Origin of the sequence: Pseudomonas sp. NBRC 111132 (assembly GCF_001320565.1) — a bacterium.
In the GTDB taxonomy this organism is placed as follows: Bacteria; Pseudomonadota; Gammaproteobacteria; order Pseudomonadales; family Pseudomonadaceae; genus Aquipseudomonas; species Aquipseudomonas putida_P.
This window is the reverse complement of record NZ_BCBI01000055.1, coordinates 1-42,716: the sequence shown is the minus strand read 5'-3', so window position 1 is coordinate 42,716 and position 42,716 is coordinate 1. Positions and strand designations below refer to the sequence as shown.

General features: G+C 60.0%; 38 protein-coding genes, 1 pseudogene and 1 riboswitch. Of the genes and pseudogenes, 20 read left to right on the top strand and 19 right to left on the bottom strand.

Annotated features, from left to right (window positions below; all coding sequences use genetic code 11):
- Nucleotides 1-368, bottom strand: a 368-nt coding sequence (locus APH35_RS22260; RefSeq protein WP_177335387.1) for a HupE/UreJ family protein, incomplete at its 3' end; no start/stop codon positions are given.
- A 514-nt stretch (nucleotides 369-882) separates the two neighbouring features.
- Here APH35_RS22260 and APH35_RS22255 point away from each other — a divergent pair.
- The 3 genes from APH35_RS22255 to APH35_RS22245 are packed head-to-tail and all read left to right on the top strand — an operon-like array spanning nucleotide 883 to nucleotide 2,403.
- Nucleotides 883-1,188 carry a metal-sensing transcriptional repressor gene (locus tag APH35_RS22255; protein ID WP_019751578.1) on the top strand — a complete coding sequence of 102 codons (306 nt, stop codon included), beginning with the start codon at nucleotides 883-885 and terminating at the stop codon, nucleotides 1,186-1,188.
- A gap of 37 nt (nucleotides 1,189-1,225) precedes the next feature.
- Complete coding sequence (locus tag APH35_RS22250; protein WP_029380634.1) at nucleotides 1,226-1,666, top strand: YqaA family protein; 441 nt, start codon at nucleotides 1,226-1,228, stop codon at nucleotides 1,664-1,666.
- A 53-nt stretch (nucleotides 1,667-1,719) separates the two neighbouring features.
- On the top strand, nucleotides 1,720-2,403 hold the full coding sequence (locus tag APH35_RS22245; protein WP_019751580.1) for a TraX family protein: 684 nt from the start codon (nucleotides 1,720-1,722) through the stop codon (nucleotides 2,401-2,403).
- 66 nt (nucleotides 2,404-2,469) lie between these two features.
- On the opposite strand, the gene APH35_RS22240 is transcribed toward APH35_RS22245, so the two are convergent.
- Nucleotides 2,470-4,623, bottom strand: a complete 2,154-nt coding sequence (locus APH35_RS22240; protein ID WP_019751581.1) for an SEC-C metal-binding domain-containing protein — start codon at nucleotides 4,621-4,623, stop codon at nucleotides 2,470-2,472.
- Between the two features lie 351 nt (nucleotides 4,624-4,974).
- Here APH35_RS22240 and APH35_RS22235 point away from each other — a divergent pair, with 351 nt between their 5' ends.
- Complete coding sequence (locus APH35_RS22235) at nucleotides 4,975-6,105, top strand: DUF3800 domain-containing protein (protein ID WP_019751582.1); 1,131 nt, start codon at nucleotides 4,975-4,977, stop codon at nucleotides 6,103-6,105.
- Between the two features lie 86 nt (nucleotides 6,106-6,191).
- Here the strand turns inward: APH35_RS22235 and APH35_RS22230 are convergent, their stop codons facing one another.
- The 4 genes from APH35_RS22230 to APH35_RS28555 are packed head-to-tail and all read right to left on the bottom strand — an operon-like array spanning nucleotide 6,192 to nucleotide 11,244.
- Nucleotides 6,192-6,638, bottom strand: coding sequence for a hypothetical protein (locus APH35_RS22230; protein WP_019751583.1), 447 nt, complete (start codon nucleotides 6,636-6,638; stop codon nucleotides 6,192-6,194).
- Nucleotides 6,635-8,569, bottom strand: a complete 1,935-nt coding sequence (locus tag APH35_RS28880; protein ID WP_123902471.1) for a hypothetical protein — start codon at nucleotides 8,567-8,569, stop codon at nucleotides 6,635-6,637. Before APH35_RS28880 ends, APH35_RS22230 begins: the two co-directional genes overlap by 4 nt.
- 1 nt (nucleotide 8,570) lies before the next feature.
- Nucleotides 8,571-10,070, bottom strand: a complete 1,500-nt coding sequence (locus tag APH35_RS28560; RefSeq protein WP_081259081.1) for a tyrosine-type recombinase/integrase — start codon at nucleotides 10,068-10,070, stop codon at nucleotides 8,571-8,573.
- Nucleotides 10,057-11,244 (bottom strand): tyrosine-type recombinase/integrase, encoded by a 1,188-nt coding sequence (locus APH35_RS28555; RefSeq protein WP_063977569.1) that lies wholly within the window; start codon nucleotides 11,242-11,244, stop codon nucleotides 10,057-10,059. Before APH35_RS28555 ends, APH35_RS28560 begins: the two co-directional genes overlap by 14 nt.
- On the opposite strand from APH35_RS28555, the gene ligD reads away from it, so the two are divergent.
- The 5 genes from ligD to APH35_RS22200 are packed head-to-tail and all read left to right on the top strand — an operon-like array spanning nucleotide 11,140 to nucleotide 16,260.
- Nucleotides 11,140-13,122, top strand: a complete 1,983-nt coding sequence (ligD, locus tag APH35_RS22220; RefSeq protein WP_374701351.1) for a DNA ligase D — start codon at nucleotides 11,140-11,142, stop codon at nucleotides 13,120-13,122. The genes APH35_RS28555 and ligD overlap by 105 nt on opposite strands.
- A 40-nt stretch (nucleotides 13,123-13,162) precedes the next feature.
- Nucleotides 13,163-14,206 carry an acyl-CoA dehydrogenase gene (locus APH35_RS22215; protein ID WP_012272275.1) on the top strand — a complete coding sequence of 348 codons (1,044 nt, stop codon included), beginning with the start codon at nucleotides 13,163-13,165 and terminating at the stop codon, nucleotides 14,204-14,206.
- Nucleotides 14,203-14,955, top strand: a complete 753-nt coding sequence (locus tag APH35_RS22210) for a PIG-L deacetylase family protein (RefSeq protein ID WP_012272276.1) — start codon at nucleotides 14,203-14,205, stop codon at nucleotides 14,953-14,955. Before APH35_RS22215 ends, APH35_RS22210 begins: the two co-directional genes overlap by 4 nt.
- Before the next feature lie 10 nt (nucleotides 14,956-14,965).
- Nucleotides 14,966-15,565 (top strand): class I SAM-dependent methyltransferase, encoded by a 600-nt coding sequence (locus tag APH35_RS22205; RefSeq protein WP_012272277.1) that lies wholly within the window; start codon nucleotides 14,966-14,968, stop codon nucleotides 15,563-15,565.
- Nucleotides 15,562-16,260: a glycosyltransferase gene (locus APH35_RS22200; RefSeq protein WP_060492369.1), complete on the top strand. Its 699-nt coding sequence runs from the start codon at nucleotides 15,562-15,564 to the stop codon at nucleotides 16,258-16,260. Before APH35_RS22205 ends, APH35_RS22200 begins: the two co-directional genes overlap by 4 nt.
- On the opposite strand, the gene ku is transcribed toward APH35_RS22200, so the two are convergent.
- The 6 genes and pseudogenes from ku to APH35_RS22170 form a co-directional block, all read right to left on the bottom strand.
- A complete protein-coding gene (gene ku, locus APH35_RS22195; RefSeq protein ID WP_060515531.1) occupies nucleotides 16,255-17,076 on the bottom strand; it encodes a non-homologous end joining protein Ku in 822 nt (273 codons plus the stop codon). The two genes, APH35_RS22200 and ku, sit on opposite strands and share 6 nt — an antisense overlap.
- A gap of 88 nt (nucleotides 17,077-17,164) precedes the next feature.
- The gene (locus APH35_RS22190) at nucleotides 17,165-17,752 is read right to left on the bottom strand and encodes a 5'-methylthioadenosine/S-adenosylhomocysteine nucleosidase family protein (RefSeq protein ID WP_060515530.1); all 588 of its coding nucleotides are present in this window, start codon (nucleotides 17,750-17,752) and stop codon (nucleotides 17,165-17,167) included.
- A 137-nt stretch (nucleotides 17,753-17,889) separates the two neighbouring features.
- Nucleotides 17,890-18,015 (bottom strand): annotated as a pseudogene (locus APH35_RS22185) (general stress protein); the annotation flags it as partial.
- 204 nt (nucleotides 18,016-18,219) lie between these two features.
- Complete coding sequence (locus tag APH35_RS22180) at nucleotides 18,220-19,503, bottom strand: NTP/NDP exchange transporter (protein WP_060515529.1); 1,284 nt, start codon at nucleotides 19,501-19,503, stop codon at nucleotides 18,220-18,222.
- A gap of 4 nt (nucleotides 19,504-19,507) precedes the next feature.
- Entirely contained in the window at nucleotides 19,508-20,419 is a 912-nt protein-coding gene (locus APH35_RS22175; RefSeq protein WP_012272283.1) for an aldo/keto reductase, read from the bottom strand.
- An 89-nt stretch (nucleotides 20,420-20,508) separates the two neighbouring features.
- A complete protein-coding gene (locus tag APH35_RS22170) occupies nucleotides 20,509-21,372 on the bottom strand; it encodes a Dyp-type peroxidase (protein ID WP_012272284.1) in 864 nt (287 codons plus the stop codon).
- A gap of 184 nt (nucleotides 21,373-21,556) precedes the next feature.
- Between APH35_RS22170 and APH35_RS22165 the strand changes: the two genes are divergently transcribed.
- Nucleotides 21,557-22,450 carry a bile acid:sodium symporter family protein gene (locus APH35_RS22165; protein ID WP_012272285.1) on the top strand — a complete coding sequence of 298 codons (894 nt, stop codon included), beginning with the start codon at nucleotides 21,557-21,559 and terminating at the stop codon, nucleotides 22,448-22,450.
- A gap of 15 nt (nucleotides 22,451-22,465) precedes the next feature.
- Here APH35_RS22165 and APH35_RS22160 read toward each other — a convergent pair whose 3' ends face one another.
- Nucleotides 22,466-22,933: a sterol desaturase family protein gene (locus APH35_RS22160; RefSeq protein ID WP_041166491.1), complete on the bottom strand. Its 468-nt coding sequence runs from the start codon at nucleotides 22,931-22,933 to the stop codon at nucleotides 22,466-22,468.
- A 396-nt stretch (nucleotides 22,934-23,329) separates the two neighbouring features.
- Here APH35_RS22160 and APH35_RS22155 point away from each other — a divergent pair, with 396 nt between their 5' ends.
- Together APH35_RS22155 and APH35_RS22150 are read left to right on the top strand one after the other, a co-directional pair.
- The gene (locus tag APH35_RS22155) at nucleotides 23,330-24,043 is read left to right on the top strand and encodes an MgtC/SapB family protein (RefSeq protein ID WP_012272287.1); all 714 of its coding nucleotides are present in this window, start codon (nucleotides 23,330-23,332) and stop codon (nucleotides 24,041-24,043) included.
- 17 nt (nucleotides 24,044-24,060) lie between these two features.
- Entirely contained in the window at nucleotides 24,061-24,570 is a 510-nt protein-coding gene (locus APH35_RS22150) for a GNAT family N-acetyltransferase (RefSeq protein WP_060492364.1), read from the top strand.
- Between the two features lies 1 nt (nucleotide 24,571).
- Here APH35_RS22150 and APH35_RS22145 read toward each other — a convergent pair whose 3' ends face one another.
- The 4 genes from APH35_RS22145 to codB form a co-directional block, all read right to left on the bottom strand.
- Nucleotides 24,572-25,552: a DNA-binding protein gene (locus APH35_RS22145; RefSeq protein WP_060515528.1), complete on the bottom strand. Its 981-nt coding sequence runs from the start codon at nucleotides 25,550-25,552 to the stop codon at nucleotides 24,572-24,574.
- A 225-nt stretch (nucleotides 25,553-25,777) separates the two neighbouring features.
- Nucleotides 25,778-27,019: a cytosine deaminase gene (gene codA, locus APH35_RS22140; protein WP_060515527.1), complete on the bottom strand. Its 1,242-nt coding sequence runs from the start codon at nucleotides 27,017-27,019 to the stop codon at nucleotides 25,778-25,780.
- Between the two features lie 4 nt (nucleotides 27,020-27,023).
- On the bottom strand, nucleotides 27,024-28,241 hold the full coding sequence (locus tag APH35_RS22135; protein WP_060515526.1) for a PucR family transcriptional regulator: 1,218 nt from the start codon (nucleotides 28,239-28,241) through the stop codon (nucleotides 27,024-27,026).
- On the bottom strand, nucleotides 28,238-29,503 hold the full coding sequence (codB, locus tag APH35_RS22130; RefSeq protein WP_060515525.1) for a cytosine permease: 1,266 nt from the start codon (nucleotides 29,501-29,503) through the stop codon (nucleotides 28,238-28,240). The genes APH35_RS22135 and codB overlap by 4 nt, the downstream gene beginning before the upstream one ends.
- Nucleotides 29,504-29,993: 490 nt before the next feature.
- Between codB and APH35_RS22125 the strand changes: the two genes are divergently transcribed.
- From APH35_RS22125 to APH35_RS22090, 8 genes are all read left to right on the top strand, one after another.
- On the top strand, nucleotides 29,994-30,818 hold the full coding sequence (locus APH35_RS22125) for a class II aldolase/adducin family protein (protein WP_060515524.1): 825 nt from the start codon (nucleotides 29,994-29,996) through the stop codon (nucleotides 30,816-30,818).
- Between the two features lie 10 nt (nucleotides 30,819-30,828).
- On the top strand, nucleotides 30,829-31,797 hold the full coding sequence (locus APH35_RS22120) for an ABC transporter substrate-binding protein (protein ID WP_012272293.1): 969 nt from the start codon (nucleotides 30,829-30,831) through the stop codon (nucleotides 31,795-31,797).
- Between the two features lie 174 nt (nucleotides 31,798-31,971).
- Complete coding sequence (locus tag APH35_RS22115) at nucleotides 31,972-34,407, top strand: TonB-dependent receptor plug domain-containing protein (RefSeq protein ID WP_060492358.1); 2,436 nt, start codon at nucleotides 31,972-31,974, stop codon at nucleotides 34,405-34,407.
- Between the two features lie 50 nt (nucleotides 34,408-34,457).
- Complete coding sequence (locus APH35_RS22110) at nucleotides 34,458-35,777, top strand: LLM class flavin-dependent oxidoreductase (protein WP_060515523.1); 1,320 nt, start codon at nucleotides 34,458-34,460, stop codon at nucleotides 35,775-35,777.
- Between the two features lie 9 nt (nucleotides 35,778-35,786).
- On the top strand, nucleotides 35,787-37,394 hold the full coding sequence (locus APH35_RS22105) for an ABC transporter substrate-binding protein (protein ID WP_060515522.1): 1,608 nt from the start codon (nucleotides 35,787-35,789) through the stop codon (nucleotides 37,392-37,394).
- Nucleotides 37,391-38,350 (top strand): ABC transporter permease, encoded by a 960-nt coding sequence (locus tag APH35_RS22100; protein ID WP_060493672.1) that lies wholly within the window; start codon nucleotides 37,391-37,393, stop codon nucleotides 38,348-38,350. Before APH35_RS22105 ends, APH35_RS22100 begins: the two co-directional genes overlap by 4 nt.
- Nucleotides 38,347-39,189, top strand: a complete 843-nt coding sequence (locus tag APH35_RS22095) for an ABC transporter permease (RefSeq protein WP_060515521.1) — start codon at nucleotides 38,347-38,349, stop codon at nucleotides 39,187-39,189. Before APH35_RS22100 ends, APH35_RS22095 begins: the two co-directional genes overlap by 4 nt.
- Nucleotides 39,186-40,802 carry a dipeptide ABC transporter ATP-binding protein gene (locus APH35_RS22090; protein ID WP_060515520.1) on the top strand — a complete coding sequence of 539 codons (1,617 nt, stop codon included), beginning with the start codon at nucleotides 39,186-39,188 and terminating at the stop codon, nucleotides 40,800-40,802. The genes APH35_RS22095 and APH35_RS22090 overlap by 4 nt, the downstream gene beginning before the upstream one ends.
- A gap of 118 nt (nucleotides 40,803-40,920) precedes the next feature.
- Here the strand turns inward: APH35_RS22090 and tenA are convergent, their stop codons facing one another.
- A complete protein-coding gene (gene tenA / locus APH35_RS22085) occupies nucleotides 40,921-41,580 on the bottom strand; it encodes a thiaminase II (RefSeq protein WP_060493670.1) in 660 nt (219 codons plus the stop codon).
- A gap of 2 nt (nucleotides 41,581-41,582) precedes the next feature.
- Nucleotides 41,583-42,230: a TenA family protein gene (locus tag APH35_RS22080; RefSeq protein ID WP_060493669.1), complete on the bottom strand. Its 648-nt coding sequence runs from the start codon at nucleotides 42,228-42,230 to the stop codon at nucleotides 41,583-41,585.
- A 79-nt stretch (nucleotides 42,231-42,309) separates the two neighbouring features.
- A riboswitch (TPP riboswitch) is annotated at nucleotides 42,310-42,424 on the bottom strand.
- Between the last annotated feature and the right edge of the window lie 292 nt (nucleotides 42,425-42,716).

The window sequence follows — 42,716 nt, the reverse complement described above, 5'->3', positions numbered from 1 at the left end:
TCGATGATGTACGAGCTGATGCTGATCTCCGTCAGCACCCCAAACAACAAGGTCACCGAGTGGCCAACAGCAAACAGCGTGACGTAAAGGCCAACGTCCTTCAGGCGATAGAGGAAGAAGATGACGCCGAAAAGGAACAGCAGATGGTCGTAGCCCGTCATCATGTGCTTGGCGCCCATGTAGATGAACGGGATCAACATGACCCCTGTGCTTTCCTGGATAAAGCCCTTGTCACCCTCTGCTACAGCATGGGCCAAGGCTTCTGGCATGCCAATGAACAGGGAAGCAACCAACAGGAACAGCAGAAACAATGGGTGGCGTGAACGCGTGGCGAACAGTCCCCTACCCGTTATCGAGTGCAGATGCATGGATAAACCCTTTCTTGCAATGATCGTGAGCCGCTAAGCGGCTGATGTCAGCAGGCAAGTAGAGGACGAGGTGGGCGCTCGATGCGGAAAATAGGCGGTCGAGGCACTGAATCGCCGGGTAATCCCATGCGAACCGAGGGCTCGAAAGTAGAAAAAAGCTGGACGGAGGACGTGAGTTGAGGCGTCTCGTGCTGATGGTCAGGGGTAAGCGGTGAGTGATAGTGGTCTGCGCACTGGGCACAGCTCCAGGAGGACTCAGCATGGTCATGCCCGTGCTGGACTACCTGCTTGCTGTACACAGGGCTCTGCGTCGGCACTGAAAGCGAATAGGCGTGACCGGTCCAAGCCAGCAGAAAGGCTATAGCCAGAAACACAGTCATGGTCGCTGAAAGTAGACGGCGAGACATCCTGACGCCTTCGTAACGGATACGGACTAGCAAACGGACACGTTTGACCTAACCCCCCTAGGGGGATAGCATGCAAGCCTAATGTAAAGCCGTCCGAGACTCAAGCCATGACCGAGCCAGTCCATGAACATATCCATGGCCACACCCATACTCATCAGAGTCACGAAGCAATCATCAAACGCCTGAAACGTGCTGACGGCCATCTGCGCAGCATCATTACCATGATCGAAGAAGGCCGTGAGTGCGTAGACATCGCCCAGCAGCTACATGCTGTCGAAAAGGCAGTTTGCCAAGCCAAGCGCACGCTCATTCAAGACCATATCGATCACTGCCTGGAAGATTCGGTTACCGCTTTGAGCAATGGTGATCGATCCGCAATCGACGAATTCAAGCAGATCACCAAATACCTCTAAAGGTTGTCCATCGCTTGCCCGTAAGGCGGTCACCATGATGTTGGCCCTTGGCAGTTACCTAGGTCTATTCCTGGCCGCATTCGGTGCTGCGACTCTGCTTCCAATGCAGTCCGAGGCAGTGCTTGCAGGGATGCTGGTCTCTGAGTATTACGATCCCCTGCTGCTTTTGACCGTTGCCACCTTGGGCAACGTGCTGGGTTCTGTGGTGAACTGGCTGCTAGGGTTGGGGGTTGAGCGTTACCGGGATCGCCGCTGGTTCCCAGTAGGTCCTGACAAGCTGCAGAAAGCGCAGAACGTGTACCACCGCTATGGCTACTGGTCTCTCCTGCTCAGCTGGGTCCCGCTGATAGGAGACCCCCTGACCCTTGTCGCGGGCATCATGAGAGAGCCGCTCTGGCGCTTTCTTCTGATCGTCTCGGTGGCCAAGGGCGCTCGGTACCTCATTCTCACCATGCTTGTCCTGGGAAGTATGCCTTGAACGTACAAAGCCGGGACACGGCCCCTACAAAGCCACGCAACGCAGAACAAGACTTGATCAAGTGGATCGCTCTCCTCACGATGGTTTTTGACCACATGCGTTTGGTATGGCCTGGTGCAGAGGATCTTTTCGTCCTGGGTAGACTTTCGTTTCCCCTGTTCTGCCTCGCTATCGCAATCAACGTCGCACGCACCCAGCCGGGCGAACTCTTCACCCGTAGTAATGGCCGATATCTCGCGCTGATGGTGCTGTTCGCTGCCATCTCGGAGGTCCCGTACCGAATGATCAGTAGCTCAGGCACGTTTAACGTGCTTTTCACGCTGATCTTGGGGTTGATGGTTGCCTGGGGAGTCCACCACCGGAACTGGTCCAGCCTCTTGATGGCTGCCATAGCACTCGGTTTCGCCAGTGTTTTCGCAGATCCACTGATGTACGGGTTTTACGGGGTATTGGTACCAGCGGCTTTAGTACTTGCGATCAAGCGCCCGGAATTTTTCGCGATGGTCCCGGTTGTACTGTGCGTGCTAGCCAATTCGCGTACAGGGCTTTTTTCGCAAGCCATCCACTTGGAGCCCGCTGCCTTGGCCGCCCTCATACTGGCTGCTCTGGCGCCACTTCTCGGACTGATAGTTCTGTGGTCGCGTATGCCTTTCAGGGTTCCGCCTGTGACTCAGTGGAGCTATTGGTTTTATCCAGGACACCTCGCTGCCTTGCTCGGTATTCGCTCCCTAATGTGAAGGCTTCGGTTGAGCGTATAGGTGTCCACTACTCCCCTTCGGTGAACCTGCTGCTCATTAACCAGGCTAAGACATACAGCACTTTTTGTATTTTTTCCCACTCCGGCAGGGGCAGGGTTCGTTCCGACCCACTTTCCTCCCATTCGACTGGCGTATGAGAGACTTTAACGATGATATTGGCGCTGGCGCCTGAGCATCTCTGGTGAGTTCGTCCATCTGATCAGACTCAGTCCAGGGAAAATTCAAAGTTACGCCGAATTGAATGTCACAATCCCCGTCGACAGCCAAGCCAAACCAAGTATCTGATCGCATAATGTACTTACGCTTGTGGCAATGGAATTGCAGCCGGCGCATCGCTGCCGGCGACGGCATTCTATTAGAGTGGAAGCAGATCCCGGAGTTACCTTGCTCAGCCCCGATCGTAAAGTCGTGCCCCTGCCCATCCTCTCGCGTCATACGAGTAATGGCTTCCAGCCCACGATGCACATTAAAAGCAGCATCCTCATTCATGGCTAAAAGCTGAAGTCCGAGTTCAAGCGTTGCAGGATTGGCCTCAGCTTCGATCTGAGAAATAACCTGCTCATAGCGCGTGCCTGCCAATCTAGTCAGTATGCCTTCAGGTGTATGCTTGCCGGGATGCCCCTCCCGCCGTACAGTCATAGCGGTATCGAGATCGACTGCATATGAGTCATCAATCATCACGTAGCTGAATTCCTCATCAAGCCACATGTTTCGTTTAAGATGGAATCCCAAGGCCGTCAGTTCATGACTCAGATTCACCTTACCGGCTGCGGCAATCCGTAGACGAATGTAGCTGAGGAACCTCAGCGGTGACGTTAACATCTCCGCAATAGCGTCCAAGAGGAAGACGTCCATAACGAGTGGCGCTTTGATCACCTCAGTCGTCTGGTAAGTTAGGTACTGACTGGATTGAAAAGCTAATGCCGGATAGTGTTCAGAAACGACGCTGAAAAGATAGATCTCTTTAGGAGGATGAGGAAGCTTCAATTCTCGACCTTGATCATTCTCCAGTCTGCACTCTCCCTCCACGATAATATTGGCGCAAATCCATCCCTGATCGTAGGACTGCTGAATGGCAGCGGCGAAGTCGGACTTTAGTTGTCCGTCATTGCCTTTTCTAGCCTCAAGGGTCAGCTTTTTCGCCTTGGCTTGGATGATGATCAGTCGATCCCCGAACACCACCAGCACGTCTGCTTCACCCGCAACGTCCTTGCCCTTGAACAAATTCACATTGGTATGCACGTTGTCCTGACCGAAAACGGCTCTCAATCTCAGCGCTGAGAACTGCTCTGCAAATGCACCGCGATGCTCCATAGCAGTCGGCCGGTACGGCTTGTCGGCCCACATCCAAAAAAAGGGCGACTCATAAAGTGCCTCATAAATTGCGTAGTGCTGGAACAGCAACACAGTACCGCGACCGGTTGGCAGCAACGGTGTGGCAGCGACCGCGTTGAAATCGCCAATGGTTTGGAACTGCAGGTTATCGCCAGTTAGCGTCAATGCACCGAAAACAGCTTCGACAATGGGAACATCCAGCCCGCTTGAGTCCGCAACAAGCTGTGCTGAATATTCGAACGCTCCTATCAATATGTGGGGGTCAATCACTGGGGCTCTGGACTTGGCAAAAGTCGCGCACGCCTTCTCGTCCATTAGGTTACACATTGTGCTAGCGACCAACTGGGCCTGGGTGATGGTGAAGCCCATTTTTTCAACGAGCCAGGTATCGTCCGCGCCGTACTTTGTGGGAAGTAAATCTCGGTACTGGAAACTATATGCGGACTCGGTTCCATAAAAAATCGGCTCCCGCATGGACATACCGTCCCAGCCTATCTCGGCTGTGCTACCGCTGACCGCTTGGGCCGTCAGAGATGAAAGCATCGGTCGAGAAAGTGCGTGGTGTAGCTCCAACATCAGCGTGTCGGTGCGTTCTACCAAATATCCCAGGACCTCTACGGTGGGCACGCTCATGTCCAAAGCCTGGCGGACCATCAACCCAAGCAAAGTCGTGATCTCAGTCCTCAATAATCGGTCGTTGGTGAACAGATGAGCCATATCCTTCGGGTTCAGCTCATCGCGGTACAGGACCAGGTTGTCCCGGTGACATATGAAGGCAATCGCATGAACGTAGCCAGGTGAGGCAGTTAGCTGCACAAGATCAGCTAGAACCTCCGTTTCGGTTCGACCTACAGGTGTCGGCATGCGGCATTACTCCATGGTTGGCTTAGGCGATCGGCAGACAGGTCTTGAGCGCGACATCGATGGTAGCGTGGCTTAATTTCCGCCATTAGCCCCCCGCGAAGCCTTTACAAGCTAGGCGCATGACATCCCCCATGCGGGTTTCAGTGCTCCCAGAGCAACCGCGGTTCCCAAATCCTATGATCGAAGCATCCTACACTGCGGTGACGCCCTACCGCCTGCATGCGTAGACCTTCCTGACCGGAATGATGATGCTCTGTCAAATGGTGGTTCACGTCTAGAATGAAACAGATATCCCGGCATGCGTGAAGGGAATCACTACTACCACTGACACGCCGCACAAGGAATAGATTTATGTATTTTTATGTAGATGAGAGTGGGCAAACGGGTCTGAATCTGTTCGACCCGCAGCAGCCGATTTTATACTATGGTGTACTGTCCTCGCCGCACAATGTGGATGAGGTCGCTAATGATGAAATTCAAGAACTACGCGAACGCTTTGGCGTTGCAAGATTGCACTCAAGTGAGTTGGGCATGGGGCGACTGACCAGTATTGCCTCTGAACTCTCGGCATTGCAAGCAAAGCTAGACTTGACCATAGATATTTATCGGATATCCAAACCTGATCATGCTTTGATAAGTTTTTTTGACCAGCTCTTTGATCAGGGGCTCAACAAGGCAGTTCCATGGTCAGCATATTGGACTCCTTTACGTTTCGTAGTATTAGCGAAGCTTGCATACCTATTTGATGAGGATTTGATTAAACTAGCCAGGAAGGCTCGAATCGAGAAAAAGACCGAAAAAGCAAATACTATATTGCAAGAGGTATGTAACACGCTGCTGTGTCGGATTGACTATCTTCCCGACCCTAGAAGTCGCGAAATAATACGAGATGCTCTTACATGGGCCTGCAAGCATCCTGATGAAATCCATTACAACATATACAGCAACAATGATCGCCTTCAAATATCTCCTAATTTAATCGGCTTCCAGTCAGTCATGCATGGTATTGCACTCAGACTGAAAGTCGGCGGAGGGGATGCCGCTGCAATCGTGGTTGACAGGCAAGGTGAGTTTAATCGCGCTCAAGAATGGGTCGCTAACTTTTATAGGAGCGCGAAAGATAAGGGTGGGCCATGGGAAGTTGGGCCGGGCCTGCCTAAAATGGATCTATCCAACATCCCCGACATTCCTATCACGTGCACCCCTGGCGATATGAGTGCTGGTTTAGAATTGGTGGATATTTATCTTTGGTTGATGAAGCGTCTTTTTGAGAAAAAAGATTTGAGCCCTGAGTTGCTAGAGCTTTTAGCGCCTCAAATGGAAAAAGGAATGACTGACGAGGTTTCGTTTGCTGGAATAATGAAACGATGGGAGCCAGTTCTGATGAATCTTCCTGATCCAAGCCCCGAAGAGGAAAAGCGTGCGCGACAACTCATGGCCCGTCATGAAGAGTATCGAAAAAATCATCTTGATGGAATATAGATTCGTTTAGGCAATCATCCGGGGCGATATGGACTCGGTGCAGCAACAGACTGCACCAACCGTAAACTGAATGCGACAGCACCAAATCATTTGATGTCGACAACCATCGCCTTTGCAGGAGCAGCATCAAGAATTTGTACAGCATCACCTACCTCTTTGTATTCCTTCCAGAATCGTTCGAGTGCGCTCATACCACCAGCTAATTGTACTGCGCGAATAAGACCTGCATGCGCAGCTATCAGCCTCTTTAATTTAAGTACCAGTACTTCATTGTCTCTGTTTAAGCGCTGCGATTTTTTGTCGTGTACGTCGAAAGAAGATAAACTCGCTGCCGCAGCCCGCGCTTCAAGTTGTTTTTGGCGACTTTCGACAATGAGTTTCATTCGTGCAGGGTTGCGTGTAAATGCCGAGGCGTTTTTGAGCAGCGAATGGTGGCGAGCGATTGCCCGCGCCGTAATATCGACGTCCTCTAGCGCCAACTGATCAAGAACTTTTTTCAATTCAACATTTGAAGGATCCAGCAAGGTTCTCATGAGAAGATGTCCTTTTTGTCAAGTCTTGAGTAATCGACTCCATCGGGATAAATTGTTTCATATGGCTGAGCTTCAATTGCTTTTTGCACACCATCAATGAGTTTGGATGCATGCGCAATTTGATTCGCTCGACCTGTTGTTCTCACCGGCTTGCCCTCAGCAGAGCAGCGCATAATCACTAGACTTTCTTTCAAATCAATCAACGTCTGCCGATGATGGGGCAAGCCACTTGCTGCAAAATGCCTGCATCCATCGAAACACTTGAGATGTCTCGAGCAAGGATTAAGGGAGAAGCTGTTGGTGCAGAAGCCGTAAGGAGTTACATGAAATCCATCTGAGTTGGCTGCGAGGTATGCAAACGCTGCCTCATCACCATGTTCTAGTTGAATTCTCTTGAAAGATTCTCCGATATGGCTACTAACAGCTATGCCGCTCACGACCATTTTTGCCACTAATTCGTGAGTGCTACCTGCGGGAATAAACTGCTGCGCTACAGTGGGCAGTTCGACGAATTTGAGTTTTTCAGCAAGGCTACGATGATCGTACTCATAACTCTGTGCTACTGACACTCGGCCAAACTGATGTGTGATGACTGTATCTGAAACGTTCTGGCGAAACAACTCAGTATTCATCAAGTGTCGCAACGAATGAGGTTTGATAGACAATTTCTTCATTTCCGAAGTTGAGCCATACTTCTTAAAGAAGGAAAGTGAACCATTACCTTTCACCATACCAAGCGAAGTGTACATTCTAAGCTCGCGCGGCGTGGTAATAACTGAATCACCAGAAACAGCGGCGCTCGACAAAGGCCATTTCTTAATACACCCGGCAGTAAGAAATAGCCGTTGCCATGTCCCTACAGTACCTCCTGAATCCGTTCTAAATATTCGCAGGTCAGATCCGAACGTTTGAGACTGATTTAGATATTGATTTTCCAGAACCCCCCTAAATGGCTTCGTAGCAAGCCTCGCTTCCAGTATCGTGCTTTCAATGAGCTGCTCAAATCTTTTTGGCACAAAATAAAAACTTTCAATCAGAGTGCCAGGAGTTTTGTTTCGTTTTTTCTCTGAATAATAGCGCAATCTCAAAGAACGTCCTACCCCGCCGATATCGGATGCGCTTTTATTGGTGACCACATCTACATGCTCGACCCATGTCAGGCAGTCTTCAGGCAGCGTTAACACCTCATTAATACGCAAACCCGTAAGTATTAATATCCTGATAACTAAAAAATAAATTAAATCATTATATGTTCTTGCGCGCTCACAAAACACGATTCTAGTCAACTCGAATAGCGAGTCTGCCTCAGGAAGCTTGGATGCATCTTTTCGTACCAGGTAGCCGGCTAAAAGCCCTGGCCTTCGATCTCGCTTTACCGTTGGGCGAACAGGACAGAAGTTTGAGATCATGTTTTCATCAATAATCTTGGCCACAGTAGCTATATCCCGCGAGGCCTTTTCACTCCACGACTTAATAGATAGTAGCGCTTCAAAATTTTCTCGTGAGATCTCATATGGAGTTAGTACGGTACTTGAGAATAGTCGCCTTGCTGCCTTAGCTACTACTTGCGCGCAATCCGCTGTGCGACCACTCAAGCAAATACTCCCGATTATAGCCTTGATGAAGTCTTGGACTATTGTTGGAAGCACTCGACTGGCTGGAAGGCGTGCTTCAGGCCAGCCTGCGGTTAGGGCCAGTTGATGAGTTTCTATATCTACTCCGAAGCCCCCTGTACCATATGCATGCCTGTCGTGACTATCGTTAAGGATTCGAAGATCCCAATCTGTACCTTTTATCGGTTGGCCACAGTCATTCAGAGGAATGTCCCAGATTACTCCTTTTGCCTCAACAGCTCTGCGCACACTGGTGACAAACTTCTCAAATAGATATTTCGCCGATGGCTCATTGGACGGAGATTCAATCACGGCCATTTTACTTCGCCCCCGCAATCTGATCGATATTGTCTAAAATTTGCTGAGCTCCTGAGAGCGCACGAGTGAGCTGGAGATAAGCTGGGCTTTCCGCACTGATACCAATGTCCAAAAACCTCCTAACCTGTTGTCGCATGCCGTCAACGGCCTGCAGATGAGGTTCCTTTTGCAAAGAGGGCATAAACTTTGCACATCCATAACAAGACGTTACTGGATTATAGGCACAATGGCTCTGACCTGTCTGACATAGCCCTACTCCTGCAATGAGGGAATTGCCTACGACAGCTCCTATCTGCTGATCTTCTTGCGCGTTTAGAATTTCCTCAAGAGAAGCAAATCTACCTGAAGCAATGCTTTGGAGTTTCGCATACAACTTAGATGCCCCAAGCGCCGAATTGACGAGGTCGGCTTGTTGCATGCTAGCGTGTATATAAGCTCCAGAAGTACCCGTATAGACATGACCTAAGAACTTACAAATGCTTTCGCGACTATGCCCGGCATCTGCCAATGACTGCGCTGCAGTATGACGCAACTGTGGAGCGGTACAATCCAGGTTAACTCCATAACGCCGGCAGAAAGCCTTGGCTTCCGCCCAAAGAGCCGTAGAGTTGGTTGCTTCGAATAGTCGTTTTCTGCCTGCAGCTTTTGCAGACTCCCACAGTCTTTTTACTATCTGGACCCACTCTGGTTTAACCTGACGAACAATTTCAAATTGCTGCTCATCACGCTGCTTGGCTGCGTGAAACGAAACAATGCAAGCACTTTCATCATTTGCATCCTTAAAAAATCTTACATGCTCAGTATCCAAGCACAACACCTGCACAGGTCGAACACCGTGTTGATATATAAACACCAAAGCGGCCGCCCCTTCTAAATATTCATTTTCGACTTCAGCACTCCATGCTTCTGCATCTAATGATCTTACAATATCTGCCTGCAAGCTTATATTTACAAGTTCTTCCCGACTTATAAGGGTGTTCTTCCTGCGTGCCATTCCTGCATTTGCATGGGTATTCAAGCTACGAACTAGACTTAGGGCCCTCCCATTCCAATGCCCCACCTCAGCATCGCAAGCCATTTTAAGGAGACGTTTCATAACACCTGAAAAAGATGAGTCTGTGACATGCTCATTCCAAGCATTTCTTAGCTCTTCCGCAGGGGTCGTAACCAGCGTACAAACACTCTCCCATTTGCGGACCAATAACCTTGCAGCACGATGAAGACTACTAGGACTTTGATGCCCAGACGTCAACATTGCTAGCCTTCTCTGCAAAGCGCCCGCGGAGCCGCTCGCGAATGAAATCGATTCAGCACCCCCTTTATAACTGAACTTCCACTCATTTTCGTCAGCCTCAACCACATAAGTAACATCAGTGTACTTATCGTAAAGAGAAATAATTGCTGGCGGCAGTGGCCAGGCCCATTCGAGAATAAAAGTTTCAGCACTACTTCCCGCACAATTCACGGTAGTTGAAGCGCTCTTACCCTTATATGCTCTCATGTTGAATATCTCGCAACGCGCTTATTTTTAAGTCAAATAGCCGACCCCACGCCTGCATGAGATCTTCTTGAATTGCTGCGCGGGCATAATGCTCTGGCATAGCCGAATTTACGGACCAGCCAAAAAATGCACGCATACGCTGGAACGTAAGTTCCCTGTCTTGTTCACAATCCATGAACGTCGCGTAATATGCTGTTGCGCAGGTATGCCGAAGATCATGGGGGGATATATGTGCCTTTCCGCCTGTGCGATCACTGAATTTTTTTAATGCCTTGGGTGAGATTGCGCCTGACAGTGCGTGGAAAATCTTGGTTACAGCCTCAGCAGATAGAGGAGCTCCTGTAGCCGCTGTAAAAGCGTAGCCGTGCTCTGACGAGTCGTATCTGCTCTCGGCTATGTACTGTTGATAAAGGTTTGCAAGTTCCGGCGAAATTGGTACTTGCCTATGTGCCTGCTCAGTTTTCATGCTTGGGGCAGTAGATCGGGTTTCAGATTCTGTCCCGGCCGTAACGTCCAGCCAATACACAACCTCTTGAGACTTCGTATCTACGTCAGATTTGAGAGCATCACAAGTCAGCAGCATCAACTCGCTGCGCCTGAGTCCTACCAGCAGAAGCATGTTAAGGATCAGCCAATTCCTGTTCTTAATGCGCACACCTTGGAAGGGGTTTCGATCTGAAGCAGGATTTCCAACCTCAAGCAGATCAAACAATGTGCTCGCTGGAATCGAGCGGATAAACCTTACCCGCCCCCTCTGAGGCTTTCTCATCCTTCCCATCGCAGACAAGGTCGATCGAAGAGAACGCCATGCTTCGCACGAAGCTGATCGATGAGAGGCCAGGTGCACCATGAACCTTCTGACAGCATCCCATCGCTGAACAGCCGTTGTTGAGTAGTTTTTGGCGGATGTCAGATTCAGATAAAACGCCTCCACCAACTCCTGCGTTCTGGCCGCATCACGGCTACTCACAGCTGAATCGAACGAATCAACCCCGTACCGGTCATCACAGAAAGAGTAGAAAACATCTATGTGACGCAGGGTTGTCTTACGGGTGTTCTCCGCTAGGGCATGTCCTTGATTACTCAGGGACCACACGGTTGCCCAAAACCTAGGGAGCATGCGATGAGGATCAACGATGACGAGGTCGGGCAACGCACCAGTTTTAACCATCATGAAAGCCACCGATCACTGAGTGTGAATCATTTGAGGAGACCCCATCCCATTGAGCTTAGATCGCAACAGGCCGGCAGGTGCCTATTAAAGTTCGACGGCTACCGCATCATGGCCCGCATCGACGGCGAAGACATCCGCCTGTTTACCCGCAATGGCCACGACTGGAGCAGCAAAATGCCCCGGCAGGTGGCTGCCTTGCGCGCGCTGGGTGTCGGTTCGGCCTGGCTCGATGGCGAAATGGTGGTGGTTGACGAAAATGGCGCAGCAGACTTCCAAGCCTTGCAGAACGCCTTCGATACCGAGCATGACGAAGGCATTGCCTATTACCTGTTCGACCTGCCGTTTCTTGGTGGTCGGGACCTGCGTCAGGTACCGCTGCAGGGCCGCCGCGACACCTTGCGCCAACTGCTTGGGCACGATGAGTCGGACGTACTCAAGTTTTCTGCCGACTTTGACCAGCCTGTCGAATCCCTGCTCGACAGCGCCTGCCGTCTGCAGCACGAAGGGCTGATCGGCAAACGCGTCGACAGCCCGTACAGTGGCCGCCGCAGCTCGGACTGGGTCAAGCTCAAGTGCAAGCAACGCCAGGAATTCGTGATCGTCGGCTACACCGACCCCAAAGGCAGCCGCAGCGGCTTCGGGGCCTTGCTGCTGGCCCTGCACGACAACGACAGTGGTGAGCTGCGCTATGCCGGAAAGGTAGGTACCGGCTTCAGTGATACCACCCTGGCCACGCTGCTTGCCCGGTTAACGTCCCTGGAAACTGCCAAGCCAGCCGTGGCCAGGCCGCCCACCGGTGCCGAAGCCCGTGGTGTGCATTGGCTGCAACCGAAACTGCTCGCTGAAGTCGCCTATGCCCAGATGACCCGTGATGGCATCGTACGCCACTCGGTTTTCCACGGCCTGCGCGACGACAAGGCGGCAACAGCTATCGACCTGGAGCGCGCCATGCCCGCCAAGACCGTGCCTAAGCGCAGCAAGCAGGCCAAGACGTCTGAAACCCCGGATGAACTGCACCTGACACATCCTGACAGGGTGATCGACGCCACGCTGGGTGCGACCAAGCGCGAAGTCGCCGAATACTATGCCGACATCAGCCAATGGATCCTGCCACAGCTCAAGCACCGCCCGGTGGCGCTGGTTCGCGCACCGGACGGCCTGGCCGGCGAGCTCTTCTTCCAAAAGAACGCGGGCCAGCTGCACATCCCCAACGTGCTTAGCTACGAAAAGGCCGAGGCCGGCCAGGCGGCGATGGTTATCAATCGCCCAGACACGCTGCTAGGCGCGGTGCAGATGAACATGCTTGAACTGCACACCTGGAACGCCACGGACAAGGACTTCGACAAACCCGACCGCTTCGTGCTCGACCTGGACCCTGACCCCGCGTTGCCCTGGAAGGCCATGCTGGAGGCAACTCAGCTCACCCTTACCCTGCTTGACGAGCTAGGCCTGAAGGTGTTCCTGAAAACCAGTGGAGGCAAAGGCATTCATGTTGTAGTGCCGTTGACCCGGCGCGCCGGCTGGGACGAAGTCAAAGGCTTCAGCCACGCCATCGTCAACTACCTGGCCACGTTGTTCCCGGACCGTCTCAGCGCGGTTTCTGGGCCGAAAAACCGTGTTGGGCGCATCTTCATCGATTACCTGCGCAACAGCAAAGGCGCCACCACCGCGTGCGCTTACTCCCTGCGAGCCCGAGAGGGACTGCCTGTTTCGGTGCCCATATGGCGCGAGGAGCTGGTGCAGCTCAAGGCCGCCAACACGTGGAACATCGCCAACGTGCGCGAGCGTCTCGCAGAAGTCGAAGACCCATGGGCCGACCTGGGCAAGGTGCGCCAGTCCATCACTGCCCGCATGCGCAAGCAACTGGGGCTCTCGTGATGGCGCAACAGCGAATGGACATGACCCGGGAGACACGCCCATGAGCATCGTTCAAGACTTCAACCTGACCACCCTTGACCGCCTGTTGCGCGCCTTTGGCGAACGCCAGCAAGCGCTTAACCTCGACACCCAGCTGCCGCAGCTGATTCAGGCGCTGCAAGCTGACCACCTGGACCTGCTGCCCTTGCCGGGGCAAGGCAACACCCTGCGTCGCTGGCAGACCTTGGCCCGCGTGGCGGGTTGCGACCTGGCTCTGGCCAAACTCTATGAAGGCCACACAGATGCCCTGGCAATTCTGGCCGAGTGTGGTGCCGCGTACCAGGCGCGCGACGGCATCTGGGGCGTGTGGGCCGCCGAACCGCCTGATGCCCGTACGCGGATCACGGCTCGCGAAGGTAAACAGGTGCTATTGAACGGCCGCAAGGCCTGGTGTTCAGGCGCCTTGCAGATCGACCGGGCGTTGATCACCGCCTGGGATGAGGCGGAGCAACCGCAACTGGTGGCCATCGAATTGTCGCAACCGAGCCAGGGTTTGAACATCGAGCATTGGCAGGCTGTAGGCATGGGCACGACTGCCAGCGTCGAACTGTCGTTCAACGACACTCCTGGTACGCTCATCGGCAAGGCCGGCCAATACCTTGCACGCCCAGGCTTCTGGCACGGCGGTGCAGGCATCGCCGCCTGCTGGTTCGGCGCGGCTGAAGCGCTGGCGGACTACCTGCGCGAACACTGCCGCAGGCCCCGCCCCGACCCGCATGCCGATGCCCATCTGGGGGCCGTTGACGCTGCGTTGTACGGTGCCCGCGCAGCGCTGCGCGAGTGCGCCGCCTGGATCGACCTGCAGCCTGCAGCAGATGCCAGTTTCGAAGTGCGCCGTACCCGTGCCCAGGTAGAACAGGCGGTGGAACAGGTGATCAGCCATGTCGGGCGAGCGCTGGGCGCCACACCCTTCTGCCGCAGCAGCCATTTTGCTCGGCTGAGCGCCGATCTGCCGGTGTTCATTCGCCAAAGTCATGCCGAGCGTGACCTGGCGGTGTTGGGCCAGCAGTTGGCGCAGGGGCCGGCCGGAGCCTGGCAGCTATGAACGAGAATCTGATTCAGTCGAGCAGTGGCACGCCTTGGGCATCCTGGCAACAGGCCGCGCATCTGGCCCGTGCTACCTGGCTCGATCCGCGCCAGCTTTGCCCGCCAGGGCGCCGCCTGGTATTGATTGCACCCCACCCGGACGACGAAATACTCATGGCCGGCGGCCTGCTGGCGGGGTTCACCGGTCGCGAAGAAGAACTGGTGCTGATTTCCGCCACCGATGGTGAGGGCAGTCACCCAGGTTCCAGCCACTGGAGCGAGCACCGCTTGCGTCGCCAGCGCCCTCTGGAGAGCCGCCAGGCCCTGAAGCAGCTGGGCCTGGAGCCAAACCAGATGGACTGGCGCAGGCTGCATCTCAAGGACGGCCAGCTGCCGCGTGAAGAAGCGTTTCTGGTTAGCCACCTCACCCAGTTGCTGCGGCCCGATGACCTGTTGATGGCTACCTGGCGTAATGACGGGCATTGCGATCACGAGGCCGTCGGCCGCGCTGCCGCGCATGCGGCGGCGGCCCGCCAGGTGCAATTGGCCGAGGTACCGGTTTGGGCATGGCATTGGGCAGAGCCTGACGATCCACGTCTGCCGTGGCCCCGTGCCCACCGTCTGCAACTCGATGAAAGCCGCTTGGCACGCAAGCGCAAGGCGTTGGCCGCTCACGTCAGCCAGCTGGGACGGGACGACGAACAGCCAGTGCTGCCGTCCAATCTGCTGGATTGTCTGCTGCAACCTTTCGAATTGGTCTTTCTGTAGTGGAGCCTTCATGAGCCTCGATTCGCAGTATTTCGCCGAGCTTTACGCCACCAACGAAGACCCTTGGGCCTTCCGCACTCGCTGGTACGAGAAACGCAAGCGCGAGTTGGTCATGGCCAGCCTGCCTCGGCAGTGCTATCAGCGAGTGTTCGAGCCAGCCTGTGCCAATGGCGAGCTCAGTGCGCTGCTGGCCGAACGCTGCGCCGACCTGCTCTGCCAGGACCTGGACCCGACCGCTGTGAACCTGGCCCGCGTGCGGCTTGCACAGGTACCCAATGCCTCGGTGGAACTGGCCCGGTTACCTACTCACTGGCCGAGCGGGCGCTTTGACCTGATCGTGCTCAGCGAAGTGGGCTACTACCTCGACTCCACCGACTGGCTGCATGTGATCGAGCAATCAGCGGCCAGCCTGACCTACGACGGTGGGCTGCTGGCGTGCCACTGGAAGCATCCCATCGTCGGTTGCCCGCAGGATGGCCGTGAAGTGCACCGCATGCTCGCCCGGCACCTGCCGCTGTATCAGCAGTTCCAGCATGAAGAGGCGGACTTCGTGCTGGAATACTGGTCCTGCCAGCCCAGCGTGGTCGACCTCGACGAGACCTGCCCATGATTGCCGTGGTCATCCCTGCGCATAACGAAGCGCGCCGGCTGGGACGCTGCCTGCGGGCGGTGCTGGTCGCTGCCCAGCAGGCGCAGCAGGCGGGGTACCGCGTGGAGGTGCTGGTGGTACTCGACCGCTGCAGTGACGCAAGCGCTGCGGTGGCAAGGCGTTTCGGTGTCCAGGCCTTGATGGTGGATGCCGGGAATGTCGGCATGGCGCGCCGGGTGGGTGCGGCGCACATGCTCGAACGCGGCGCGCAGTGGTTGGCCTGCACCGATGCAGATAGCCGGGTACCGGCACACTGGCTGATGTCGCAGCTGGCCTGCAGCGCCGATGTGGTGTGCGGCACGGTGCACATCGACTACTGGCAACCCTGGCACACAGCCGCCCTGCGCAAGGTGTACCAGAGCCGCTATGAAGCGCGCGAAGGCCACCGGCATGTGCACGGCGCGAATCTGGGGGTATGTTCCGATGCCTACGCGCGGGTGGGCGGCTTCAAACCGTTGGCGGCGCATGAAGATGTGCAACTGGTCAGTGACCTTCAGGCCTGCGGCGCGCAGATCGTCTGGACCGCCAGGCACAGCGTGGCCACCAGCAGCCGGCTTGACAGCCGCGCCCGCGAAGGGTTTGGTGATTATCTGGCGAGGTTGCAGGCACAGGCCTCGCAAAGCGCCCCCGACAGCCCTCCGGTTAAAACTTCATGACGCCTTGCGCGCTTTCTTCGCCGGCTTCTTGCCTGCCAGGCTGCGCTTGAGCAGTTCGGTAAGGTCGAGGATTTCCGCACCCTTTCCAGCACTCGCAGCGTCGCCGTTCACCACAGACTCGATCTTGCCCTTGCTGGCCTTCTCTTCCACCAGGTCCATGATGGTCTGGCGGAAGGCATCGTGATACGCCTCGGGCTTCCAAGGCTCGCTCATGTCCTCCACCAGACGCTTGGCCATGTCCAGCTCGCGCTTTTCCACCTTGTTGTCCGTCACGCTGCTGTCCAGTTCCAGCGTCTCCAGCCCGCGTACTTCTTCGGGCCAGCGCAGGGTAATCATCACCAGCGCGTCGTCCAGGGGGCGCAGCAGCGCCAGATGCTGGCGGGTATGCAGAACCACGGTGGCCAGTGCCACCTTGCCGGTCTTCTGAAGCGTCTCGCGCAGCAAGGCATACACCTTGCCACCACGGCGGTCCGGGGTTAGGTAGTACGGCGTATCGAAATGCTGCAGTGGGATCTCGCCAGCTTCGACGAAGGAAAAGATATCGATGGTCTGGGTCGCTTCGGGCCGAGCCTTGCGGATCTCTTCCTCGCTGATTACGACGTAGCGGCCCTTCTCGAATTCGACGCCCTTGACGATGTTGTCCTTGTCGATTTCCTTGCCGGTCACCTTGTTCACCCGCTTATAGCCCACAGGCTCCATGCTGCGCTTGTCGAGCCAGTCGAAATCCACCCGCTCGGTACGCACGGCGGTATGGAGTGCCACGGGGATGTGCACGAGGCCAAAACTGATGGCGCCTTTCCAGATTGCCCGAGCCATGAAGTGCTCCGAAGATTGCCTGCCGATACCAGAAGTGACTGCGGCGGGCGTCAATGGTTTCTCGGCGGGCGCGGGCACCGACCAGCAGTCAAGCCTGGCTGAAAAGGACCCGCTTGAACGCCTCGGCCGCGAGGTGCACCTGCACCGACCAATCCCCCGCCGCATCGCTGCCGGCATCGTCGGAAACATACTTCAGACAAACAAACGGAATGCCTTCGTCACGCGCGATCAACGCCAGCACATAGGCTTCCATATCGACCACGTCGTAAGGTGCATCGCGGTGGTTGATTTCGAAGCTGTCACCGCTGCCACAGGCTTCCAGGGCCAGGCCGGGGATCACTGCCCCATGCTCCAGTACTACCGGGATATCCGACAAGGGTGTTTCGTAGCGGGCAAAGCCCAGTGGGGTCACGTCCATGTCGCGTTGCACGAAGCGGTTACAGCACACCACCTGGCCCTTGCCATGGCGCTGGCTGCCAGCTGAGCCAAGGTTGACGATAAGCTTGGGCTTGCGCGTTGCGATCGCTTTGGTGAGCGCAATAGCCGCATTGACCTTGCCAATGCCAGTGAACACGGTGTTCACCTCGTTGAACACATCGCCAGCCTCGGCCTCGAGGGCGAAAACGAACAGCGTGTCATTCAGGGAAATGTCGGGGAATTGCTTGATCAGCATCATTGAGCAGGTGTTTCCGCGTGGCTGCAAGGGGCGCGGCCATTGTCGGTCAACCCCGGCTAATTGCAAGCCTGGCGGTGCTGAGTGCCGCCCTTTTCGCTGATTGCAGTGCCAGGTCGCCCCGGCACTGCGTCGGTCAATTACGAGCGGCCGCCCTTGCGACCCGACTCGCGATCGTGCGGCATGTTGCTGCCCGAAGACTGGCCGCCCTTGCGTCCGGCTTCAGAAGCCTTTTCTCGGTCATTGGCGAAATTACCTGGGTTCTTGTTACCGCCCTGGCTGCCTTGTTGATTGCCGGTACGGCTGTTGTCTTTAGTGGCCATGGTGCTCAAACCTCATGTGACTTCGGAATGCACGGCAAGCTGCCGTACACAGGTTCGGAGTTCGGCGATATCGCGGGATTCGTTTTATTGCGAAGGGTTCGGACCGGTGGCGTTAAATAAGCGGCAACGCCATATTTGGCGCGCCTGTCAGTCGCGCGGCGGGCTATCCATACGAGCCTGGTGGCGACCCAGCCAGCCACCTGTCGCTGCCCAGCTCAGGGCAATCAGCGCGCCGATCAACATCGCCAGTTGCGGGTGCTCGCCGATGACGTCCAGCGCACGCTTGACCCAGCCGCTCAGGGCATCGCCGCCACGATAGACCACGGTGTCGATGAAGTTCTTGGCCTTGTACTTGTCCTCGGCGGGCAGCACGGTGAACAGCATCTCGCGACCTGGCCGCACCAGCGCATACTCGCCGGCACGGCGCACCACCATCACTACAACGAACACGGCGAACACCGGCGCCAGTGCCAACCACAGAAAGCCTGCTGCCATCACCACCGGCACTGCCACCAGCAACACCCCAACGCCTAGCCGACGAGCCAGGCGCCCGGTAATGAACACCTGGGTGAGGATGGCCAGCGCCTGCACAACGGTGTCGATCAGGCCGAAAACCTGGGTTTGCCGGGTGCGGTCGGTAAAGGTTTCACTGACGATGCGCGCCTGTTCGAAGTACAGAAAGGTGCTGACGCTGGCCAGCAGCACCACGAATAACGCGATACCCAACAGGTACGGCGAACGGAGCACGGCGGTGGCGCCGGCAAACGGGTTGCCGCCTAATGGGCGCGAGGCCAGACGTTCTGTTTGCGCTGGCAGCGGTTGGCGCGCCCGCCAGCGTTGCAGGAACAGGGCCGCGACGATACTGCCTATCAGAAATGCCGCCGCCAGCACCAACAAACCGGCATGGCCCAGCGGTGCGACCAACAAGGCGCCGAACAGGGGGCCGCTAAGCCCACCCAGGCTTGCCCCGGCCGCCAGCAGGCCGAACAAGCGCTTGCCTTGCGCGGTTGAAAACAAGTCGGCGAGCACGCTCCAGGCCAGCGAGATCGTCAGCAAGTTGAACACTGATAGCCAAATGTAGAAGGCTCGGGCAGTCCACAGGTCGTCTGGATTGCCGGCAAACAGTGCCGCGAACAGTAGCAGGTTGCTGGCGAAGAAACCGTAGGCCCAGGGCAGGATATGCCTGCGTTGCACCTTGGAGGCCAACCAACCGAATAGCGGCAGGCACGCCAGGGTAGCGATGAAGGTGCCGGTGAACAGCCATTGCAGGTTGTCCACGCCACCGGCAACCCCCATGGTTTCGCGCACCGGGCGCAGCATGAAGTAACCGGTGAACAACAGGTAGAACAACAGCAAGCCGGCGATGACCGCCGGCCCTTCGCCGGGCTGGATGTTCAGCCCTTGGTCCAGACGCCGCCGCCACGCCTCCATGGTGTCAGGCGAACTGCTTGATCAGCGCCTGTTGCTGCGCGTGAGTGAGCATGGGGTCATGCCCAGCCTTGAGCTGGTCAAGCTGGCGGTCGGGCCGGCCGGTGGCGGGGATGACCGTGGTCACTGCCGGGTGGCTGATGGCGAACTTCAAAAACAACTGCGCCCAGCTGCCGATGCCCGCTTCAGCGGCCCAGCCCGGCAAGGCCTGGTCCTTGACCCGGGCGAACAGGCGGCCATCGTCGAAGGCACGGTTGATCAATACGGCAACGCCCTTGTCCTGGCACAGCGGCAGCAGCTCACGGGCGGCGTCGGGGGCGTTGACCGAATAGTTGATCTGGATAAAGTCCAGCGGCTCGCTACGCACTATTCGCGCGACTTCGTCCTGGCCACTGTTCAGGTAATGGGTGATGCCGACGTAACGCGTTTTGCCTTGCTGCTTCAGCTCACGGGCATAGGGCAGTTGGGTCTGCCAGTCGCGCAGGTTGTGGATCTGCAGCAAGTCGACCTTGTCGGTGCGCAGGCTTCTGAGGCTGCCGGCCCACTGCCTTTCGGCGTCAGCCCGGTTGTCGGCGGCGATCTTGGTAGCGATGAAGCATTGCCGGTGCCAGCCGCCCTCCTCCAGCAATTGGCCAAGAATGCTGTCGGCGCCGCCATAGTTGGGCGAGGTATCGATCACCCGCCCGCCACCGTCGAAAAACGCCTTGAGCACCGCTTTGAGCTGCTGGTACTGAGCCGAGCCAGCCTCCACCTCGAAGCTGCCGGAAGTGCCCGCGCCGATCACCGGTAAGGCTTCACCGGTGGACGGCACTTTGCGAGCCAGCAAGCCCACCGGGGTGGCAGCATGCAGCCAGGGGCTGACGACGGTCAGCAAGCCCAACGTGGCACCTGTGCGTAGGACATCACGACGTGCGTACATGAAAAAGCTCCCGTCATGAATCGGAAACTTTCAAGGCTAGCCGCTCTAACCCACGCCAGCGGGTGTTTCTGTATCTGGATGTTTAGTGATCAGGCCCGCAGCAGTTGGCTCAGGTCGACACCCGTCTCAGCCATCGGCGGGCACCAGTAGTAGCCGCCTGTGAGTGGCCGGCTGAAGCGGTAGAGACCGTCGATAATACCGTCTTCCAGGCCGCTCATGCGTCGCAGCTGTACTTCGAACGCATCGAAGCTATGGCCCAGGGCGACGAAGGCCAGGCCGGCACCGCGCTGGTCGGCCCAGGCCACCGAGCGACGGACCATGAACGCCTCGGGTTCGAAACTTTCCTGAGCCGTACGTTTGACGTGTGCGGACTCGGGTGCATCGTCGAGTTCCTCGTTGTCGCTCAGGCGGCGGCCGATGATGTTGTCCTGATCAGCTTGGGGCAGCGACTTGAAATACTCCAGGTCGTGCTTCCACAGCTGGAACGCGGCATAGCTGGAACCATCGGCGGCAATGGCCGCTTGTACGGCAGCTTCGTCCACCGGGTTTTCGGTGCCGTCTTCGTAACCGGTCAGGTCGTGGCCGCCACGGTGCAGGAAACCATCAACGCTGTCGGCCAGGCGCAATGCCGGTGCCAGCGCCTGCTCGAGCGCCTGGGCGCGCAACAGCAGGTCGCCACGTTCGTTGCCACGCAACCACAGCCACAGGGCGTGTTGGGTGCTGGGGTTCTCCACGGCGGCATCCAGCAGCGGGAAGGCGCGCAAGCCTGGCACATCACGGCCCATGGCCTTGACCAGCGGGGCGCCAATGCCGAGCAGAAGCTGTTCACCATCGACCTGTGGCAGCAAGGCATCCAGGGCGGCAGGCAACGCCTCGGGCGACTGCAGGGTGAAGAACAGGTGGCGGGCGTGGGCCGGCACCGGGGTGGCAAGCAGACCTTGCTGGAACGGCATGACAGGCTAATCCTCGGTTAAAAGCGGCATGCTACTGCGCCCACAGGCCCGCTGCAATGCGGCATGCAGCCTCGCCACGCGCTGCGCTTGGTAACAAACGGTTACCAAGTGCTGGCCCTTTGCGATTAGCTATCAATCAGGGCCGGCCTACACTGCTCGAGATCCTTCGCCCGAGAGACCGCCCATGACCGCCTCGCCCTTGCTCACAGCCTTTCTGCCGCTTGCCCTGGGCATCATCATGCTCGGCCTGGGGTTGTCGCTCACCCTGGCTGATTTCGCTCGCGTGGTGAAGTACCCCAAGCCGGTGGTGGTAGGCCTGGCCTGTCAGATCCTGCTGCTGCCGCTGGTGTGCTTCCTGATCGCCAACGGCTTTGGTCTGGAGTCTGCCTTGGCAGTGGGGCTGATGCTGCTGGCCGCCTCGCCAGGCGGCACCACGGCCAACCTGTTCAGCCACCTGGCTCATGGTGACGTGGCGTTGAATATTACCCTGACGGCGGTCAACTCGCTGATTGCGATCCTGACCATGCCGTTGCTGGTGAACCTGTCGCTGAGCTGGTTCATGGCTTCGGACCAGGCTATCCCATTGCAGTTCGCCAAGGTCATGCAGGTGTTTGCCATTGTCTTGCTGCCGGTGGCGCTGGGCATGCTGATTCGCCATTTCGCCCCGGCATTCGCCGCGCGCATGGAAAAGCCGATGAAACTGGTAGCGGCGCTGTTCCTGGCCTTCACCATCGTCTTGGCATTGGCCAAGGACTGGCAGACCGTGGTCGAGTACGCACCGGTGGTAGGCCTGGCCGCGCTGCTGTTCAACCTGCTGAGCCTGACGGTGGGCTATTGGGTGCCACGGCTGCTGAACATCCCCAAGCGCCAGGCGATTGCCATCGGCATGGAGATCGGCATCCATAACGGGACCTTGGCCATTGCCCTTGCATTGAGCCCGTCGCTGCTGAACAACGCGACCATGGCAGTGCCGGCTGCGTTGTACAGCCTGATCATGTTCTTTACTGCGGCTGGGTTCGGCTGGTGGGTCAGCCGAGGGCAGGTGGCGGCGCAACCCAAAGGGGAAACGGCGAATTGAACCCCTGTCGGTTTATCACGGCTGGCTGCGCTTGCGTCGAAGCTGCGCCGTCAACCTCTTCAGGGGCGGCGCATAGAAGAACCCGAACGACACACTCCCCGTGCGCCCCTTCACCGCATGGTGCAACCGATGCGCCCGGTGCAAGCGTTTCAGATAGCGGTTGACCGGCCGTGGCTTGTGCGGCCAATGCCGGTGAAAGAAGCCGTCGTGGGCCAGCACATACAGCACCCCGTACCCTGCCACGCCGCCGCCCACCCACTGCAGCGGCGCAAAACCGCTTTTCCCGAGCGCCACCAGCGCCGTGGCAATCAGCCCCAGGGCCACCAGGTAGAGGTCGTTGGTTTCGAGCATGCCCAGTTGTGGCTCATGGTGCGAGCGATGCAGCCACCAGCCCCAGCCATGCATGATGTACTTGTGAGCCAGCGTGCCAACGCCCTCCATGGCCACCAGGGTGCCGAACAGGACGGCGAAATTGAACAGCATGGAACGGTCCGGGTGATGGCAAAGGGAGGCGCAAGGGTACCGGCTGCCCAGGTATTTTTCCATGCGGGCGTGACCGGCTGCAGGCCATTCGCGGATGAAGCCATTGTCATGTTTTTGCCCTTGACCTGCCCTGCCACGCGGCGTATGGTCCGCGGCGCAATTTTGCCTTCCTCAACAGGAGACCTGCCTTGGACAGTAGCCCCAGTCGCTTGCGACAGGCCCACGTGGCGCGCTAGCCCGGCAGTGTCCTGCACTGTCTGGCCGCTCTGGCAAGACGGTGGTTTCTTGTAACCCCGCACCTCCTTCCCTCCTCGTGGTCCTGCGCATTTTTCTGGTTTTTCAACCGCGCCAACTGATGGCGTTCATGCGGGCGTTTGCCTGCGGAAGAGGTTTGCTATGGATTGGAAAGTATTTTTACTGCGCGTTGCCATTGCCCTGCTGCTGGGGGCGTTGATCGGTGCCGAACGGCAATTGCGCCAACGCCTGACCGGGCTGCGCACCAATGCACTGGTCAGTACCGGTGCCTGCCTGTTCGTGCTGATGACCCAGGCAGTGCCAGGCATGGCGCCTGCCGATGCGTCGCGCGTGGCCGCCTATGTCGTGTCGGGCATCGGCTTTCTGGGTGGCGGCGTGATCATGCGCGACGGTTTCAACGTGCGTGGCCTGAACACCGCAGCCACCTTGTGGTGCACGGCTGCGGTCGGCGTGCTGTGCAGCCTTGGGCTGCTGTTGGAGGCTGCGCTGGGTAGCCTGGTGGTGCTGTGCGCCAATATCCTGCTGCGCGACATCGCCCAGCGCCTGGACCGTCAGGACGTGGTGCCGGCCAGCGAGGTGGAGCAGCACTTCGAAGTACGTATCGTCTGCCGCGCCGAGGACGAGATTCAGGTGCGCAGCCTGATGCTGCATAGCCTGGGCGACCCGCAACTGCGGCTGCAGTCACTGCAGAGCGCAGACCTGGACAACCCTGCACGCCTGGAAGTACGTGCCGAACTGCTGGGCACCACGCAGGCGCCGGCGCAGCTGGAGCGGCTGGTCAGCCGGGTCAGCCTGGAGAAAGGTGTAAGCTCGGTGCGCTGGCAGTTACAGCCGCAGGTGTTGGCGGCTGATTAGAACGACAGGAGTGATTCATGCTTATCCGCCCTACCCTTGAGCGCGACATTCAACGGCTGCCAGGCGTCGAGCGATCGGCAGCCCAGGCTTTTGTCGGCTGGCCGGCACTGGCCTGGCTGGCGCAAGGTGATGTGATGGACTGCGCTGCACACAGGGCTTTCGTCGAGGAAGGTGGTAGTTGGGTCGCTGAGGATCCGGCTGGGCGCATTGTCGGTTTTGCCTGCGCCAGGCTTGCGGACCAAGCGCTGCACCTTCATGAAATATCAGTGTGCCGGGAGGGCCAAGGGCAAGGTGTCGGGCGCCGCTTGCTGCGGCAAGTGGTCGATGCCGCACGCTGCGCCGGTGTGCGCGAGCTGACCTTGACCACCTTTGTCGATGTGCCCTGGAATGCGCCGTTTTATGCCCGTTTTGGGTTTGAGCGGCTGCATGAAAGGCTGCTGAACGATCGACTCCGGGGCATTCTGGCCAGTGAGCACGCTCACGGTCTCGAAGGGCGTTGTGCAATGCGCCTCTGCGTCGGGCATTAACCTATGGGGCTGGCAAGGCCGCTCTGCACTGGGCCAGCGCCTCGTCCCGTTCTTTCACGCGCTCCTCGAGCCGCTGCAACTGGCGAGCCTGCTCGGCGCACACATCGCGCCTGTGCTCCAGGTTTTGCGCTTGCTCCTCCAGTTGGCGACGCATTTCCTCGCTGGCGCCCTGGGCCTGGGCCAGGATCGTGCGCAAGCCCTGGATCTGCGCTTCACGCTGTTCCAGCAACTCGCCCTGCGCCCGGCACTCGCTGGCGGCCTGGCGGTGCTCGCCCAGCAACCGCTCGTTATCGCGGTGCAGACGGGTTAGCTCGTCCTGCTTGACGATCATGCCTTGCTGTAGCTGGCGTATTTCCACCTGCATCTGCTGCAACTGCGCTTCATGGCGGCGCTGTTCCTGCTCGCGCTGTTCACGGCTGGCATTGCGGTAGTGCTCCAGAGCATCGCGGGCATGGCGGTGCTTGTCTTCCAGCGACTTGACCTGCTCGTCCTTGTCGGTCAGGCGCACCTGCAATTCACCTAGCGACTGGTTAAGGCTGGCGCTGCGCAGTTGTTCCGCTTGCAACGTGCTTTGCGTGGACAGCCGTTTTTCTGTCTCGGCGGCCAAGGCCGCTGCATCGATCTTGTGTTGCTGATGAGCTGCATTCAGCGCCTGCTGGGCGATTTCCAGCTGCGCCTCAAGCGTTTCCCGCTGTTGGGTGAAGGTGCTCTCGGCCTGCTCGATCTTCAAATCGGCCTCGTCCTGCAGCTGGGTTGCCAGTTGCCCGACCAGGCGGCTCAGCACATCGCTCAGCGCAGCGCCGCCTTCGGAGGCCACCGGCTGCTGGCCGTTCAACTCCTTCAGATAGCGGTGAATGGTGGTTTTAGAGCCGGTATTGCCCAGCTCGATACGTATGGCATCGATGCTGGGGTTCTCGCCCCGGGCAATCAGCGCCTGCCGGGCCTGCTGCACTACCACCTTGTTGATACCGCCGCGCGCCATGCTTGCTCCTACGATTTTGTACTGTGTTATGTAATATGTAATTACGTACCAATTATGGCGACTTAAAAGCGCAGCTGCAATCAATTACTAAGGTTGAATAATCACGGCTTATCGCATGTCAGGCATAAAATTGGCAAAACGATCGCGAATAACCGTATGTTCAAAAGCAAAACGCCCCGCCAGGCACGGGGCCTGCGGGGCGTTGCATAGGGGCGTAGTGGCGTATCAGAACGAGCGGTCGACCCGCGCAGGCGTGCGGCGCATCAGCACCTTGCCATTGCGCACCGACACCAGTGCATGCCCTTGGCTGCGCACCATCTCGTAATCATCCGGCGCCGACAGCAGCAACAGGTTTGCGGGGCGCCCCACTTCGATGCCATAGCGTTCGCCCAGGTTCAGCGTGCGGGCGCTGTTGTCGGTGATCAGGTCCAGGCAGCGCTGCAGGTCTTCATAGCCGAGCATGTGGCAGATGTGCAGCCCTGCTTCGAGAATGCGCAGAATGTTGCCGTTGCCCAGCGGGTACCACGGGTCGACGATGGAGTCCTGGCCAAAACACACGTTCATCCCGGCGCGGTCGATCTCGGCCACGCGGGTGACGCCACGGCGTTTCGGGTAGTTGTCGAAGCGCCCCTGCAGGTGAATGCTCTCGGTCGGGCACGACACGAAGTTGATGCCAGACAACTTGAGCAGGCGGAACAGCTTGTAGCAGTAGGCATTGTCATACGAGCCCATGGCCACGGTATGGCTGGCCGTAACCCGCGCCCCCATGTCGCGTACCCGGGCTTCTTCGGCCAACACTTCGAGGAAACGCGATTGCGGGTCGTCGGTTTCGTCGCAGTGCACGTCCACCAGGCAGCCGGTGCGCTCGGCCAGGTCCATCAGGAACTTCACCGACGATACACCCTGGTCGCGGGTGTTCTCGAAATGCGGAATACCGCCGACCACCTCGGCACCGATGGCCACCGCTTCGGTCATCAGCGCCCGTCCGTTGGCGTACGACTCGATCCCTTCCTGGGGGAAGGCGACGATCTGCAGGTCGACCTGCTCGCGCACTTCGTCACGCACCTCGACCATTGCCTTGAGCGCAGTGAGTTTCGGGTCGGTGACATCGACATGGGTGCGCACATGCTGGATACCGTGGTCGACCAGCATGCCGATGGTCTTTTTCGCGCGCGTCTTGATGTCGTCATGGGTGGTGGTTTCCTTGCGTTCAGCCCAGCATTCGATGCCTTCGAACAAGGTGCCGCTCATGTTCCACCTGGGTTCACCCGCAGTCAGTGTGGCGTCCAGGTGGATGTGCGGCTCCACGAAGGGCGCCACGACCAGGTTTTGCCCGGCGTCCAGGTCATCGACACCCGCGAGCGCCACCACCTCGGCTTGGGGCACGATGGCGGCAATGCGCGCGCCGTTCAGTTCGATATGGAACAGGCCGGGTTTGCCGCGTAGGCGTGCGTTGATAATGTTCATGCTGTTACTCCTTGCCGTGGGCTTCGCTCATGCGCCATACCAGCATGGCGACCGAAGCATTCATGCGAAAAAGCGGGTCGTCGAGAGACTGCCCGCTCAGTTGTTCGATGCGCTGGATGCGCTGATTGATGGTGTTGCGGTGCAACCCCAAGCGCTGTGCGGCCTTCAGCCCATTGCCGTTTTCCATGAGCAAGGCGTCGAGGGTATGCACCAGGGCATTGGCCTGCTTGCGCCCAGGGGCGATCAGCGGCCCGAGGGTGCGGCTGACGAAGTCGTCGATCAGCGAGCGGTCGACAATACCTTGCAGCAGGCGCAGTACGCCCAGTTCGCTGAAGTTGCAAAAGCCGTTGGCTGGGCGCAGGTGCTGCGCCACATCCAGCGCCTGGCGCGCCTCGTTGAGGGCCTGGCGGTAGTGCGCACACTCTTCGGCGAGGCTCGACAAGCCCATGTACAGGCTCAGTTCACCCGTCGCGGCCTGCAGTTGCCGGTACAGCACCGCCAACGTCTCGGCCAGGTCGGGCGTGTCGGCCAGTAGCACCACGAACAGGTCGCCCGGTAACTGCGCCGTTACGCTGCCTGGCCGCTGACGGCACCAGGCTTCGAGTTGGTCCTCCAGGGCCTGACGGGTAGCCTGCCAGGTACGCTCACCGTGAGCCAGCCCGTGGCGCTCGAACAAGCTATCTACGCCCGCCAGGCGCAAAGCCAGCAGGCGCCGTGGGTGGTCCAGCGCCAGTTGCAGGTGCGCTGCTCGCTGCCTTGCAATCGCCAGGCTCGGGTAGTCGCCTGTGAGCAGTTGGCCAAGGATGTCGTTGCGCGAGCGACGCACCTGGCTCATCTGCACCAGTGCCGTGCCGATCAGGTGGGTGACCACCACCATCTTCAGCGCGTAGGGCTGCTCGATCAGCGGCAAGCCCAGTTGCTCTGCATATGCGATAACGGACGCCGGGATGCTCTGGATGAAGCTGCCGCCAGTGAGAATCACCATGCCGGCAATGCCCACGGCCTCGCCGTCCTCTACCAGGCTCAGCAGGTTGGCCTCGCCGCGCGGATGGTTGATGCCAGTGACGAACACCAGTTCACCGCCCATCACCCATTCGGCGATGCCCTCGTTTTCCGCCACGTAAGGCCAGCGCACTCGCCGTTGCAGGTTGCGCGCCCCGGCCCGCACGCTCATTTCGTGCAGGCCGGGTAAATGCAGGATCTCGTCCAGCGCCAGGCTCACGGCTCGACGCCCGCCTGGCCAGGCGCTCGGCGGCGCGCCCCCAGCTCATGGATGACGATATAGCACAGTGCCGAGGCGCCGATACCCACCAGCGGAGCGACCCAAGGCGAGGCGTAGGCCAGTACCGCACCCACGGCATAGGCAAACAGGCCCGTCAGGTTGTAGCGTGGCAGGCTTACCGTGCTCAGTGCCGGGTACTTGCCACGGTGGCGATACCAGAAGTCGGCCATGATGACCCCGCCCACCGGCGGAATGATCGAGCCCAGCAGTACCAGGAACGGGATCAGCATTTCATACATGCCGCCAATCGCCAGCACGATGCCAACCCCGGCTGCCATCAGTGTTGCCGTGCGCCGACGCTCACTGCGTAGCAGGTGGCAGGCGGCGGCCGACACGTTATAGATAGTCGGCCCCTGGATGGTCCACAGGTTCAAGCACAGCATCACCACCGCCGCGAACGACAGGCCCTGCAGCATCATCACCTCGACGATATCGGCCTGCTGGTAAACCATCGCGCACCAGGCACCGGCCACCACCATCAGGCCGTTGCCAAGCAGGAATGCCACCACGCTGGCGATCACCGCTACCCGGCCGCTGCGTGACAGCCGCGTCCAGTTGGTGGCCTGGGTGGCACCACTGGCGAAGGTGCCGAAGACCATGGTCACCGCTGCTGAAAAGGTCATGGTTTCGTGTGGTATCACGGCGGCCAGGCCGGCAAAGCCACCGGCATCGCGGGTGGCGATGTACATGGACACCAACAGCAGCACGAACATCAATGGCACTGACACCCGCGACAGCACGTCCAGCCCCTTGAAGCCGATGATGGCAGTGATACTGAAGCCCAGCCCGAACAGCACCATCAGCGGTACGCTGAAGCCCTCTGCCAACCCCAGCAGCTTGACCAGCACGATGGCTACCGTGGCCGTGCCCCAGGCATACCAGCCCAGTTCAGCGAAACCCAACAGAAAATCCGAAAGCCGGCTGCCCGCCTCACCGAAACAGAAGCGCCCCATCAACACCGTGTTAAGCCCGCTGCGCGAGGCGATGAACGCCAGCGCTGCGGCATACAAGGCCAGCAGGCTGTTGCCGAGGGTTGCCACCCACAACATGTCGACAAAGCCGAAGGCCATGCCCAGCTTGCCGCCAGCGAACATCGTGCCGGTAAAAAAGGTGAAGCTGAACAGGACCATCGCGATCGGTAGCAGGCCCTTGCGGGCGGACTGCGGGGCTTCGCTTAGGGGGAATTCACTGGGTGAGCTCATTGCACGGGGCTCCGGATTGTAGTTGGGAGCAGAAAGAGCAATATGCGGGCCGCTTTTTCCAGGGCCGCAACCCAGGAAAAAGCGGGCGGGAAGCCTAGATATTCATGTGCAACATGAACATTAAAGCGCCTATATGAGGATATTAAAGTGTGCTTGACGACTTATTTTGAGGCATTCATGCACCAAAGCGGGTCTGGGCTGGGAACTAATCACCCAGCCAACCGGGCGTCGCGCATGCATGAGCACGCAAGCGGTGCAATCAAAATGCACCAATCAAATATCAAGCATATTTTTATATTCTGAAAAATAATAATAAAAATAGATCAAAACAGTATTTCTGCCTCACTCACCCCCTTGTTACAGTCCTTCCAGACCCGACCCCTCGCACGGTGGAGGCCCCGATTCATCCACCTGCGAGCAGCCCGAAACGGGGCACCAGTGGCAGTGCGGATGACCGGATTGACGATCATTTCCTCCGTGAGTTAGCGCCATGTCCCAAGTAGCCCCACGCCACAGCATCACCAACCTGCCACACCAGAACCATCGCTTGCAGCTAAGTGCCCCGCCTACCTTCAGCGACCTGTCTGCCGAACGCCTGCACCGCAAGCAACGCCTGGCCGCCTCGTACAGGTTGTTTGCCGAGCTGGGCTTCGAAGTGGGCCTGGCGGGCCATTTCACCGCTCGCGACCCGATCGAGACAGACCACTACTGGATCAACCCGCTGGGCGTGCCGTTTACGCAAATCCGTACCTCAGACTTGCTACGCGTGGATGGCCAAGGCCAGGTCGTAGAAGGCAACGGCCTGCTCAACACCAGCGCGCTCGAGCTGCATTACCAATTACAGCAGGCACGCCCCGAAGTGATCGGTATCGCCCACCTGCACAGCTTTCATGGCCGGGTCTGGTCATCGCTGGGCCAGCTGTTCCAGCCGATCACGGCCGAAGCCTCGGCCTTCCGTGGCGAGCAGGTGTTGTTCGACCGCAACGCCCTGCGTGATGCCGGCGGTGGCCTGCTGCAAGACCGCGACCTGGTTGCCCGGGCCTTCGTCGAAACCTTCGCCGGGCATAACCTGCTGGTCTGGCAGAACCATGGGCTGTGGGTCACCGGCCAGTCGGTCGAAAGCGCAGCCTGGCGTTTCATCCTCGCCGACGACACCGCTCGCGCGCACTTGCTCGCTTATGCTGCCGGGCAGCCGCGCGTACCGGAACAGCTCGAAGGGGCCAGCAACCCGGCCCAACGCGAACTGTTCGCCTGGTTGAACTTTGTGCCGCTGTGGGACCGTATCGTCCAGCAGCAGCCCGACCTCCTGGACTGAGGTGCAGTGCATGGCTTACTCCATCAGCCGCCGCACCTTGCTGCAACGCAGCGCCGCTGCAGCCCTGGCCGTGGGGCTCGGCCCACAGCTGGCCAACGCCAGCGAGGCCCTGCGGGTGTGGCGCTACAAAGGCCAGGCGGCGAGCTTCCTCGCCGATGCCGGGCAAGCCGCTACACCTTATCCACTGCAGTGGGTGGATGTGCCTGGTGGGGCCATGGTACTGGAGGCCTTCGCCGGCAACAGCCTGGACTACGCCTTCATGAGCCCGGTATTGCCACTGTTTGCAAGCGCTGCCGGTAACCCGCTGGTATTGATTGCCAGCTATCAAGGCGAGCAGAACCGTAGCAGCGTGATCGTCAAGCGTGGCAGGGGGATCGATACCCTGGCCGACCTCAAGGGCAAACGGGTGAGTTTTGTACGTGCCACCGACACCCATTACCTGCTGCTGAACCTTTTGCGCGATCAGCAACTGACCCTCGCTGACATCCAGGCCCGGCCAATGCCAGCCCGCGATGCCCTGGTGGCATTCCAGAACGGCCATCTCGACGCCCTCGTCGCCGGCGGCATCGGCGCACTGCAGGCCCAGGTCAGCATGAACGGCGTGGTGCTGGCCGAGGCCAACCGCTACCCGTGCAGCAACTACCTGATCGCTACCAGCGCCCAGGTGCTGCAGCAGCCGGGCAAGCAAGCGGCCATTCGCGATTTTCTGCAACGCGAAAAAGCCACGTGGGCCTGGGTCGAGCAGCACCCTCAGGCCTGGGCGGAACGTAACGAGCGCCTGACCGGTATCCCCCGCGCACTCTACTTGCAGCAATACGAGCAACGCCGCTTGCCTAGCCGCCTGCTGCCGGTCAGCGAAGACGCTATCGCGGCCCAGCAGCGTATCGCCGACCTGTTCCATGACAGCGGCCTGCTGCGCCAGCCACTGCAGGTACGTCGCTTTTGGGACGATCGCTTCAACCTTCTGCTCAGCGGCTAGGCCCCGCTGCGGCAAACGCACCGGCGCGCGCCGGACGACTCCAAGGCACATCGACCCTGGGAGCAACGCACCTCCCGCGGACCAGGCTGCGCCTGCACTGCGTGCAACACCCATGAGAGCCCGTTCGATCGCACATCCAGGGCCTGATCTGCCAATCGAACCCAAGGAACAGTCATGAAGTCTGTGTTTACCCCTTTAACGCTGGCCCCCGCCTTGCTCGCCGGCTACCTGCTCACCCCGCTGGCCATGGCGGCCGAGGCTGACGCTGCACTCGACACGGTGATCGTCACCGGCTCGCGGGGCAGCGATGTGCGTACCGTCACCAGCAGCCCGGCACCGATCGACGTGATCGACAGCAAGCAGTTGGAACAGACTGGCGAATCCAGCCTGCGCGGTGCGCTGCAGAAAACCTTGCCATCGTTCTCCCAACGCCCTTCCGGTACGTCCAATGACAGCGTCGCCCGCCCCTACAGCCTGCGCGGTCTGAACGGTTCCAACGTGCTGGTGCTGGTCAACGGCAAGCGCCGCCACAACAGTGCCGTGATCAACCTCGACTCCACCGCCGCCTACGGCACCAACCCCGTCGACCTCGACATGATCCCCATCAGCGCCATCGACCACGTCGAGATATTGCGTGATGGTGCCTCGGCGCAGTATGGCTCCGATGCCATCGCCGGGGTGATCAACATCATCCTCAAGCAGCGCGACAACGGTGGTTCGGTCAGCACCCAGTACGGCCAGTACTACAAGGGCGATGGCGATAACCTGCGGCAAACCCTCAACCAGGGCCTGGCCCTGGGCGACAACGGCGGCTTCTTCAACTACGCCCTGGACGCCAAGTCGGTACAGACTGCCACCCGCTCGCGCGAGGCCACCGGCAACCTGTACTTCGCCGGCGACCCACGCAACGACAGCGCCGACCGCCATGTGCAGAAGAATGGCCTGCCAAAGATCAAGGCCATCAACCTGTCCTACAACGCCGAGCTGCCCGTCAATGACGCCCTGACTCTTTACTCGTTCTCCACGTTCAGCAAACGCGATGCCCGTGGCGGGCAAAACTACCGCCGCCCGAACTCGACCAACATCATCCCCGAGATCTACCCGGACGGTACTGCGCCCTTCTATACCCTGGAAGAAACCGACTACCAGGCTGCCGCCGGCGGCCGTGGCGAGCTGGGCGAATGGCACTGGGACCTGAGCTCTACCTTTGGCCGTGACAAGGGCCAGGCCGGTGCCGACGAAACCCTTAACGCCTCGCTCGGCCCGACCAGCCCGACGCGCTTCGACACTTACACCAACTACTTCGACCAGTGGACCAACAACCTCGACCTGACTCGCGCCTTCGAGGTTGGCCTGGCCAAGCCGCTGCAGGTGTCGTGGGGCCTGGAGCATCGTCATGAGCGCTACAAGACCGAGTCCGATGACCCGCTTTCGTACATCAATGGCGGTTACATCTACCCCAGTGGCCCACTGGCTGGCCAGCCGGGTGCAGTCGGCGCCCAGGGCGCAATCACCCTGACCCCCGAAGACGAAGGCCAGCTCAGCCGCAACAGCTACGCCAGCTACCTCGACCTGGGCCTGAACCCCACCGACAAACTGTGGCTGGGGGTGGCCGCGCGTTTCGAGAAGTACGACGACAGCAGCGGCAACACACGCAGCGGCAAGCTTTCCGCACGCTACGACTTCACCTCCACCTTCGCCGTGCGCGGCACCCTCAGCAACGGCTTTCGCGCACCATCGCTGTCGCAGTCGGTCTACGCCCAGACGTCCAACCAGTACACCCTCGTCAATGGCGTGGCGCAGTTCGTCGAGGCCAAGACCGTGCGTGTCGATTCGCCACTGGCCCAGGCACTGGGGGCTGAAGACCTTAGCCCGGAGAAATCGCGCAACATCAGCATCGGCTTTACCTGGCAGCCTCTGCCCCAGGCCAGCCTGACCCTGGATGCCTACCAGATCGAAATCCGCGATCGCATTGCCCTCACCGGCTTCCTCTATGGCAACGGCGTCGACCAGGTACTGCTCGACAACGGCTACAGGCCCGGATACCGGGTCAAGTACTTCACCAACGCCGCCGACACCACCACCCGCGGGGTCGACCTGGTGGCCGACTACCGCGTCGACTACGGCCGCTATGGCCGGGCCAAGTACGGCGTGGGTTTCAACTACAACAAGACCGAGATCGACGACATCAAGGAGACGCCGGCATCGTTGCGGGCTGCGGGCAATAACCTGGAACTGTTCGACCGCGTGGCACAGGGCTACCTGACCGTTGCCAACCCCAAGACCAAATTGATCCTCAGCGCCAACTGGCAGATCGAACGTTTCACCATCAATGCTGCACTGACCCGCTACGACAAGGTCATCGCCCGTGACGCCAACCCTGACTATGACGTGACCTACGGCGCGAAATGGCTCACTGACCTGGAAGTGGCCTATGCCCTGACCGACAACTTCGACATCGCCGTAGGTGCCAACAACCTGTTCGATGTACGCGCCGACAACAACGGCTACCCCGCGGGCGACATCAACGGCTTCCCGAAATTTGGCTCGATCTCGCCGTTCGACCCTTACGGCGGCTTCTGGTACACGCGCATCGCCTACAACTTCTGACCCCACCGACCGTGCGCCCGCCGCGCTTGGCGGGCGCCAGGAGAACCTTTATGAGCCAAGGCCAGTTTGTTCTCGGCGCCTTTATCCCCGGTACCCTCAGCGGCAGCGCCTGGCGTCTGCCCGAAGCACCGCTGGACACGTTCAGGCAGCTCGAGCATTACCAGTACATCGCCCGCAAGCTGGAGGCCGGGCGCTTCCACTCGCTGTTCTTCAACGACACCCTCGATGTCAAACTCGACCTGGCCTTGCAGCGCGGCCCCAACAGCGTGCGCTGGGACCCGCTGATCCTTGCCCCGGCGCTGGCGGCCAGCACCCGGCATATCGGCCTGATCGCCACCGCCAGCAGCACCTACAACGAGCCCTACAACATCGCCCGCAAGTTTGCCGCGCTCGACCACCTCAGCGGTGGCCGCGCTGGCTGGAACCTGGTGACCTCGCTGGGTGGCGGCGAAAACTTCAACCGCCAGGAGCATGTCGAGCACGATGACCGCTACGCCCGCGCCGAAGAGTTCTACGATGTGGTCAGCGGCCTGTGGGACAGCTGGGCCGACGATGCCTTCGTTCAGGACAAGGCCAGCGGTACCTGGCTGGACATCGACAAGCTGCACGTGCTCAACCACCAGGGCGAGCACTTTCAGGTGCGCGGGCCCTTGAACGTCGCGCGCTCGCCGCAAGGCCATCCCGTGGTGGCCCAGGCGGGCGCCTCCGCAGCCGGCAAACGGCTGGCGGCGCGGGTGGGCGAACTGATCTTCACCGCCCAGCACACCCTGGAACAGGGCAAGGCGTTTTATCGCGAAACCAAGCAGGCCGCTGCCGGCTTCGGCCGTGAGGGCCACGAACTCAAGGTACTCCCCGGCGTCGCGCCGGTGGTGGGCAAGACCCTCGCCCACGCCCAGGCCAAGTACGACCGCCAGCAGCAGTTGCTGGAGCCCAAGGCTTTTCTCAGCTCCATTTCGCGTTTCGCCAGCCTTGGCTACGACCTGTCGGAACTGCCATTCGATGAGGTGGTGCCCCTGCCGCCGGAGCACTTCACCACCAACACCCACCAAAGCCGGCAAAAGCTGGTTTACGACCTGATCCGCCGCGAGCGGCCGACGGTGCGGCAGCTGTTCAACCAACTCACCTCCGGTGGCCACCGCATCCTGATCGGCACCCCGCAGAGCATTGCCGACGATCTGCAGGCGTGGTTCGAGGCCGGCGCCGCCGACGGTTTCAACATCATGTTCAGCGGCCTGCACTCGGCCATCGACGACTTTGTCGACGGCGTGGTGCCTGAGCTGCAACGGCGCGGGCTGTTCCAGCGCGAATACGCCGGCAGCACGCTGCGGGAAAACCTCGGCCTGCCTTACCGCGCCAACCGCTTTTTCTAAGGAGTGTTCATGTTCCGACCTTTGGCTTCATTGAGCCTGGCCATTGCCCTGGCCCTGGCCGGTTGCGACGACAAACCGGCGCAACCGGCCAGCAGCGCTGAGGCAGCCACCCCGCAGCAAGGCGGCGTGCTACGGGTAGCCTTTGACGGCGACCCCAACTGCATCGACCCGCAGCAGGCGGGCAACAACACTGCCCTCAACGTCGGCCGGCAACTGGTCGACTCGCTTACCGATCAAGACCCGCAAAGTGCTGCAATCGTGCCGTGGCTGGCCGAGCGCTGGGAGGTCAGTGACGACTCGCGCCAGTTCACTTTCCACCTGCGCGAAGGCGCCACCTTCGCAGACGGCAGCCCGCTGGATGCGGCGGCGGTGAAGGCCAATTTCGAGGCTATCGTCGCCTTGGGTGCCCAGGCGCAGCTGGCCAGTACCTACCTGGCCGGCCTGGATACCATTGAAGTGCTCGGGCCGCTTAGCGTGCGCATTGGTTTCCACCAACCCAACGCACAATTCCTCCAGGCCAGCTCTACCATGAGCCTGGGGTTGCTAGCCCCGGCCACCCTCAAGCGCTCCGCCGAGGAACGCTGCCAAGGTGCGCTGGTAGGCAGCGGGCCGTTCAATGTCAAGCGCTTCGAACATAACCGCCTGGTGCGTATCGAGGCCCGCCACGACTATGCCTGGCCATCGTCGTTGGCCGGGCACCAGGGCCGCGCCTGGCTCGACGCCATCGAGTTCCACATCCTGCCGGAATCCGGCGTGCGCCTGGGCAGCCTGTTGTCCGCGCAGATCGACGTCAACACAAGCGTGCCGGTGCAGGACGAGGCCGTGCTGCAAGCTCAGGGCGTGCCGTCGATCGCCCGTTCCAACCCTGGCATTGTCTTCAACCTGACACCCAACGAGTCGCACCCGCCGCTGGACGACGCCAATGTGCGCCGGGCACTGAACAAGGCCATCGACCGCAGCCAGTTGCAGTCGGTGATCTCGCGCTACCAGAAACCGGCCAGCTCGGTACTGGCCAGCAGCACGCCGTATTACCAGGACCTCAGTGCCAGCCTCGCCTTCGATCCCGAAGGTGCCGCCAAGCTGTTGGATGCTGCGGGCTGGGCCAAAGGTGCCGATGGCTGGCGCCAGCGCGATGGCCAGCGCCTGAGCTTCGCCCTCGACTACTGGCAGGCCACCACCCCGGTGCTGGAACTGGTGCAGCAGCAACTGCGCCAGGCTGGCGTGGAGCTGCGCCTGAACAAGTCCACCATTGGCCAGGTGAGCCTGCTGCAGACTTCGCAAAACTACCAGCTGTGGTTCTTCAACCTGACCCGCGCCGACCCGGACGTATTGCGCACCGTGTTCCTCGCCGCAGGTCGCAACGTCAACGTGCGTGGCGCGCTGCCACTTGACCAGGCCCTGCTCGATTCGGCAGCCAGCCTGGATGCGCACAAACGTGGCGAGCTGATCGCTCAAGCCAGCCAGGCGTTACTGGAGCAAGGCCATGTCATTCCGCTGGTGGAGGCTGCAACGGTCACAGCGTTTCGCCATGCCGTGCGCGGCCTGCACTACGAAGCCTCGACCCGTCTGCAGTTTTATGACACCTGGCTGGCACAACCAGAGGCCACCAAACCATGACCACGCTGACTTATCGCCACGCCGTACCGTGGCGGCTGGCCCAGGCACTGCTGGTGCTGTGGGCTGCATTTTCCCTGTCGTTCGTCATCCTCTACGCGTTGCCCGGTGACCCGGTGGCGATCTTGCTGGCACAGAGCGGCGAGCCAGGCGCGGTAGACCCGGCAAAGGTGGCCGAACTGCGCGCTCGCTACCACCTCGATGGCAGCTTGTGGCAACAGTACGGCGGTGCACTCTGGCGCCTGTTGCAGCTGGACTTGGGCCATTCGCTGCAAAGCGGCAAGCCAGTGGCTCAGGCCCTGGCAGACGCGTTGCCCGCCACCTTGTCCCTGGCGTTCGCCGCACTGGCCCTGGCCGTGCCACTGGGCATCGGCTTGGCCCTGGCGGCGCATCAGGTACGCCAGCGCACGTTGCAGAGCGCTTTGCATAACGCCCCGGCCGTGGTGGTGTCGTTGCCGACCTTCTGGGTTGGCCTGGTGCTGTTGCAGCTGTTTTCCTTCCAGCTGCACTGGCTGCCGGCCATGGGCAATCAAGGCCCGGCCAGCCTGGTGCTGCCGGCGCTAACCCTGGCCCTGCCTTGTGCGGCGATGATCGCTCAGGTACTGGGACGTTCACTGGCCAGTGTCAGCCGCCAGCCATTTGTCCAGGCATTGCGCAGCAAAGGGCTAGGGCCTTGGCGCTTGTTGTGCGGGCACGTGCTGCACAATGCAGCAATACCGCTGCTGAGCCTGGCCGGCACCTTGCTGGGCAACCTGCTGGCCGGGGCGGTGGTGACCGAAACCGTGTTCTCGCGTGAGGGTATCGGCCGCCTGGCCCAGGCCGCAGTGGCCAGCCAGGACATCGCCGTGGTTCAGGGTGTGGTGTTGCTGGCTGCGGCCTTGTACGTGCTGACCAACTTGCTGACCGACCTGTTCTACCCCCTGCTCGACCCACGTATTGGCCAAGGAGGCCGGGCATGAGCGTAAAAACCGCCTATGGCCTTGTACAAGGGAAACGCTGGCCTCGCCTGCCGCTGGCATTGAGTGTCGTCCTGTTCCTGCTGGTACTGGGCTGGGCCTTTTGGCCAGAGCTGTTCAGCCGCGCCGACCCGTTGCTGGCCGATCCCAGTCAGGCCTTGCAAGCCCCTTCCGCCCGGCACTGGTTCGGCACCGACCACCTTGGCCGCGACCTGTACGCGCGCTGTGTCCATGGCGCGGCGCTGTCACTGCAGGCGACCAGCATCGCCGTGCTGATCGCTTTGCTGGTCGGCAGTCTGCTGGGTGGCATCGCCGGCTGGTTCGGTGGCCTGGCCGATCGTGCGCTGGCAGTGCTGGTGGAGGTGCTGATGGCCATTCCCGCATTGTTGCTGGCGATGGCGATTGTCACGGCGCTGGGCTTCGGCACGCTGGAAATCGCCGTAGCCGTAGGGCTGTCATCCGTGGCCATCTTCGCCCGGCTGGCCCGCGGCGAAGTGCTGCGCTGGCGCAGCCGCAGCTTTGTCGAGGCGGCGCAGGTGGCCGGTGTGGGCAGCTGGTGCAACCTCTGGCGGCATGTGTTGCCGCACGCCGCCGGGCCGCTACTGGCCTTGGCCGCACTGGAGTTCGCCAGTGCCGTGCTGGCTGTGTCGGCGTTGAGCTTTCTCGGCTTTGGCGCACCGCCACCGCAACCGGAGTGGGGCCTGCTGATCGCCGAAGGCCGCAACTACATGGTCGTGGCCTGGTGGTACACCACATTGCCGGGCTTGGTGGTGGCCGCCGTGGTGCTGGCCACTCATCAACTCGCCCATGGGCTGCAACAGTTACAGGGAGATGTGCGATGAACACCCCATTGGTGCGTATCCAGCAGTTAAGCGTCGATTATCCAGGCAACCCGCAAGCCGCCGTACAGGCGCTGGACCTGGAAATTGCCGCAGGTGAAATTGTCTGCCTGGTGGGCGAGTCCGGTTCGGGCAAATCCACCACCGCTGCGGCCCTCGCCGGGCTGCTGCCAGCCGCGGCGCGGCAGCGAGGCCAACTGTGGCTGCAAGGCCAGGCGCTGGAACAATTTGCTGAACGTGACTGGTGCCAACGCCGTGGCCGCCTGGTCGGCTTCGTGCCACAAGACCCCGGCACCTCGCTGGACCCGGTCAAGACCATCGGTGCACAGCTGGTCGAAGCCATGACCGTGCATGGCGTGCCGCGCCGTGAAGCCGGTGCGCGCGGGCTGGCACTGCTGCAGCAGGTGGGCCTCAGGGATGCCGAGCAAATGTCCCGCCGCTACCCCCATGAGCTGTCGGGTGGCATGTGCCAGCGGGTGTTGATCGCAATCGCCCTGGCCAACGACCCACTGCTGTTGATCGCCGACGAACCCACCAGCGCCCTGGATGTCAGCGTGCAGCGGCAAATTCTAGACCGCCTGCAGCAACTGGTGCGCGCACGCGGCAGCAGCTTGTTGCTCATCACCCATGACCTGGCGGTGGCGCTGGACCGTGCCGATCGCATTCTGGTGATGCGCAACGGCCAACTGCTGGAGAGCGGCACGCCCGCGCAGTTATGGCATGCACCCAAGCATCCCTACACGCGGCAGCTGCTGGCGGCCTCACCGTTGGCACGCCTGCAGCAACGGCGTACTGGCCCAGCCAGCGCAGTTGGCGAACCCCTGTTGCAGGTCAGTGGCCTGATGCGGCGTTTCAACCGGCATGCCGCGCCGGTGGTCGACGGTGTCAGCTTCACCCTGCCCCGTGGCAGTACCACCAGCCTGGTGGGCGAGTCAGGTTCGGGTAAGTCCACCACTGCCCGCATCATCCTGGCCTTGGAGCAAGCCAGTGCAGGCAGCGTGTTGTTCGACGGCCAGCCAATACTGGGCGCCAGCCGGCGCCAATTGCATGCCTACCGGCGGCGAGTGCAACTGGTCTACCAGAACCCCTGGGCTGCGTTGGACCCTAGGCACAACCTGCTGCAGATCGTCAGTGAGCCGATGCGCGCCTTTGCCATTGGCGCGCGACGAGACGATCGGCAGCGGGTGCTGGGTTTGCTGGAGCGGGTCGGGTTACCCGCCGAGTTGCTGCTGCGTCGGCCTGGAGCGTTGTCTGGTGGGCAGCGCCAGCGTGTGGCTATCGCTCGTGCCTTGGCGGCTGAACCGGAGCTGCTGGTGCTCGATGAGCCGCTGTCGGCCCTGGATGCGCCCGTGCAGGCACAGGTGTTGGCGTTGTTGCAGCGTTTGCAGGCTGAGCTGGGGCTGACCTACCTGTTCATTTCACACGACCTGGCGACGGTGCGCGGCATCAGCGATCAGGTGCTGGTGATGCGCCAGGGGCGGCTGGTGGACCAAGGGCCGACCGAGCAGGTGTTCGAGCGGCCCGCGAGTGACTACACGCGGAGCTTGCTGGAGGATATGCCAGGATTGGGCCGGGTATTGCAGGGGGAGCGGCCCTTGGTGCGTGAGGTGGGGTGAGCCTGCAGCGATTGGGTTGGATCACCGATGCTGGGGCTGCTTCGCAGCCCATCGCGATGCAAGGCCGCTCCTACAAGGGCCTTGTGCCGCGATGGGGGCGCAAAGCGGCCGTAACGGCCTACGCAGCCCCGTCCAACCCCATCTGCCAGAAATCCGCTTCCAGGCTGGACGCCTGGCCGAAAATCCCCACCAGCTCAGCAAACCGCTGCTCTGTCATGCTTCGCGCAGCCAGTTCATCCAGATGCTTGCGCGCGGCCGCCGCCACGCCTTGGTAGCCCTCCCCGGCATATTCGCCAATCCACTCGCGGTACGGGTGGTTGCTCAAATCGCCGATGCGTTCGGCCAAGGTTCGGCCGATCTCGGCATAGCCGATCACGCAAGGTGCCAGTGCCACATGCAGCTCCAGCAGGTCGCCGGCGGCGCCGCAGTCCAGCACGTAACGGGTATACGCCACCGTCGCCTGGTGCTCTGGTGCGGCCTCGATATCAGCCTGAGTCAACCCCCAGCGCGCGCACAGGCGCACATGCAACTCGGTTTCGTCCAGGATCGCCGCCAGCCCGGCCTGCGCGGCACGGATGTCGGCCGGGCGGCGGCTTTTGTAGGCGGCCAGCGCCCAGGCGCGGGCGAACTGGATCAGAAACAGGTAATCCTGCACCAGGTAGGTTCGGAACGCTTGCTCGCTCAGCGTGCCCTCGCCCATCTGCCGCACGAAGTCATGGTCCACGTAGCGGTTCCACTGCGGCGCGGCAGCGGTCTTGAGGCGCTCGAAGATATCCATGCTCACTGGCCCTCCGGGTAGACGGCATCGAAGAAGGCCAGCTCCAACGCTACCGTGCGCTGGTAGAAGTCACTTGCCAGCGCGGCCTGTTGCGGGCCGACGCGGTCCAGCTCGGCCTGCAGGAAGGCGACGAAGTCCTGGAATGCCGGGTTGTCGTGCAGGGTGATCCACTCGGCATGGACGAAGTTTTCCGGCATCGGTTTCGGTGCCTTCAGTGCCCAATCCAGGTACAGGCCTTCGGCAACGTTGAGCACCGCCAGGGCCGCTGCGTAGGACCGGGTGGCTGCCGCTTCGCGCATGATCGCCTTGAAACCTGCGGTAGGCGCGGTATCGGCTGGTTCATCGCGTTGCGCCGGGCTGACATCCAGGGCCTCGAAGGCGCGCAGGAAGTACGTGTTCTCGTCGCTTGAGATCATCCCGGCGAAGCGGCCGAAACGCAGGCGGGCCTCGAACGTGTCGGCGGTGGCGATGGCCGCGCCCAGCAGGGTCAGGAAGCTGTCAAGAAAGCGGTGGTCCTGTACCAGGTAGTTGACCATGATCGGGTCCGGCAGGCTGCCGTCGCACAATTGGGTCACGAAACGGTGGCCAACGGCTGCCGACCAGGTCGGCTCGTTCTGGCGGTGCAGGGACTGGCTGAAACGTTCGGTCATGTTGCTGTCCTTGATGAGGGTGACAGCGAGACCTTGGCAGTTGACATGGACTGGGCCTCGCAGTGAGGCCGGCAAAAAGGCAGGTTACAAGCCCCATCCCTTCGCCGGCATGATCCGGATCAGGTTCGAAGGGTCACCGCGCTGCAGTGTTCAGCGGTTTCTCAGCCCATTGCCGGGCTCCCCTTGGTGGCGAACAGGTATACCCCAGTGCGTCGGGGCTGTCACGCCCCGATCCACCCAGTGAGTGGGCATTGGGTCACCCGCTTTTGGGGACTTAGGCCCATTCTTGACGCGCCATTATTTAGCGCACCCTAGGCGCCGCAAGGTTTTGTATGACAAAGCATTACTGAAATACCTGTTGGCACAGCCGTTGCTCAGGCCCAAAGACCAGGCAAAACGCCATTGATGGCCCTCAGCCATACAGCCGTGAGCGAGGCATAAGGCAATGAAAACACCTGCCGTGATTCACCCGAACCGGTATGTATT

Bases quoted from the DNA above. Each gene is read 5' to 3' on its own strand.
- codA (WP_060515527.1), bottom strand. From the start codon at position 27,019: ATGAACATTATCAACGCACGCCTACGCGGCAAACCCGGCCTGTTCCAT.
- APH35_RS22215 (WP_012272275.1), top strand. From the start codon at position 13,163: ATGAGCATCGTTCAAGACTTCAACCTGACCACCCTTGACCGCCTGTTG.
- APH35_RS22155 (WP_012272287.1), top strand. From the start codon at position 23,330: ATGGATTGGAAAGTATTTTTACTGCGCGTTGCCATTGCCCTGCTGCTG.
- ku (WP_060515531.1), bottom strand. From the start codon at position 17,076: ATGGCTCGGGCAATCTGGAAAGGCGCCATCAGTTTTGGCCTCGTGCAC.
- APH35_RS28880 (WP_123902471.1), bottom strand. From the start codon at position 8,569: ATGGCCGTGATTGAATCTCCGTCCAATGAGCCATCGGCGAAATATCTA.
- APH35_RS22095 (WP_060515521.1), top strand. From the start codon at position 38,347: ATGAGCGTAAAAACCGCCTATGGCCTTGTACAAGGGAAACGCTGGCCT.
- codB (WP_060515525.1), bottom strand. From the start codon at position 29,503: ATGAGCTCACCCAGTGAATTCCCCCTAAGCGAAGCCCCGCAGTCCGCC.
- APH35_RS28560 (WP_081259081.1), bottom strand. From the start codon at position 10,070: ATGAGAGCATATAAGGGTAAGAGCGCTTCAACTACCGTGAATTGTGCG.
- APH35_RS22235 (WP_019751582.1), top strand. From the start codon at position 4,975: ATGTATTTTTATGTAGATGAGAGTGGGCAAACGGGTCTGAATCTGTTC.
- tenA (WP_060493670.1), bottom strand. From the start codon at position 41,580: ATGGATATCTTCGAGCGCCTCAAGACCGCTGCCGCGCCGCAGTGGAAC.
- APH35_RS22180 (WP_060515529.1), bottom strand. From the start codon at position 19,503: ATGGAGGCGTGGCGGCGGCGTCTGGACCAAGGGCTGAACATCCAGCCC.
- APH35_RS22120 (WP_012272293.1), top strand. From the start codon at position 30,829: ATGGCTTACTCCATCAGCCGCCGCACCTTGCTGCAACGCAGCGCCGCT.
- APH35_RS28555 (WP_063977569.1), bottom strand. From the start codon at position 11,244: ATGATGGTTAAAACTGGTGCGTTGCCCGACCTCGTCATCGTTGATCCT.
- APH35_RS22110 (WP_060515523.1), top strand. From the start codon at position 34,458: ATGAGCCAAGGCCAGTTTGTTCTCGGCGCCTTTATCCCCGGTACCCTC.
- APH35_RS22165 (WP_012272285.1), top strand. From the start codon at position 21,557: ATGACCGCCTCGCCCTTGCTCACAGCCTTTCTGCCGCTTGCCCTGGGC.
- APH35_RS22210 (WP_012272276.1), top strand. From the start codon at position 14,203: ATGAACGAGAATCTGATTCAGTCGAGCAGTGGCACGCCTTGGGCATCC.
- APH35_RS22250 (WP_029380634.1), top strand. From the start codon at position 1,226: ATGTTGGCCCTTGGCAGTTACCTAGGTCTATTCCTGGCCGCATTCGGT.
- APH35_RS22150 (WP_060492364.1), top strand. From the start codon at position 24,061: ATGCTTATCCGCCCTACCCTTGAGCGCGACATTCAACGGCTGCCAGGC.
- APH35_RS22170 (WP_012272284.1), bottom strand. From the start codon at position 21,372: ATGCCGTTCCAGCAAGGTCTGCTTGCCACCCCGGTGCCGGCCCACGCC.
- APH35_RS22205 (WP_012272277.1), top strand. From the start codon at position 14,966: ATGAGCCTCGATTCGCAGTATTTCGCCGAGCTTTACGCCACCAACGAA.
- APH35_RS22080 (WP_060493669.1), bottom strand. From the start codon at position 42,230: ATGACCGAACGTTTCAGCCAGTCCCTGCACCGCCAGAACGAGCCGACC.
- APH35_RS22105 (WP_060515522.1), top strand. From the start codon at position 35,787: ATGTTCCGACCTTTGGCTTCATTGAGCCTGGCCATTGCCCTGGCCCTG.
- APH35_RS22090 (WP_060515520.1), top strand. From the start codon at position 39,186: ATGAACACCCCATTGGTGCGTATCCAGCAGTTAAGCGTCGATTATCCA.
- APH35_RS22160 (WP_041166491.1), bottom strand. From the start codon at position 22,933: ATGCTGTTCAATTTCGCCGTCCTGTTCGGCACCCTGGTGGCCATGGAG.
- APH35_RS22145 (WP_060515528.1), bottom strand. From the start codon at position 25,552: ATGGCGCGCGGCGGTATCAACAAGGTGGTAGTGCAGCAGGCCCGGCAG.
- APH35_RS22125 (WP_060515524.1), top strand. From the start codon at position 29,994: ATGTCCCAAGTAGCCCCACGCCACAGCATCACCAACCTGCCACACCAG.
- APH35_RS22240 (WP_019751581.1), bottom strand. From the start codon at position 4,623: ATGCCGACACCTGTAGGTCGAACCGAAACGGAGGTTCTAGCTGATCTT.
- APH35_RS22175 (WP_012272283.1), bottom strand. From the start codon at position 20,419: ATGTACGCACGTCGTGATGTCCTACGCACAGGTGCCACGTTGGGCTTG.
- APH35_RS22115 (WP_060492358.1), top strand. From the start codon at position 31,972: ATGAAGTCTGTGTTTACCCCTTTAACGCTGGCCCCCGCCTTGCTCGCC.
- APH35_RS22255 (WP_019751578.1), top strand. From the start codon at position 883: ATGACCGAGCCAGTCCATGAACATATCCATGGCCACACCCATACTCAT.
- APH35_RS22100 (WP_060493672.1), top strand. From the start codon at position 37,391: ATGACCACGCTGACTTATCGCCACGCCGTACCGTGGCGGCTGGCCCAG.
- APH35_RS22230 (WP_019751583.1), bottom strand. From the start codon at position 6,638: ATGAGAACCTTGCTGGATCCTTCAAATGTTGAATTGAAAAAAGTTCTT.
- APH35_RS22200 (WP_060492369.1), top strand. From the start codon at position 15,562: ATGATTGCCGTGGTCATCCCTGCGCATAACGAAGCGCGCCGGCTGGGA.
- ligD (WP_374701351.1), top strand. From the start codon at position 11,140: ATGTCCTTGATTACTCAGGGACCACACGGTTGCCCAAAACCTAGGGAG.
- APH35_RS22190 (WP_060515530.1), bottom strand. From the start codon at position 17,752: ATGATGCTGATCAAGCAATTCCCCGACATTTCCCTGAATGACACGCTG.